The organism is Massilia sp. DJPM01, from assembly GCF_030348125.1.
In the GTDB taxonomy this organism is placed as follows: domain Bacteria; phylum Pseudomonadota; class Gammaproteobacteria; order Burkholderiales; family Burkholderiaceae_D; genus Telluria_A; species Telluria_A frigida.
On the sequence record NZ_JAQOZV010000045.1, the window covers coordinates 1 to 57,671 of the forward strand.

51 protein-coding genes (1 of these 51 running past the window's edge) are annotated in these 57,671 nt (G+C 65.1%); 25 read left to right on the forward strand and 26 right to left on the reverse strand.

The features are described from left to right. The first annotated feature begins 209 nt into the window (after positions 1–209). Positions 210–1,367 (forward strand): pyridoxal phosphate-dependent aminotransferase, encoded by a 1,158-nt coding sequence (locus tag PO883_RS24305; RefSeq protein WP_289312040.1) that lies wholly within the window; start codon positions 210–212, stop codon positions 1,365–1,367. A 22-nt stretch (positions 1,368–1,389) separates the two neighbouring features. Beyond that, positions 1,390–2,487, forward strand: coding sequence for an HD-GYP domain-containing protein (locus tag PO883_RS24310; RefSeq protein WP_289312041.1), 1,098 nt, complete (start codon positions 1,390–1,392; stop codon positions 2,485–2,487). 8 nt (positions 2,488–2,495) lie between these two features. Here PO883_RS24310 and PO883_RS24315 read toward each other — a convergent pair whose 3' ends face one another. The 17 genes from PO883_RS24315 to PO883_RS24395 form a co-directional block, all read right to left on the reverse strand. Continuing rightward, entirely contained in the window at positions 2,496–2,948 is a 453-nt protein-coding gene (locus tag PO883_RS24315; RefSeq protein ID WP_289312042.1) for a GNAT family N-acetyltransferase, read from the reverse strand. 72 nt (positions 2,949–3,020) lie between these two features. After that, complete coding sequence (locus tag PO883_RS24320) at positions 3,021–4,151, reverse strand: tetratricopeptide repeat protein (RefSeq protein ID WP_289312043.1); 1,131 nt, start codon at positions 4,149–4,151, stop codon at positions 3,021–3,023. Next, positions 4,148–5,038: an ExeA family protein gene (locus tag PO883_RS24325; protein WP_289312044.1), complete on the reverse strand. Its 891-nt coding sequence runs from the start codon at positions 5,036–5,038 to the stop codon at positions 4,148–4,150. Before PO883_RS24325 ends, PO883_RS24320 begins: the two co-directional genes overlap by 4 nt. Before the next feature lies 1 nt (position 5,039). Continuing rightward, the gene (gene mshL, locus PO883_RS24330) at positions 5,040–6,827 is read right to left on the reverse strand and encodes a pilus (MSHA type) biogenesis protein MshL (protein WP_289312045.1); all 1,788 of its coding nucleotides are present in this window, start codon (positions 6,825–6,827) and stop codon (positions 5,040–5,042) included. 8 nt (positions 6,828–6,835) lie between these two features. Further along, positions 6,836–7,222 (reverse strand): hypothetical protein, encoded by a 387-nt coding sequence (locus PO883_RS24335; RefSeq protein ID WP_289312046.1) that lies wholly within the window; start codon positions 7,220–7,222, stop codon positions 6,836–6,838. Beyond that, positions 7,219–7,917: a hypothetical protein gene (locus tag PO883_RS24340; protein ID WP_289312047.1), complete on the reverse strand. Its 699-nt coding sequence runs from the start codon at positions 7,915–7,917 to the stop codon at positions 7,219–7,221. The genes PO883_RS24335 and PO883_RS24340 overlap by 4 nt, the downstream gene beginning before the upstream one ends. Then, positions 7,914–8,639, reverse strand: a complete 726-nt coding sequence (locus tag PO883_RS24345; RefSeq protein ID WP_289312048.1) for a hypothetical protein — start codon at positions 8,637–8,639, stop codon at positions 7,914–7,916. The genes PO883_RS24340 and PO883_RS24345 overlap by 4 nt, the downstream gene beginning before the upstream one ends. Further along, positions 8,636–9,577 (reverse strand): agglutinin biogenesis protein MshI, encoded by a 942-nt coding sequence (locus tag PO883_RS24350; RefSeq protein ID WP_289312049.1) that lies wholly within the window; start codon positions 9,575–9,577, stop codon positions 8,636–8,638. Before PO883_RS24350 ends, PO883_RS24345 begins: the two co-directional genes overlap by 4 nt. Before the next feature lie 163 nt (positions 9,578–9,740). Then, positions 9,741–12,551, reverse strand: a complete 2,811-nt coding sequence (locus tag PO883_RS24355; protein WP_373890099.1) for a DUF6701 domain-containing protein — start codon at positions 12,549–12,551, stop codon at positions 9,741–9,743. A gap of 302 nt (positions 12,552–12,853) precedes the next feature. Further along, positions 12,854–13,300, reverse strand: coding sequence for an agglutinin biogenesis protein MshP (locus PO883_RS24360; RefSeq protein WP_289312051.1), 447 nt, complete (start codon positions 13,298–13,300; stop codon positions 12,854–12,856). Next, positions 13,297–14,139 carry a type II secretion system protein J gene (locus PO883_RS24365; RefSeq protein WP_289312052.1) on the reverse strand — a complete coding sequence of 281 codons (843 nt, stop codon included), beginning with the start codon at positions 14,137–14,139 and terminating at the stop codon, positions 13,297–13,299. Before PO883_RS24365 ends, PO883_RS24360 begins: the two co-directional genes overlap by 4 nt. Continuing rightward, complete coding sequence (locus tag PO883_RS24370) at positions 14,136–14,738, reverse strand: type II secretion system protein (protein WP_289312053.1); 603 nt, start codon at positions 14,736–14,738, stop codon at positions 14,136–14,138. The genes PO883_RS24365 and PO883_RS24370 overlap by 4 nt, the downstream gene beginning before the upstream one ends. Continuing rightward, positions 14,728–15,282, reverse strand: coding sequence for a Tfp pilus assembly protein FimT/FimU (locus PO883_RS24375; RefSeq protein WP_289312054.1), 555 nt, complete (start codon positions 15,280–15,282; stop codon positions 14,728–14,730). Before PO883_RS24375 ends, PO883_RS24370 begins: the two co-directional genes overlap by 11 nt. Positions 15,283–15,376: 94 nt before the next feature. Next, positions 15,377–15,901: a type II secretion system protein gene (locus tag PO883_RS24380; protein WP_167087324.1), complete on the reverse strand. Its 525-nt coding sequence runs from the start codon at positions 15,899–15,901 to the stop codon at positions 15,377–15,379. Between the two features lie 80 nt (positions 15,902–15,981). Beyond that, the gene (locus PO883_RS24385) at positions 15,982–16,503 is read right to left on the reverse strand and encodes a type II secretion system protein (RefSeq protein WP_289312055.1); all 522 of its coding nucleotides are present in this window, start codon (positions 16,501–16,503) and stop codon (positions 15,982–15,984) included. Then, positions 16,500–17,735, reverse strand: a complete 1,236-nt coding sequence (locus PO883_RS24390; RefSeq protein WP_289312056.1) for a type II secretion system F family protein — start codon at positions 17,733–17,735, stop codon at positions 16,500–16,502. The genes PO883_RS24385 and PO883_RS24390 overlap by 4 nt, the downstream gene beginning before the upstream one ends. Before the next feature lie 3 nt (positions 17,736–17,738). Then, positions 17,739–19,442 carry a GspE/PulE family protein gene (locus PO883_RS24395; RefSeq protein ID WP_289312057.1) on the reverse strand — a complete coding sequence of 568 codons (1,704 nt, stop codon included), beginning with the start codon at positions 19,440–19,442 and terminating at the stop codon, positions 17,739–17,741. 212 nt (positions 19,443–19,654) lie between these two features. Here PO883_RS24395 and PO883_RS24400 point away from each other — a divergent pair, with 212 nt between their 5' ends. The 18 genes from PO883_RS24400 (at position 19,655) to PO883_RS24485 (ending at position 41,904) form a co-directional block, all read left to right on the forward strand. Then, positions 19,655–20,371: an ABC transporter ATP-binding protein gene (locus PO883_RS24400; protein ID WP_289312058.1), complete on the forward strand. Its 717-nt coding sequence runs from the start codon at positions 19,655–19,657 to the stop codon at positions 20,369–20,371. Beyond that, a complete protein-coding gene (locus PO883_RS24405) occupies positions 20,359–21,285 on the forward strand; it encodes an ExeA family protein (RefSeq protein ID WP_289312059.1) in 927 nt (308 codons plus the stop codon). The genes PO883_RS24400 and PO883_RS24405 overlap by 13 nt, the downstream gene beginning before the upstream one ends. A 67-nt stretch (positions 21,286–21,352) precedes the next feature. Next, on the forward strand, positions 21,353–23,194 hold the full coding sequence (locus PO883_RS24410) for a pilus (MSHA type) biogenesis protein MshL (RefSeq protein WP_289312060.1): 1,842 nt from the start codon (positions 21,353–21,355) through the stop codon (positions 23,192–23,194). Between the two features lie 2 nt (positions 23,195–23,196). Further along, complete coding sequence (locus PO883_RS24415) at positions 23,197–24,537, forward strand: tetratricopeptide repeat protein (RefSeq protein ID WP_289312061.1); 1,341 nt, start codon at positions 23,197–23,199, stop codon at positions 24,535–24,537. Between the two features lie 4 nt (positions 24,538–24,541). Continuing rightward, positions 24,542–26,245, forward strand: a complete 1,704-nt coding sequence (locus tag PO883_RS24420; protein ID WP_289312062.1) for a GspE/PulE family protein — start codon at positions 24,542–24,544, stop codon at positions 26,243–26,245. Next, the gene (locus PO883_RS24425; RefSeq protein WP_289312063.1) at positions 26,245–27,450 is read left to right on the forward strand and encodes a type II secretion system F family protein; all 1,206 of its coding nucleotides are present in this window, start codon (positions 26,245–26,247) and stop codon (positions 27,448–27,450) included. The genes PO883_RS24420 and PO883_RS24425 overlap by 1 nt, the downstream gene beginning before the upstream one ends. A gap of 32 nt (positions 27,451–27,482) precedes the next feature. Beyond that, positions 27,483–29,021: a hypothetical protein gene (locus PO883_RS24430; protein ID WP_289312064.1), complete on the forward strand. Its 1,539-nt coding sequence runs from the start codon at positions 27,483–27,485 to the stop codon at positions 29,019–29,021. Next, positions 29,018–29,683 (forward strand): hypothetical protein, encoded by a 666-nt coding sequence (locus PO883_RS24435; RefSeq protein WP_289312065.1) that lies wholly within the window; start codon positions 29,018–29,020, stop codon positions 29,681–29,683. Before PO883_RS24430 ends, PO883_RS24435 begins: the two co-directional genes overlap by 4 nt. Further along, a complete protein-coding gene (locus tag PO883_RS24440) occupies positions 29,680–30,072 on the forward strand; it encodes a hypothetical protein (protein ID WP_289312066.1) in 393 nt (130 codons plus the stop codon). The genes PO883_RS24435 and PO883_RS24440 overlap by 4 nt, the downstream gene beginning before the upstream one ends. Beyond that, the gene (locus PO883_RS24445) at positions 30,069–30,776 is read left to right on the forward strand and encodes a prepilin-type N-terminal cleavage/methylation domain-containing protein (protein WP_289312067.1); all 708 of its coding nucleotides are present in this window, start codon (positions 30,069–30,071) and stop codon (positions 30,774–30,776) included. Before PO883_RS24440 ends, PO883_RS24445 begins: the two co-directional genes overlap by 4 nt. Before the next feature lie 3 nt (positions 30,777–30,779). Further along, positions 30,780–31,517, forward strand: coding sequence for an ABC transporter permease (locus PO883_RS24450; protein WP_289312068.1), 738 nt, complete (start codon positions 30,780–30,782; stop codon positions 31,515–31,517). Then, complete coding sequence (locus tag PO883_RS24455) at positions 31,517–32,206, forward strand: hypothetical protein (protein ID WP_289312069.1); 690 nt, start codon at positions 31,517–31,519, stop codon at positions 32,204–32,206. Before PO883_RS24450 ends, PO883_RS24455 begins: the two co-directional genes overlap by 1 nt. A 45-nt stretch (positions 32,207–32,251) precedes the next feature. Further along, positions 32,252–32,803 (forward strand): prepilin-type N-terminal cleavage/methylation domain-containing protein, encoded by a 552-nt coding sequence (locus tag PO883_RS24460; protein ID WP_167087295.1) that lies wholly within the window; start codon positions 32,252–32,254, stop codon positions 32,801–32,803. A gap of 17 nt (positions 32,804–32,820) precedes the next feature. After that, positions 32,821–33,522 carry a histidine phosphatase family protein gene (locus tag PO883_RS24465; protein WP_289312070.1) on the forward strand — a complete coding sequence of 234 codons (702 nt, stop codon included), beginning with the start codon at positions 32,821–32,823 and terminating at the stop codon, positions 33,520–33,522. Positions 33,523–33,878: 356 nt separating this feature from the next. Further along, entirely contained in the window at positions 33,879–34,961 is a 1,083-nt protein-coding gene (locus tag PO883_RS24470) for a phosphotransferase (RefSeq protein WP_289312071.1), read from the forward strand. Continuing rightward, positions 34,961–36,220 carry an acyl-CoA dehydrogenase family protein gene (locus tag PO883_RS24475; protein WP_289312072.1) on the forward strand — a complete coding sequence of 420 codons (1,260 nt, stop codon included), beginning with the start codon at positions 34,961–34,963 and terminating at the stop codon, positions 36,218–36,220. Before PO883_RS24470 ends, PO883_RS24475 begins: the two co-directional genes overlap by 1 nt. Before the next feature lie 222 nt (positions 36,221–36,442). Beyond that, a complete protein-coding gene (locus tag PO883_RS24480; protein ID WP_289312073.1) occupies positions 36,443–40,987 on the forward strand; it encodes a response regulator in 4,545 nt (1,514 codons plus the stop codon). After that, positions 40,984–41,904, forward strand: coding sequence for a diguanylate cyclase (locus PO883_RS24485; protein ID WP_289312074.1), 921 nt, complete (start codon positions 40,984–40,986; stop codon positions 41,902–41,904). Before PO883_RS24480 ends, PO883_RS24485 begins: the two co-directional genes overlap by 4 nt. Here the strand turns inward: PO883_RS24485 and PO883_RS24490 are convergent. From PO883_RS24490 to mdtH, 3 genes are all read right to left on the reverse strand, one after another. Beyond that, positions 41,890–43,518, reverse strand: a complete 1,629-nt coding sequence (locus PO883_RS24490) for a methyl-accepting chemotaxis protein (protein WP_289312075.1) — start codon at positions 43,516–43,518, stop codon at positions 41,890–41,892. The genes PO883_RS24485 and PO883_RS24490 overlap by 15 nt on opposite strands. 290 nt (positions 43,519–43,808) lie before the next feature. Next, a complete protein-coding gene (locus PO883_RS24495) occupies positions 43,809–45,500 on the reverse strand; it encodes a methyl-accepting chemotaxis protein (RefSeq protein WP_289312076.1) in 1,692 nt (563 codons plus the stop codon). 188 nt (positions 45,501–45,688) lie between these two features. Then, a complete protein-coding gene (gene mdtH / locus PO883_RS24500) occupies positions 45,689–46,888 on the reverse strand; it encodes a multidrug efflux MFS transporter MdtH (protein ID WP_289312077.1) in 1,200 nt (399 codons plus the stop codon). An 84-nt stretch (positions 46,889–46,972) separates the two neighbouring features. On the opposite strand from mdtH, the gene PO883_RS24505 reads away from it, so the two are divergent. After that, on the forward strand, positions 46,973–47,881 hold the full coding sequence (locus tag PO883_RS24505; protein WP_289312078.1) for a LysR family transcriptional regulator: 909 nt from the start codon (positions 46,973–46,975) through the stop codon (positions 47,879–47,881). A 41-nt stretch (positions 47,882–47,922) separates the two neighbouring features. On the opposite strand, the gene PO883_RS24510 is transcribed toward PO883_RS24505, so the two are convergent. The 4 genes from PO883_RS24510 to PO883_RS24525 are packed head-to-tail and all read right to left on the reverse strand — an operon-like array spanning position 47,923 to position 51,184. After that, entirely contained in the window at positions 47,923–48,378 is a 456-nt protein-coding gene (locus PO883_RS24510) for a MaoC family dehydratase (protein WP_289312079.1), read from the reverse strand. Further along, a complete protein-coding gene (locus PO883_RS24515) occupies positions 48,371–48,841 on the reverse strand; it encodes a MaoC family dehydratase (RefSeq protein WP_289312080.1) in 471 nt (156 codons plus the stop codon). The genes PO883_RS24510 and PO883_RS24515 overlap by 8 nt, the downstream gene beginning before the upstream one ends. Continuing rightward, the gene (locus tag PO883_RS24520) at positions 48,838–49,983 is read right to left on the reverse strand and encodes an acyl-CoA dehydrogenase family protein (protein ID WP_289312081.1); all 1,146 of its coding nucleotides are present in this window, start codon (positions 49,981–49,983) and stop codon (positions 48,838–48,840) included. The genes PO883_RS24515 and PO883_RS24520 overlap by 4 nt, the downstream gene beginning before the upstream one ends. A gap of 10 nt (positions 49,984–49,993) precedes the next feature. Further along, positions 49,994–51,184, reverse strand: coding sequence for an acyl-CoA dehydrogenase family protein (locus PO883_RS24525; RefSeq protein WP_289312082.1), 1,191 nt, complete (start codon positions 51,182–51,184; stop codon positions 49,994–49,996). Positions 51,185–51,350: 166 nt separating this feature from the next. On the opposite strand from PO883_RS24525, the gene PO883_RS24530 reads away from it, so the two are divergent. The 4 genes from PO883_RS24530 to PO883_RS24545 all read left to right on the forward strand — a co-directional run bounded on the left by PO883_RS24530 (position 51,351) and on the right by PO883_RS24545 (position 55,024). Continuing rightward, entirely contained in the window at positions 51,351–51,824 is a 474-nt protein-coding gene (locus PO883_RS24530) for an Rrf2 family transcriptional regulator (protein WP_289312083.1), read from the forward strand. Positions 51,825–52,117: 293 nt separating this feature from the next. Beyond that, positions 52,118–53,341 (forward strand): glycoside hydrolase family 19 protein, encoded by a 1,224-nt coding sequence (locus tag PO883_RS24535; RefSeq protein WP_289312084.1) that lies wholly within the window; start codon positions 52,118–52,120, stop codon positions 53,339–53,341. Positions 53,342–53,709: 368 nt separating this feature from the next. Continuing rightward, positions 53,710–54,102, forward strand: coding sequence for a VOC family protein (locus tag PO883_RS24540; RefSeq protein WP_289312085.1), 393 nt, complete (start codon positions 53,710–53,712; stop codon positions 54,100–54,102). Between the two features lie 148 nt (positions 54,103–54,250). Next, positions 54,251–55,024 (forward strand): DUF4184 family protein, encoded by a 774-nt coding sequence (locus PO883_RS24545; protein ID WP_289312086.1) that lies wholly within the window; start codon positions 54,251–54,253, stop codon positions 55,022–55,024. Between the two features lie 165 nt (positions 55,025–55,189). Here the strand turns inward: PO883_RS24545 and PO883_RS24550 are convergent, their stop codons facing one another. After that, on the reverse strand, positions 55,190–57,430 hold the full coding sequence (locus PO883_RS24550; protein WP_289312087.1) for a carboxy terminal-processing peptidase: 2,241 nt from the start codon (positions 57,428–57,430) through the stop codon (positions 55,190–55,192). A gap of 174 nt (positions 57,431–57,604) precedes the next feature. Next, positions 57,605–57,671, reverse strand: partial view of a hypothetical protein gene (locus PO883_RS24555; protein ID WP_289312088.1) — the 3' portion only. Its footprint extends 443 nt past the window's final position; 67 of the gene's 510 nt are visible here — the last part of the coding sequence; its start codon lies beyond the right edge, outside the window; it ends in the stop codon at positions 57,605–57,607.

Sequence of the window (57,671 nt, forward strand, 5' to 3'; positions counted from 1 at the left end):
GTGTAAGGGCTGAATAGTTACTAACAATTTAGAGTCCGCTCAGGCCACGGCTAGTGGTCCTACGGTGCAGGCGGCAAAGAACGCTTCGTCCAAGCCTGCATGGCGCTGTGCAGGCCCTGCAGGCCACCGCCCCGGCGAACAAGCCAGGCCAGCACCGGCCGCCCTCGCCTGCGCTAGAATAGTTATCCCCTTCACTCCTTGAACGCTCCATGTCCACTCCCGCCCTGCACACCCGCCTGCCCGCCGTCGGCACCACCGTCTTTTCGCTGATGTCGGCGCTGGCCAGCGAGCACGGCGCGGTCAACCTGGGCCAGGGTTTTCCCGATTTTGCCTGCGAACCGGCCCTGCTCGACCACGTCGACGCCGCCATGCGCGCCGGCCACAACCAGTATCCGATGATGACCGGCGTGCCCGCGCTGCGCGACGCCATCGCCGCCAAGATCGCCGCCCTCTACGGCGCGCAGTACAACCCCGCCAGCGAAATCACCGTCACCGCTGGCGCCACCCAGGCCCTGACCACCGCCATCCTGTGCTGCGTGCACCCGGGCGATGAAGTGATCGTCATCGAACCGGCCTACGACAGCTACCTGCCCGCCATCACCCTGGCTGGCGGCGTCCCGGTGCCGGTCGCGATGGAACTCGGCGAACAAGGCTACACGGTCCCGTGGGACCAGGTCGCCGCAGCCGTCACCCCGCGCACCCGCCTGATCGTCATCAACACCCCGCACAACCCGACCGGCGCGATCCTGCGCGCTCCCGACCTGCACGCCCTGGGCGACATCGTGCGCGGCAGCGACATCCTGATCCTGTCCGACGAAGTCTACGAACACATGGTCTACGACGGCGCGCGCCACGAGTCGGTATGCCGCTATCCGGAACTGGCCGAGCGCAGCTTCGTCGTATCGAGCTTCGGCAAGACCTACCACGTCACCGGCTGGAAAATCGGCTACGTCGCCGCACCCGCCAGCCTGATGGCGGAGTTCCGCAAAGTCCACCAATACAATGTCTTCAGCGTCAACACGCCGATGCAGCACGGCCTGGCCACCTACATGGCCGATCCGGCGCCCTACCGCGACCTGCCGGCGTTTTACCAGCGCAAGCGCGACCTGTTCCGCGACGGCCTGAAAGGCTCGCGCTTCGCGTTGTTGCCAGCCGACGGAACTTATTTTCAGTGCGTCAAGTATGAAGCGATTTCGCCTATACTAGAGTCGGATTTTGCACAATGGCTGACCACCGAAATCAAGGTCGCCGCCATCCCCGTGTCCGCGTTTTACAGCCAGGGACGGGAGTCCGGCATTGTGCGTTTTTGCTTCGCCAAGAAAGACGAAACCTTGCGCCTGGCGCTGGAGCGCCTGGCCAGACTTTGATTCACGGGGCTGGAACATCATCATGGCAATCAGGCGCATCACCTTGGCAGATCTGGCATTCGGCGAACCCCTGCGCTGGGATATTTTCAGCACGCCTTCGTCGAACCGTCCGCTGCTGCAAAAAGGCCAGGTGCTCGCCCCCGGCCAGCTCGACGACTGGATCGAAGCGGGCCTGTATGCCGAGGCGTCGTCGCCGGTATCAGTGCTGCAATCGTTAAATCAAATTAACCGCCGCCTCGAACGCACCCTGATGGACTTGCGCGACCAGGGCAGCGCCGACCGCGAACTGCGCGCCATCGCCCAGGACCTGATCGCCACCGTCGAACGCGACGCCGACGTCGCCCTGGCGGCCATTTTCCTGAACCAGATCGCCGGCGCCTATGCCGTGCGTCATTGCACCGAAGCGGCCGTGGTCGCCTGCCTGATCGCGCGTGCCATGCAAAAGACGCCCGCCGAGCTGCTGGTGATCACAGCGGCGGCCCTGAGCATGAACGTGGGCATGGTGCGCCAGGCCGACCAGTTCCAGAACAAGGATGGCGCCCTGTCGCACGAAGAACGGGCGCTGGTGCGGCGCCATCCGTCGGCCAGCGTCGAAATGCTGCGCTTCGCCGGCGTCAGCGATGAATCCTGGCTCGACCTGGTGCTGATGCATCACGAAAATGACGATGGCAGCGGTTATCCGGCCGGCAAGCTGGGCGACGAGATTTCGCAAAACGCCAAGCTGATCGGGCTAGCCGACCGTTATTGCGCCTTCGTTTCGGCGCGCAATTACCGGCGCTCCATGCTGCCGCCGATGGCACTGCAACGTTTATCCGTAGGTAATGAAATGCCGTACGACCAGATCGTGCTCGGGCACTTCGCCACGCAGATCGGCGCCTATCCGCCCGGCACGCTGGTGCGGCTGGAGAATGCGGAACTGGGCGTGGTGTCGCGCCGCGACGAGGACGGCGCGGGGCAGGCAGTCCATGTGCTGCGCTCGGCCGACGGCAAGAGCCTGCCCGAGTCGCAGCAGCGCATGACCACCCAGCCGGGCTGCGCAATTGCGGAAGCCCTGCATGAAGACCATGCGAAATTGCGCTTTCCGATGAAGCAGATCTGGGGCGAACTGGCGACCTTGTAGCGCTTGCCTCAGGCGACGCGTTTTTCCATGAAGATGCTCATCGGGTCGTCCTTGTAGTCGCCATATGGTCCCCGCCGCGCATAGCCGGCCGCTGCATACATCCCCAGCGCCTCGGGCTGGTACGGTCCGGTTTCCAGCCTGAACACCTGACAGCCGGACGCCATGGCCCGCGCTTCGAGCAGTGCCATGAGCCCCCTGGCCACGCCTTGCCCCCGGCCTTGGGGACTGACATACAGGCGTTTGACCTCACCAAATCCGGGTTCGAGCACGATCGCCCCGCAGCCGATGGCCTGGCCCGTACTCGCCCTCGCCACGGCAAACAGGACATTCGATTGCTTCAACGATGCCAGGTCCAGCGCATACCGGCACTCCGGCGGGTACAGGCTGTCCTGGTAAGCATCGAGTTCGGCGATGAGGGCGATCACGTCAGGCTGGTCGGGTGATTCGATGGCGATGGTCATGGCTGAACAAGAAAGTTGACGTAGGAGAATAATAATACGTCAAGTTTCCAAACGCCGCAGGGCCGGGGCGTTTCAGCGCCCCAATGCGCCCACCTTGCGCTCGACAAAGCCCTGCAACTCCGGCGCCAGATTCCCCGCCGCCCTGGCGCGCTGGAACGCCGCCAGCGCTTCCGGCAGCCGCTGCTCCGCTTCCAGCGAGATTCCCAGTCCCATCCACCAGACACTATTGTCGGGCGTGCCGCGCAGCGCGGCCTGATACTGCTCCACCGCCTCCTGGTGGCGCCGCTCGCGCTGCAACGCCCCGGCCAGGAAGCCGTGGTACTCGCCATTGCCCACGGCCGCCGGCAAACTCGCCATCAGGGTCCCGACCCCGGACGCGCCGCTATCGATCTGCATGCGCGCCAGCAGCATCGCCATGGCCGGCTGCCTGGCATCGAGCGCCAGTCCGGCCTGCAACAAGCGCATCGCCTCATCGCTGCGGCGCTGTTCGATCAGGATGCCGACCAGCGTCTGGCGCGCCGCCTCATGGCGCGCATCGATGCCAAGCGCCTGCTCCAGCTGCGCCACCGCCTCCGTCACGCGCCCCTCCTGCAAGGCGGCCAGCGCGCGCCGGTAAGCGCCCTCGGCGCCCTGCCCGCCCAGCGCCTGGCGGCCTTCCTGGGGCGCCAGCGCCACCGTTTTTGCGTGGGCCGCAGGAACGGCCGGTTTGTCCTTGACCGGCGCCGCATTGGCCTCGCGCGGTGGCGCGCCTGGCGTCGCGTCCTTGTGCGCAACCGGCTTGGCACGCGGCGCCACTTTCTCCGCGACTGCCGCAACTTGCGCCAACTCGTCCTGGCGCGCGGCCGGCTTCGCTTTCTCCACCACCGCCGCAAGCTGCTGCGGCGGCGGCGTGGTCGCCACCGTCGCCACCTGGGGCACCTGCACGGCTTCCGGCATCGGTAACTGTTCCGGCGGACTGATCACGACCTGCGCAACCGACGCGGATGGCACCGCCAGCGGCGCCACCGGCTGCTGGTGCAGGAAACGCCAGCCAATCGCCGCGCCCGCACCCAGGATCAGCACCCCGGCCAGCGCGCCCATCACCAGCGGCAGCGGCACGGCGCGCTCGCCCCGCCCCACCGGCCGGATATCGGCCGGCGCGCCATCGGTACCGGGCGAGCCGCGCTTGTCGAGGTCTTGCAGCATCTTGTTGATCAGACTCATGTGTTCAAGGCCCAGGTAAGTCCGCCGCCCGCCGCCAGGGCCAGCGCCAGCGCGGCAAACCAGGGCCACCGACGGCGCCTGGCGGAAATGGTATCGCGCACCGCTTCACTCACGTGGCGGCGGCTCACTTGCTGCTTGCCCTGCCCGTAGCACAGCATCAGCGCCTTGTGCGCGAGGATGTTGACCAGCCGCGGAATGCCGCCACTGGCCGCGTACAGCGCCCCCACCGCCTGCCGGCTGAACAGGCGCGCGCCGGTGAACCCGGCCACCCGCAGCCGGTGCGCCAGGTAATACTCGACATCGTCGCGGGTCAGCGGTCCCAGATGGTAGTGAAACGTGATGCGCTGGGCCAACTGGCGGATCGATCGCAGGGCCAGGTTGCGGTTCAGCTCGGGCTGGCCGAACAGCACGATCTGCAACAGCTTGCGTTTTTCGGTTTCCAGGTTGGTCAGCAGGCGCAGCGCTTCCAGGCTGTCGATGGGAATCGCCTGCGCTTCGTCCAGGCACAGCAGCACGCGCTTGCCCTCATTGGCCAAGGCCAGCAGCCGGTGCGTGATGGCCTTGATCAACTGATGCTGGTCGACATCCGTGTCCAGCACCACTTCCAGTTCGTCGGCCAGGGCCAGCATCAGGGTGCGCGGCTCCAGATACGGGTTGGGAATGTAGGCGGTGAAGAAAGTGTCGCCCAGCGTCGCCATGAATTTTCGGCACAGCAGCGTCTTGCCGGTGCCGACTTCGCCGGTGATCTTGATGAAGCCTTCGCCATTCCGGGCGGCCACCAGCAGGGTATTGAGCGCCTCCTGCGAATCCGGGCTGGTGAAAAAGAAACTCGTGTCCGGCGTTATGCCGAACGGGACTTCGCGCAGGCCGAAGTGCGAGGTGTACATGTCAGCGGCGCCCCGCCGCGTTCGGGTCCAGGTCGTCGAAGCGGCGGCTGGTGTCGAGCAAGTCCTGGTTCCAGCCGTTGGGGCCGTCGACGATGGTCGGCTTGATCAGCACCACCAGCTCGCGCTTCTGGTTGACGTTGTTCTTGTTGCGGAACAGGCCGCCGATCAGCGGCACGCTGCCCGCGCCCGGCACCTGCGAGCCGTCGGCGGTCGAGGATTGACGCATCAAGCCGCCAATGGCCACGACACGTCCATCCTGGCCGCGCACCATGCTGTCGATTTCCGAGGTGGAGGAAGCCGCCAGCGGCAGGGTGAGGTTGCCGGCGCTGCCCAGGCTGACGGACTTGTTGACCGTCGTCACCTGGCTGACCGAAGGATGCACGTGCAGCAAAATATTGCCCTTGTCATCGATCTGCGGGGTCACGTCGAGCACCACGCCGGAAAAGAAGGGTTGCAAGGTCACGCTCGGGCTGACCGTATTGTTGTTGTCGCCCGTGCTGGTGGTGGTCGACACGCCAGTCACGTAAAACTCGTCGGTGCCGATCTTGAGCACGGCTTTCTGGTTGTTGATCGTGGCAATGCGCGGGCTCGACAGCACGTGCACGGTGCCCTGCGATTCCAGGAAGGAAATCAGCGCGGCGAAATTGCTGGTCTGGAAGGCCAAGCCGAACATCGATCCGGCCGCCGAAGCCGCATTCGAGAGCAGGAAGCCGGTGCTGGCGGCAATCGTCTTGCCGTCGCTGATGATGGGTGGCTGGCCGGTGCCGAACGGCAGCGGCGCCAGGGTGGTGCCGGGCGTGAGGAAACCGGTCGAGACGCGGTTGCCGTGCGAGCCGGGGAAGGACGCGAACGACGCCCAGTTGATGCCGCTCTGGTAGCTGTCGTTCAATTCCACTTCAAGGATCTTGGCTTCCAAAATCACCTGGCGCCCGACCGACAGCTGGGTCGCTTTCAGGAACAGGTCGACATTGCGCAATTCCTCCGGCATGGCCCGGATCACCACCACGCCCGATTGCGGATTGACCACCACCGTGCGGCCATCTTCCTTCGCGCCGACAATCGCGCCGATCGAGGCCTTGAGCTCGACCCAGAAATCGCTGTCCGAGGTGGTGCTCACGTTGCTGCTGTCGGAACGCTCGGTGGTGGCGCCGCTGCCGCCGCTCTGGTTGTTATTGCTGCTGTTATTGTTGCCCTGCCCCGAACCGCCACTGCCGCCGCCGCTGTTGCTGGTGCCGGCATTGGCCACCGAGGTGGAGGTCACGCGCAAGTTCGACTTGCCCTTGCGGTTGCCCACCAGGTAGTTGACCTGGAACATGCGCGTCTGCATGGTGAGCGGCTTGATCGAGACGCGGTTGCCCTCGATGCGGTAATCGTAGCCGTACATTTCGCGCACCGCGTCGAGCGCTTCGGCCAGGGTCACGTCCTTCAGGTTGGCGCTGATGTTGCCGCTGACCTCGGGATGGACCAGCATGTTGTAGCGCGTGCCGGTGGCAATCGAATTGAAGAATTGCTGCGCCGGCACATTGTTGAAACTGACGTTGAAGCGTTCTTCGAGCGCCTGGCGCGACTTGGGCAATTGCCCGGCCAGCGCCGCAACCGGCGGCAGCAGGGCCGCCGCCACCGCGTCGTCGGGGCGCGCCGTGGCGGGCACGGGGCGCGATGCGGCCGCCATCTGGGCGCTGATGTTGTCGTAGGTATCGCGCTTGGGCGTGGCGTTGCAGCCCGCCAGGAGCGCGGCGCCTGCCATCATGGATGCCATCACGAGGTGTACCACACGGTGTTTTTGCATGCTGTTTGTCAGTCTCTCTCGTTATGCCGCTGCGGCGGTGGCGCCGGCGGGTAAAGCCGCAATACGCGGCGGCTCTTGCCGTCCACCAGGACAACTTCGGTTTGCGTCATCTGGGCCACCCGTGCCCCCTTGAACTGGTCGCCCAGGCGCACGGTCTGGCCATCGATCACGGCCACGTGGCGCCCACCAGGATGGCGCGCGATCAGCACCGATTGCAGTTGCGGCAGCGCCTGCGCCTGCGCCTGCGCCTGCGCCGCCGCCGGCACCGTTGCCGGGTCGCCGGCCGGTGCGTAGTAGCGCGGCGGCGGGCGGGTCGGGTCGGCCAGCGGCTGGGCCACGGCGGCCAGGGGGTGCAGCGCCAGCGCGGCGGCGCACAGCAGCAGGCGCGGCGTCATAGCGCCATCCATTTCTTGTCCAGGCTCAGCGTGTACAACGTCAGGCTCAGGCGCGCATCCGGATACGCGTCGACCTCCAGATGGGCCTTGCCCCAGAACAGCTGGGTCGGCATGGCTTCGAGCGCATCCATGTAATTGATCATGTCCAGGTAATTGCCGCGCACCGTCACCTCGACCCCGTGCTGGTAGATGGCGCGGCTGGGAATGAGGGGCGGCGCGCTGGCGGCGGGCGGGGCCTCGGGCGGACGCGGATCGGACTCGAACGCGCCGTCGTAGGCCGTCACCGGCAAGCTTTTCAGGCCCACCAGGCGCAGCCGGCCATTGGCCTTGAGAATGGTCTCGAGCAGCGGCGCGATGCGTTCCGGCGCCACCAGGCTGTTATGCGCCGTGCGCAGGCTGTCCGACAGGGTGGCGCTGTTCGCCTTGAGCGCCTTCAGGCGCGCCTTGCTGGCCAGGTCCGGGTCGAGCGCGTGGGCTTGCACCAGGGCCGTGATGTCGGCGTCGATGCCCTGCATATTGTTTTGCTGCTGGCTGATCTGGCCGCGCAAGGTTTTCTGGCGCGCGAACAGCGGGTCGAACAGCATGGAGAACATGAGGAACACGATCACGCCAACCGTGGCGCCGAACACCATGGCGCGCTCGCGCACGCTCATCGCATCGATCTTCAATTGCAGCTTGAGCAGGCGTGCTTTCATTTGGCGGTCTCCGCCTTGATCCTGGCCGCCACTTGCGCCAGCTCGGCGGGCGGGGCGGACGAAGCGACGGCGGCTACCGCCACCCGCTCAGCCGCCACATCCTGCAGGGTGAAATCGATATACGGCGCCAGCTGGGACGGGTCTTCCGACTCCTTGCCATCGACCTGCAAACGGGCGCGGCTGATTTGCAGGCTGGAAAAGCTCTTGCCCTGCATGGCCGGTTCGCGCGTGAGCCGGTTGACGTAGGCCGGCACCAGCTTGGCGTCGAGCGCCCTGCCCTGCAAGGCGATGCGCGATTCGGCGCCGCCGATGCGCACCCCGGTCAGCCACAGCTCGCCCGTGGACTGGCGCGCCAGCGCCTTGAAAAAGCGCGAATAGCCCTTGCGCGCGTCGCTCATGGACTTGCCGTTGAGCACAGCGGCCACCTGGTGCAGCGCGGCCAGTTCGGCTTCCGCGCTGGCGATCTGGTTATCGAGTTCCTTGCTTTTCTGGCGCGGGGCGAATTCCACCATGGCGCTGGCCTGGCGCTTCTTTTTCAGGTCCAGCTGCTCGGCGCCGGCGGCCGCTTCCGCTTCCAGCACGGACACGCTGTGGCGGCCCATGATCACCAGCGCCAGGGCGCCGGCCACCAGCACGCCGAGCGCGAGCAGCATGGCGCTGGACGTGAAGACCTTCTTCTGTGTGAGAAATTCGGGGTTGAATAGATTGATCTGCTGGCTCAAGAGGCGGCCTCCTCTTGCCGCAGCGCCGCGCCCAGGGTCAGGAAGAAGCGCTGCTGCTGGGCCAGCGCAGCCAGTTCCGGCACGCCGCCCAGATCCAGCACCGAGGCCAGGTCGAGCGATTCGACCTTGGTGTACAGATTGCTGGACAGGTATTCGTCAAGCCCGCTCGCGCCGGTCGGCGCCAGCACCAGTTTCGAGACATTGATGAAGTTGTACTGACGGTCGAAATGGTCGAGCGAGCGCTGCAATTCGAGGGTGATCTTGTCGTAGCACACGTTCTTGCGATCATGATCGCTGTCGAGCAATTGATCGAGAGTCACATCGATGCGGCGCGCCAGGTACAGCTCGCCCTTGTAGGTGACGGTCAGCAAGCCCCCGTCGGTGCTGAACGAGAGCATGGCCACGCCGCGCCCTTCCGGTTCGAGCAAGGCCGAGATATTTCGCTGCGCCATTTCGGGAATGTCGATCACGGCCAGCGGCACGCCGGCATCGACGAAGCGGTTCTGGCGGCTTTCGATCAGGCTGTTGCGCGCGGCCACGGCAAACAGCGACTGGCTGCGGCCCTGGGCTTTATCGGTGGGAATGTCGAGCACGTCGATGCTGGCCTGGTCGGCGGGAAAATCGAGCATGTCTTTCAGGCGCCAGCGCACGGCGGTACGCAGCTCCTCGGCCGGCACATTGGGCGACTCCACCGACAGCAACTGGTATTCGCCGGCGCCGAGCACGGTCGAGCAGCGAAAACTACTGGCGTGCAAGTCCTTGCCCGTCTTTTCCAGCATGTCCGGGCCGCCACCCTTGTCGGCGGGGTAAAACGCGGCCAGCGCCACGCGCGGCAGGCCCTCGGCCTGGCGCTTGACGCGGGCGGCGAACACGCCCTCGCCATGCAAGGCGATTGCCAGCAAGCCATCCTTCTTCTTTGATCTCGAGAAAAATCCCATGCTCGCAATCTCTATCAATACAGCGCGCGAAGTTCGCCCGGTAGCGTCTTGATTATATTCAAGTTTCGCCGCGATTTAACACGAAATTTGCGATCGGCAACTAAAACCGTCTTATTTCCACCGCATAGCCGTAGCAGGATGGAATGTACTTTACACGAAGCCATCAAAAAACTTCGCGGATGTAAATCAGCGGCGTCGGTTTGTACACGCCGAAGGTCAGCTTGCCGGCCGCCGCCGGCAGCCAGGCCGGCTGGTTGACGCTCACGTTCACGCTGCCGGTCTTGTTGGTCGGCGCGAACTTGAACTTCACCAGGCCGTCGACCATCTTCGCATTGCCGAGCGTGGCCTTGGGATCGGGAAGCGGCGTGCCCGCGCTGCACGCGGCCATGTTTTTCAGGCATTGCGAATAGCTCAGCACCAGCTGGCTGGCGGTGACGCTGTGCGGGAAGGACACCACGCCCGAGCCGGCCACCGGCGTGGCGACGATGCTGATGCTGTCGGTGCGGCTGTCGGCCCAGCGCCCATCGCTGGCCGTGGTGCCGGTCCAGTATTGGGCGCGCATCACGACCGGCAGCGCCAGCAATTCCGAACCGAAGGCGTTTTCGACCAGCAAGCGTCCGCGCACGATCTTGGTGGCGCCCTCGACTGACAGGCCGGAGCGGCCCGAGGTGACCAGGTCGGCATCGCTGGCGCGCAGGTAGATATCGACCGCCGCCATGCTGCTGGCCGCAAAATCGAAACTCGGCCAGACCGTGGCGCTGCCCTGCACGAACACGCTGGCGGCGTTGGCGACCGGGCTCGGCGTCAGCGTGCCCGAGGCGGCCAGGGTCAGCCCGCCCAAGGCAGTGTAGGGCAGCAGCTTGGGCGACTTGACGAACTTGCCCTGGTAAAACTTGGTAATATTGCCCGCCGCATTGTAGGCAGTCACGATGGTCTGGATCGGCTGCTTCGAGTAATGCAGCCCGATATTCTGGCAATTGAGCGGATGCGGCGCGGCACAAAAGATCGCGATCGGCACGGCGGTGCGGAAATGGTCAGGGTAAAAGCGGCCCAGGGCGACGCCATCGCTGGCCACATCCTCGACCCCGAGATACGTGCCGCCATTCATGTGCACGCTCACGTTGACGATGCCGGCCTCGGCGAACGTGAAGTTCGCGCCCGTGGCCGCGCCCGCGCTGAAGGTGCCGAAACTGCCTTCCACCTTGGGCACCGGGTCGCCCGGCTCGGTTGCCATGTCGGCGAACGGCAAGGTGTCCGAATTGGGGTCGCCGGGGATGGCGAAATTGGTGGAATCGATGGTCGGCGTGGTGAGCAGCTCCACCCCTTGCGGCGTGGTTTCCTTGCCAAAATTGGGGGTCGGGCTGCTGTCGGCCGCTTGCGCCACCACGTTCAGCGTAAAGCCGGCGCCAGCCTTCCAGAAGCGGCCGATGTCGGCCGTCATGTCGTCGGCGGCGACCGCGCCGGCCGGGTTGCTCAAGGGCGTGCTCAAGGCAAATTTATACGGCCTGACCACGAACTGGCCGCTGGTGCTGGTCAGGGCCACGGCGGACGCCGTTTCCGACAGAAACAGCTCGATCATGCCCACGTCGCCATACACGAACTGCATCAGCGCGCTGCTCGGCGAGCCGCTCGCAAACGCCATGGCGATGCCTTGCCACTGGGTCGCGCTTTGCAAGGCGGTGCTGGAAATGCAGGCTTTCAGCGCCACGCCCTTGAGTCTGGCCACACCGCCGGCGCCGGTGGTGGGATTGACGCAGCGAAACGAGAATTGCAGGGTCGGCGTGGACGATGGCGGCACGGCCGGTTTGAAGCTGCTGTCGACAAAGGTCACATACACGGGCGACTGCACTCCCGCCTGCAAGGTCGGCACGCTGAGCAGATTGCATTTGCCGGGAGTGCCGAACGCGACCCCGACTTCGCACGGCATATTGGTAAACACATAGCGCGCACTGCTGAAGGTGATGGTATTGCTGGCGCTGTTATTGGCCATGTCATTATCGAACTGCAAGCCGCTGACGGTCGCGCTGCTGGTCATGCTGTTGGGTGCGGTGATGCCGATCCTGGCGGTGATGGTCAGTGCCGGCGCCGACTCGTTCACGTCGAGCGACTCGGCGCTGGTGCAGGTCACCACCTGGCCGCTGGCGGCGCAGCTCCAGCCGGTGCCGGACGAGGACTGGTACGTCAGGCCGTTGGCCAGGGTGTGCCTGACCGTGATCGGCCCGGCGTCCGGCAAGGGGCCCAGGTTGGTGACCGTGTGGATCAGGTTGACATTGCTGCCGCGCGCCGGCGTGCCCGTCAGCGCGATCGCCAGCGACAGGTCGGCCACGTCGACGTTCGGCACCGAGACGATTTCGGCATTCAGCAAGACCATGTCCTGGCCCGACTCGTACAGCATGGAGGCGGTGGTCTGGCCTGCGAACAGCTTGGGGCTGGCCAGCAGGTAGGAATCAAAATCGATGCCGTACGACAGGTTGTCGACCGTGGCGCCGATATTGCTGGTGGAATTGAACTGGTTGCCGGTGGGATTGGCCGCGTCGACCATCTCGGAACCGTTGAACTTGAGGTTTTCGCCGCCGCCGGACAGCGAACTGTCGCCTTCCCAGGTCACGTGGGCGATGCGGCCGGTGGCGCTGCCCAGCGGCGATGGCGTCCTGAAATTGCTCAGGTTCAGGCTGACCTTGATATTGTCGGCGCCATAGGTGCGGATGTACTGGAAGCCCTCGTACAGATTGAGCACGCGGAACGTTTCGTTCGGCTCCGAATAGATCGCCAGCAGGGAAAAACCGCCCACCACCCCTTCCACCGCGCAGTACGGAGCATCGTTGTCGATTGTCAGGTTGGAAAATGCATAGTCGGCGTTGCGCTTGGCCGTCACCTGCGCCGTCACGTCGACCGCGCCCGAAAAAAAATTGTAGCCGATGGTGGCGGTGGTGAAGCGGCGGTTGGCCGGCGCGCTCAGCGCCACGCCATCCATGCTCACACTATAGTCGGGCGTGCTGCTCGACCCGGCCCAGTACAGGTGCGCGCTGATGATCTTGGCGGTGGCGGGAATGCCGGCCAGCTTGGCCGTCCGCACCCCGGTATTGATCGAGCAAGGGCTGCTGCCGTTGGCGCCGGTGCGCATGGTCTTCTGGGTGCCGGTGAAGTTCAGCCGCCCCGCGTAGCTCTTGAACAGCGCGATCGGCGTGTCGGCGCGGGCCGGCAGGCTGGCCAGCAGCAGGCCGGCGCCGCACCCGATCGCCAGCGCGGCGCGCCAGATCCTGTCGATACGCTGCGTCATGGCTGCCCCGGCTCGCTGAATTCGACGTGCACCACGCGCTGCACATAGTCGATGCTGTTGGTCGGACTGGGGCAGGCGCCGCTGCCCGGGGTGTTGCAGGCCGTGCTCAGGACCGTGTAGCGCTGCAGCTTGCTGACCGCATCTAACGTGCGCGTGCAGATCACCGTCACCTTCATGGCGGCCAGGGTGCTGCCGGCCGGCATCGGAAAGGTGCTGCTGGCGCAGGCCCCATTGACCCGCGTGACCTGGTACACGCCCCATTCGGCGCCGGCGCGCGCCGACAGGTAGGCACGCGTGCCCTGCAAGTCCAGCGCCGACGTGGTTTGGGCGCTGGTGGCCAGGGTCACCATCGCCACCGCCAGCCCGGCCAGCACCACCAGCAGGAAGATGGCGGTGACCAGGCTCACGCCGCGCATGCGCTCCAGGTTGGGAAAGCGTTTCATGGGTTATTGTCCACGTGCACCACCTGGACCAGGCGGATGGCGCCGTCGCTGCCACTCGGCCGGCGCAAGGTCAACGTCAGGCGCACCAGCGCCGCGCGCGTATTGCCGACGACGGAATAATCGAATTCGCAGGACTCCACATTGGTCGCCAGGATGGCCGGCGCGGCGCTCGGCAGCGGATCCTGGACCGCCTTGAAGCCGTAATTGGCGTGGCGGTACAGCATGCCGTTGGCGCAGCTGTAGGTGACCGGCTGGCCGGTCACCTGGAAGCGGTGCAGCGGATGGGCCAGGGGCGGATTTTGCACGGCGAAGGGGTTGGCCGCCAAGGTGACGAGCTTGTTGGCTGCATCCACCGCCGTCACCTGGGCGCGGTTGGTCGGCACCGCCGCGTACACATTGGCCAGGTCGCCATCGACGGCCATGTTGTTGACCACGACGGTGTCGCCCGCCACGATCTGCTGGGTCCCGACCTGCAGCGGGCCGACCACCCGAAAACCCAGGTCGGCGCTGTTGGCGAAATTCAGGTGACGGCCGGCCTCGACATCCTCGGCGGCCAGGTAACGCCCGCCCGTCTTGGTCGGCACGAACTCGATCGAGGTTTTCGCCGCGCCTGCCACGCGCACCGTGTTCGGCAGCGCCAGGCGGATTTCGCGCACCATGCGCCGCACGGCCGTGTCGGCCACGTCGGTCAGTTCGGCGCGGCCGGCGCTGTCGACATAGTTTTGCACCGGCAGGCGCAGGAAGGTGGCGACGATGCCGCCCAAAATGCCGGTGATGACGATCACGACGATCGCCTCGACCAGGGTAAAGCCGTGCTGGCGTGAACGCGGCGGCATCATGGCGGCGAATTCGGTGCGTAGCGCGCGCGGTAGCCGTCCAGCACCACCGTTTCGACATTGTTGTACGACACCGCCACCCGGATCCACAGGGCTTCCGATTGCGGCAAGCCGGCGCCCGCCGGTCCCAGCAGGCTGGTGGGCGTCACGGTCAGCCTGGCGGTGTAGCCGGGCAAGGGGATTTCCTGCCCGGCCGCGTCGCTCAGCTTGCCGGCGGCCAGGAACGCTTCCGTTGCTGTGCCATAGGCGGCCACATAATCGTTGACGTTGTCGAAAGGCCGCGCGCCGCCGGCCTCGTTGCCGACGTTCTCGACCAGGGCGGCGCAAGCGGCCGGGCCAATCGCCGCGCCGTTGGCCGATTCGACCTGGTCGTCGGTGGCATCGCAAAAGGTAAAGCGGGCCAGCTGGACTTCTTCCATCAAGCCTTCGGCCAGCATCAGCGCCTGCTTGCGCACCAGCGGGTCGGCGCTGACCCGGGTGGTCAGGTTCATGGCGTTGAGGATGCCGGCCAGGCCGACCCCGATGATCACCATGAAGATGATCAGCTCGACAAAGCTGATGCCGCGCTGGTAAGCGAGGATGCGGGCGCGCTCAGTGCACATGGCCGGTATCGGCTTCCACCACCAGGGCGACGCTGCTGGCGCCGGACTTGACGGTCATGCTCATCCTGGTGAACAAGGCCGCGCCCACGTTGGCGGGACGGCCCAGCGCATCGTAGGAAAAGAAGGCGGTGGCGGGATTGCTGGTGTAGGTCACGCCGGGCGGATTGCCTTCGCAGGCCCAGCTGGTCGACGCCGAACAGCCGGCCAGCGTATTGGTGCTGGCGGTGTTATTGGCGGAGGGAGACATGACGCGCTGGTTGGCGGCACAGCTGCCGTCGGCCTGGTACTCGAAGCACAGCGCCACGCTATTGCCGTCGAGCCGCACGAACACGGAACGGTTCTGGGCGACGGCCACTTTCTGGCCATAGCGGATCAGGGAGCGGGCTTGTTCGGTAAAGGCGGCCGCGTCGTACACGGCGCGGTCGAAATAGCGGGCGGCGGCGGCGGCACCGAGGATGCCGATGATCACCATGACCACGATCAGCTCGACCAGCGTGAAACCCTGCTGGAGAGGCTTGCCGTGGCGCCGGGGGATGCCGCTCATGGGGAAGTTGCCGGCCCGACTGGCGCAGCGGACAGCGGCCTTGGCCGCGATGCCCGTGTTTCTCTGCGCCAGTGAGCCAGTCACTCGGTACGGCTTAGCAGGACGTTGCTTTGACAGTGATCACCGGCGGGGTCGCATCGGTGGCCGGAGCCACTGGCGCGACGGCTGGCTTGTAGTGCACGTAGCAGTTCAAGCCCTTGACCGTGCCCGACACGCTCAGCGGCACGATCGCCACTTCGCCGGCAATGGTGGTCGGGGTGTTGACCGAGCTTTGCGCGGTGGTGATCAGCTGGTAGTCGGTATCCTTCAAGCCGGCTGCTTCGAGCAGGGCGGCGTTGCCGGTCGGATACCCGTTGGCCACGGTCACCGCGGTGCCTTCGAGCGACACGGTCGCGCTTGGGGCGATCAGGAACTTGCCGTGCACCATGGCCGAGACCGCTTCCAGCGAGCCCTTGGCTGCCTTCATGGTGGCGCTGCGGGCGTCACCGCCGAGGTCGGCGAATTTTGGCAGCGCGGTGGCCGCGAGGATGCCGAGAATGACGATCACAACGATCAGTTCGATCAGGGTGAAGCCGGCTTGGGTGGTGCGAATGAACTTACCGTGGGATTGCATTTTCATGTGGATCTCCAAATTCGATTTAAGCAGTGAAATGTGAGGTGCGTAACAGAAACACGACTACCGTATTCTTTAACGGCGGATTATCTATTAACTTGAGTAAGGGCAACGGTCCTTGTTTCTGGCGCACCACTCTGCTTGGCGGGGATTGTGGGCAAGCGAGAGAATTCTACCTTGAAGTGAATGCGATTCGCAGTGCCTTGTGGAAATTTCTTTTCCTTACTTATCAAGTAGACCAAGGTTTTCGTTTTCAGGTCGAAATACCAGTGGCCGGGAGCGACCTGGGCCGGGGTCGGCGCGAAGTATTCGCCGGCATAATTGCGTGGTTTCTCAGCCAGCCAGTCGATCGGGTTTTTTCCAATGAGAGAGGGGATTTCGGCCTCCTTCCCACGGGCTTGCAACTGCCCCGTCTTGAGCAGCAAGGCAGTGCGCAGCACGCCTGCCAGCTGTTCCACTGCGGCCAGTTCGGCCTGTTCGCGATAGTAGAGCAAGCGTTGTAAAAGCACACCGGTCAACAGCGCGATCACCACCGTGCACACCGCCATTTCCAGCAGCGAAAAGCCGCAGGCGCGCACTGCGCTTGACGGAGTGGCGATCTGTCTCATTTATGCAAAGCCGCTTTGCCCAGGTCCCAGATCGGCAGGAAGATGCCCAGCGCCAGCACCAGCACCATCGCCCCCAGGAACACGATCATGATCGGCTCGATCTGGGCCGATAGCGTCTTGAGCTCGTAATCGACTTCGCGCTCGTACATCTGGCCGATTTCATCCATCAGGTCGTCGAGCGAGCCGGTTTCCTCGCCCACCGCGACCATTTGCAGCACGATCGGCGTAAATACCCCGGCCGCCACCGCCGTGCGCAAGATGCTCTCGCCGCGCTCGACGCCATCGCGCATCTGTTCCACGCGCGACGACAGATAGGCATTGTCGACCGTTTGCGACACCACCGTGAGCGCCTGCACCATCGGCACCCCGCTCTTCATCGACAGCGCGAAGCTGCGCGCAAAGCGCGCCATGGTGCCTTTCAGGATGATTTTGCCGGCAATCGGGATGCGCAGGCGCACCCGGTCCCACCACATCCGGCCCTCGGTCGAATTGATATACGTGCGCCAGCCGAAAAACCCCACCACCGAGAACCCCAGCAGCGCCGGCCAGAAGCGCACCATGAAGTTCGAGCTGGCGATCAGGATGCGCGTCATCAGCGGCAACTGCGAATTGAAGCTCTCGAACACCTTCACGAACTGGGGAATGACGAAAATATTCACCACGATCATTGCCAGCAGCATGGCGATCATCACGAACATCGGGTAGCGCGTGGCGGTTTTCACCCGTTCGCGCATGTCGCGGTCGAATTCGAGGTGGTCGAACAGGCGCAGGAACACGTCTTCCAGGCGCCCGGTCATTTCGCCCACGCGCACCATCGACAGGTAAAAATTGGAAAACACGGTCGGATGGCGGCGCATGGCCGCCGACAGTTCGCGCCCGGAATCGAGCGACTCGCGCAAATCCTTGATCACCTTGCCGAACGACTTGCTGATGGCCGATTCCTGCAGCCCGGCCAGCCCGCGCATGATCGGCACGCCGGATTTGAGCAGGGTGTAGAGTTGACGGCTGAATAACTGCACATCCATCGAGGTGACTTTTTTCTCGAACATGCGGTCGAGCCAGCTTTCCTCGTCGCCGCCGCTGGTGACGGCGCGGCTGGTCGGGCTGATATCGAGCGGCGTGACGCCGTTGCCGAACAGCTGGTCGGCCACCGCCCCGCTATCGGCCCCCTCCAGCACGCCTTGCATCAGCTCGCCTTTGGCATTGCGTCCCTTGTAGGCAAAAAACGGCACGCTTTATTCCTCGATCTGGTTACTGATGCGCATCGCTTCGGACACCGTGGTGCGCCCCTGCACGGCCAGCTGCACGGCGTGGCGGCGCAGCGTTTCGCCCTGCATCTCGGCGTGCGCCGCTTTCAGGAAGTGGGCCGGATCGGGATGGTTGGCCGCATCCACCACGGCGCGCGTCATTTCCAGCAGCTCGTACACGCCGGTACGGCCGCGGTAACCCATGCCGTTGCAATGCGAACATCCTTTGCCGTGGAAAAACTGGGTGCTCTCGGCATGCTCGTGCAACTCCGCGCGCAGCCATTCACGCTCGGTCGGCGTCAGCTGGTAAGTAGTGGTGCAACTTTCGCAAATGACACGCACCAGGCGCTGCGCCAGCACCGCTTGCAGCGAGCTGCCCACCATGTAGCGCGGCACGCCCATGTCCATCAGGCGCAGCGGCGTGCTGGCGGCATCGTTGGTGTGCAGGGTGGAGAGCACCAGGTGACCCGTCATGGCGGCGCGCAGGCCGATCTGGGCGGTTTCCTGGTCGCGCATCTCGCCGACCAGCACAATGTCCGGATCCTGGCGCAGTGCGGAGCGCAGCACGCGCGCGAACGACAGGTCGATTTTTTCGTTCACCTGCACCTGGTTGATGCCGGCCAGGCGGTACTCGACCGGGTCTTCCACCGTGATCAGCTTTTTCTCGACAGAATTGAGTTCCGCCAGCGCGCTGTACAGGGTGGTGGTCTTGCCGCTCCCCGTGGGGCCGGTGACCAGCACCAGGCCGTTGGGGCGCTGCACGATGGCGCGGAATTTTTCCACCAGGCGCGCCGGCATGCCGATCGCGTCCAGCCGCAGGGTGGTGCCGCCCTGGTTCAGCAGCCGCATCACGACCGATTCGCCGTACTGGGTCGGCATGGTCGAAATCCGCACGTCGATGCGCTGCTGCTTGACCTTGACGGCGAAACGGCCATCTTGCGGCAAGCGTTTTTCGGAAATATCGAGGTCGGACATCAGTTTCAGGCGCAGCGCCAGCGGCGTGGCAATCTTGATATCGGCCTCGGTCTGCAGGTGCAGCACGCCATCGATGCGGAAACGGATTTGCAGCCGGGTTTCCTGCGGTTCGATGTGGATGTCCGAGGCGCGCACCTGGGTGGCGTCGTCGAACACCGATTGCAGCAGCTTGACGATGGGCGCCTCTTCCAGGTTCGGATTGGCGGCCAGGGTGCCGAAGTCGACGAAGGTGTCGCCCAGATCCTGTTCCAGCTCGCGCGCGAAGTCGGTGATTTCATCGGTGCGGCGGTAGATGCGGTCGATCGCGGCCAGCACCTCGGTCTCGTTGACCACGGCCAGTTCGATATTGCGTTTGACCAGGCGTGCGATCTCGTCGTAGGCGAACAGGTCGGTCGGGTCCGACATGCCGATCAGCAGCGCGCCGCGCCGGTCTTCCAGCGCGATGGCGCGGAAACGCCGGGCCTGGGTTTCCGGCAACTGGCGCACGATGTCCGGGTTGGTGTTGTAAAACTTGAGGTTAATGTATGGAATGTCGAGCTGCTTGGCCAGCGCGCCCGAGATTTGCTCCTCGGTCACGAAACCGTTTTCGATGAACACCCGGCCCAGTTTGCGGCCGGTGCGTTTCTGGTCTTGCAACGCCGCACCCAATTGGTCTTCGGATAACAGCTTTTGCTGGACGAGGATTTCGCCGAGGCGGACTTTTTCTGGGCGTGCCATGAAGACCTTTGTTGATTTACTTATCGAGTGAACAAGACGGTGGCTGCGCGTACAAAACCGTCAAACTATTCTATTCCAGAAACACTCGTTTTTTACATTCGCAACGATTTTGTGTCGTGCGAACGTGCAACCATTGTGCAAGCGACACTGAATGCGCTACAGTCGGAGCGTCGCTCCCTGTCAACCTTGCCACCACTGCCAACATTGTCAACATGAGCACACCCGCGCTGCGCTTCCGCCAGCTAGTCAAACGCTACGCCGGCGCGCCGGTGCTGGCAGGCATCGACCTCGACATCGCGGCAGGCGAATGCGTCGGCCTGGTCGGCGTGAATGGCGCCGGCAAGACCAGCTTGTTGAAATGCCTGTTCGACTTCGTCTCGTTCGAGTCCGGCAGCATCGACATCTTTGGCCGCAGCCACCGCCTGGCCGGGGCGCGCCGACCGCTCGCCTTCCTGCCCGAACGCTTCATGCCGCCCTACTACCTCAGCGGCGCCGAATTCCTCAAGTACATGGCCAAACTGCACGGCAACCCCTACGACGCCACAGCTGCCCACGCCATGCTCGACGCGCTCGACCTCGACCACGCGGCGCTGTCCCTGCCAGTCCGCAAGCACTCCAAGGGCATGACTCAAAAACTCGGCCTTGCCGCCTGCTTCCTGTCCAACAAACAAGCCTACGTGCTGGACGAGCCCATGAGCGGCCTCGACCCGCAAGCGCGCGCCCGCCTGAAACAGCGCCTGCAACACGCGCGCAGCCAAGGCGCCACCGTGTTTTTCAGCTCGCACGCACTGGCCGACATCGAAGAACTGTGCGACCGCATGGCCATCCTGCACGACGGCCAGCTGCGCTTCACCGGCGCCCCGGCCGCCTGCCGCGAGGCCTACGGCGCCGCCACGCTGGAACAGGCCTTCCTCGCATGCGTGCACTGAACCCCATGTACCACCAGCACTTCGGCCTGCAGCAATCGCCCTTCGGCATCACGCCCAATCCCGTCTTTTTCTACGCCGGCAACACACGCGGCGAGATTCTCGACGCCCTGCTCTACGCGGTCGAACACGGCGAAGGCATCATCAAGGTCACGGGCGAAGTCGGCAGCGGCAAGACCATGCTGTGCCGCATGCTGGAAAACCAGCTGCCGCCGCACATCGATGTGATCTACCTGGCCAATCCCACCCTGAAAAACACCGAGGTCGCCTACGCCATCGCCGGCGAGCTCGAACTCGACGTGACCGGCAAGCGCATCGACGAAGTCACGCGCATGCTGCAGGCCGACCTGATCGCCCGCCACAGCGCCGGCAAGCAGGTGGTGCTGCTGGTCGAGGAAGCCCAGGCCATGCCGCTCGACACGCTGGAAGAGGTGCGCCTGTTCTCCAACCTGGAAACGGCGCGCCACAAGCTGCTGCAAATCGTGCTGTTCGGCCAACCCGAGCTCGATGAGCACCTGAACCTGGCCAGCATGCGCCAGTTCAAGGAACGCATCACCCACAACTTGGTGGTGCCAGCCATGCCGCCCGACGTGATTCCCGACTTCCTGGCATTCCGTCTGCATGCGGCCGGCTATAACGGCCCGGCCGTGTTCAGCGCCGCCGCGACCAGGCAAATCGCGCGCGTATCGCAAGGCATCGTCCGCCGCATCAATATCCTGGCGGACAAAGCCCTGATGGCCGCCTACATCGACGAATCCGACCGGGTCGAAGCGCGCCACGCCAAGGCGGCCATCGCCGACTGCGCCTTTGCCGCCAGCGGCGGCCCCACCGGCAGGACCCTGGCCCTGGCCGGCCTTGGCGCGGCCACGCTGGCGTTGCTGGGGTGGCTCGTTTCGCGCAGCATCTTCTTCCATTAGACGTGCAGCAATTGCCCCACGCTTACTTTTCCGCCATTATTGTGTCATGGCACTCAAGAGCGCACCAATGACCCTGAAAAAAACCGTTTTTCCGCTGAGCACCGTCGGGACTGCCATTGTCTGCGCCTTCTTGAGCGCCTGTGCCACGCCCACCCTGCCCGGTTCGCCGTCGCATGTGACCCAGGCTCCCCCGGCGGCCGGACGGATTCCCGACCCGGTCATGCACAGCGCGCCGCTGCCGCCGCCCAAAGCCACGCCCAAGGCCGAAACCTACAGCGTCACGGTGCACAAGGTGCCGGCGCAGTCGCTGCTGTTCGCGCTGGCGCGCGACGCCCGCTTGAATGTCGACATCCACCCCGGCATCGAAGGCACGGTGACCCTGAACGCGCTCGACCAGACCCTGCCGCAGCTCCTGACCCGCATATCGCGGCAGGTGGACATGCGCTACGAAATCGATGGCGCCACCCTGACCGTGCTGCCGGATACGCCGGTATGGCGTAATTACAAGGTCGATTACGTCAACATGGCGCGCAGCACCAACAGCAGCGTCAACATCGCCACCCAGATTTCGACCACCGGCGGCGGCTCCAGCAGCCCCACGCTGACCAATGCCAACGGCAGCACCAGCGGCGGCGCGGCCCCATCCGGCGGATCGGGCAACAATAATTCAACGACCTCGGTGACCAACCGCTCGGAAAACAACTTCTGGGGCAGCCTGGAAAAGAATATCCGCGACATGCTGCGCGACACGACGCTGGGCGACGCCCCGAGCACGATCTCGTCAGCACCCCCGCCAGCGGCCGCCGGCACAGCCCCGGCGAACCCGAACCAGCCGACCCAGCCCGCGCCGCAGGCCGTGCCCGACACCGTGCTGGCCGCCTTCAACGCATCCTCCAACGAGCGCCAGCGCAACGCGCCATCGGTCATCGTCAATGCCGAAGGCGGGCTGCTGGCGGTACGCGCGACCGGACGCCAGCACGAAAAGATCCAGCAATTTCTCGACATCGTGCTCGGCAGCGCCAAGCGCCAGGTGCTGATCGAAGCGACCATCATCGAAGTGCGCCTGTCGGACCAGTACCAGCAGGGCATCAACTGGAGCCGCCTGCACGGCGGGCTGACCCTGAGCCAGAGGCCGGTCGGCAGCGCGTTGCCCGGCTCGGGCGTGGCGATCGGCAGCACGCCAGGGCTGTTTTCGATCAATTACCTGAACCCCACCTCGGCGCTGGGCAACATCACCACCGCGATCCAGCTGCTCGAATCGTTCGGCAAGGTCAAAGTGCTGTCCAGCCCCAAGATCAGCGTGCTGAACAACCAGACCGCGATGCTGAAAGTGGTCGACAACAACGTCTTCTTCACCATCAAGGTCACGCCGGCCGTGATCGGCGTGAATGGCAACGTCACCACGCCCGCCACCTACGAGTCGAAGCTCGAAACGGTGCCGGTCGGCTTTGTGATGAGCGTCACGCCCCAGATTGCCGACACGGACGAAGTCACCCTCAACGTGCGCCCGACCATTACCCGCATTGTCGGCTATGTGACCGACCCCAACCCGGCGCTGGCCGCCGAAAAGGTGACCAGCCAGGTGCCGGTGATTCAGGCGCGCGAAGTCGAATCGATCCTCAAGGTCTACAGCGGCGACATTTCCGTGCTGGGCGGGCTGATGCAGGATTCGGTGGACAACGCCAAGGATGCCGTGCCGGGCGCGGGCGTGCTGCCGGTGATCGGCAATTTCTTCTCGTACCGCAACGAAAAAGTCAGCAAGACGGAACTGGTGATCTTCATCCGGCCGGTGGTGGTGAAAAACGCCAGCGTCAACGGCGACTACAAGGATTACCGCTACCTGCTGCCCGACACCTCGGGCGCCGTGGCCGAACCGTACTCCGAACCTGTGCGCGCAAAGGTGAACTGACCATGAGCCTCCTGATGCAGGCGCTCAAGAAAGCCGAGCGCGCCAAGCAAAACCACGTTCCCGACGAGGAACTGGCCAAGCCCTCCGAAGCCTACGACGAGGTACTGGCGCTGGCGCCGCAGGAGGAGGCCGCGGCCGCCGAGCCGCTGAGCCTGTCGCCGCTCGACGCGGGGCCGGCCGCGGCGCGCGCCGAGCCGTCCATCGGCTTCGTGCCGGAGCCACCGCCGCGCATGGCCACACCGGACCCGCAGGCCGCGCCACCGCGCCGTTCGCGCAACGCCCCGCCAGCGCCAGCGCCGCGCGTCAAGGCTCGGAAGCGCGCCATGGCGCGCATGGACGCGCGCACCATCCGCATTGCGGTCCTCGGCAGCATCGCCCTGCTGATCGCGGCCGTGTTCGCCTACATGTACTGGAGCGCTGTCTACGGTCCCGGTTCCAGCCGGCATTTGCCGATGGTGCCGATGCCGGGCCAGAACCAGCCGCCCGCCCCCGATCCCGGCGCAGTGGCGCCCGGCGTTGCGGCGCCCGGCGTTCCGGTCATTGCCACCCAGCCGGGTGCGGAGGCGCCGATACAGCCGCCCCAGCCGGTCCAGGCCTACGTGCCGCAGGCACCCCCGCCCTCCTCGCGCGACCAGATGCCGCCGGATGAAGCGATGCGCCTGCAACAGTTGCAGCAACAAGCTGCGCCGCAAGCCGCGCCCCGCGCCGCCCCGCGCACGCCGGCCGCGCCGGCCGACAGCAGCGGCATCCGCGTGGCCCGCTCAAGCAAGCCCGAACAGATCAACCCCTCGCTCCAGAATGGCTTTACGGCCTACAACAATGGCGACTTGCCGGCGGCGCGCCAAAGCTACCAGACGGTGCTGCGGCAAGACCCCAACAATCGCGACGCCCTGCTCGGCATGGCCGCCCTCGCCGCCCGCGACAAGCAGGCCGAGCAGGCAGCCGGCATCTACGCGCGCCTGCTCGACCTCGATCCCAACGACAACGATGCGCTGGCCGGCCTGAGCAGCGTGCGCCAGGGCGATCCGGGCCAGTCCGAAGGGCGCCTGCGCCGCGTGGTCGAGCGCAACCCCGAATCCGGCCCGCTGCTGTTCGCCCTGGGCAATCTGTATGCGCGCCAGGGACGCTGGCCGGAAGCCCAGCAGCACTATTTCCGCGCCTATTCCGCCAATCCGAACAATGCCGACTACGCCTTCAACCTGGCCATCGGCCTCGACCGGCTCAATCAAGGCAAACTGGCGCTGAGCTACTACCAGCGCGCGCTGGAACTGGCGCAGCGCGGCGCCGTCAATTTCGACCGCGAGGCGGCCGCCACCCGCGCGCGCGAACTGGGCGGGCAATAACCGCATGTCGGAACATGCAAAATTCCCCCTCGGCAAACTGCTGATCCAGAAAGGGGTCATCAGCGAAGACCAGCTGCGCATCGCGCTGATCGAACAAAAACGCAGCAGCGAGCCGCTCGGCAAACTCTTGATCACGCTCGGCTTCGTCACCGAAGCGACGGTGCGCGAAGCGCTGTCGGAAAACCTGAACCAGCAAAGCGCCGACCTCACCAGCCTGGTGGTCGACGCCATCGCCCTCAAGCTCATTCCCAAGGACGTGGCCAAGCGCTACCGTGTGTTCCCGATCGTGTACGAGCGCGATACCGACAACCTGATCCTGGCCATGGCCGACACCAGCAACATCGTCGCGCTGGACCAGATCAGCGCCATGCTGGTCAAGGGCATCACGATTGGGCCGGTGCTGGTCAACGAATCGGACATCGCGCGCGCCATCGACCAGTATTACGGCTTCGAGCTGTCGATCGACGGCATCTTGCTGGAGATTGAAACCGGCGAAGTCAATTACGCCGCCATGGCCGCCACCACCGACGAATACAGCCAGCCGATGGTGCGCCTGATGGACGCGCTGCTGGCCGACGCGGTGCAAAATGGCGCCTCCGACATCCACTTCGAGCCGGAACAGAGTTTTCTGCGCATCCGCTACCGCATCGACGGCATCCTGCGCCAGATCCGCAGCCTGCACAAGTCGTACTGGCCGGCGATGGCGGTGCGCCTGAAGGTGATGAGCAATATGAACATCGCCGAATCGCGCGCGCCGCAGGACGGGCGCATCTCGATCAAGTTTTCGGGACGCCAGATCGACTTTCGGGCCTCGGCCCAACCGACCACGCACGGCGAAAATTTTGTCCTGCGCGTGCTCGATCGCCAGAAGGGACTGGTGCCGCTGGACGGCCTGGGACTGGGCGAGGACGAACTGCACCTCTTGAAACTGATGATCGCCCGGCCGCACGGCGTTATTCTCGTGACCGGGCCGACCGGCAGCGGCAAGACCACCACCCTGTACTCGATCCTGAACCACATCAACACCGAAAGCGTCAACATCATGACGCTGGAAGACCCGGTCGAGTACCCGATGAACATGATCCGCCAGACCTCGATCAACGAATCGGCCAAGATGGGTTTTGCCGACGGCATCCGCTCGATGATGCGCCAGGACCCGGACATCATCCTGGTCGGTGAAGTGCGCGACAGGGAAACCGCCGAAATGGCGTTTTCGGCGGCCATGACCGGCCACCAGGTGTACACCACCCTGCACACCAATTCAGCCATCGGCTCGGTGTCGCGCCTGCTGGACATCGGCATCCTGCCCGACATCATGGCCGGCAACATCATCGGCATCATCGCCCAGCGCCTGGTGCGGCGCCTGTGCCAAGTGTGCAAGACCGAAGCACTGGCCGATGCGACCGAGCGCCGGCTACTCGGATTGAACGCCGACGACCCGCCGGCCACCATCTGCCACGCGGCCGGCTGCGAAGCCTGCGGCCACCAGGGCTACAAGGGCCGCATGGCGATCATGGAACTGCTCAAGGTGAATGCCGACATCGACGAAGCCATCGCCCGCCGCGCCTCGCTGCGCGAACTGAAAGCGACGGCGCGCGCCGCCGGTTTCCGCTCGCTGGTGGACGACGGCATGCGCCGCGTGCTGGAAGGCGCCACCTCGCTCGACGAAGTGGCGCGCGTGGTCGACCTGACCGACAGGCTGGCCTGATGCCGCTGTACGCCTACCGCGCGATGGACCTGGCCGGCCAGATGGTACCCGGCGCCATGGACGCGACCAACAGCGCCGACCTGGAACTGCGCCTGCGCCGCATGGAGCTGGACCTGATCGACTTCCATATCGCTGGCCAGAAGGCGGTCGCCTTCGGCAAGCGCGTGGTCAAGCGCGCGGACCTGATCAACTTCTGCTTTCACATGGAGCAGCTGAGCGCCGCCGGCGTACCGATCCTGGAGGGCCTGGGCGACCTGCGCGACTCCCTTGACCACCCGCGCTTTCGCGAAATCGTCACGGACCTGATCGAGTCAATCGAAGGTGGATTGACCTTGTCCGAAGCGCTGCGCCACCATGACGAAGTGTTCGACAACACCTTCACCAGCCTCATCACCGCCGGCGAATCAAGCGGCAAACTGGCCGAAGTATTCCGTAACCTGTCCGACAGCCTGAAATGGCAGGACGAACTGGCCGCCCAGACCAGGAAAATCATCACCTACCCGATCGTGGTCGCCGTGGTGGTGCTGGGCGTGACCTTTTTCCTGATGATCGTGCTGGTGCCGCAACTGACCTCCTTTATCAAGAACATGGGCGGCAAGCTGCCGTTCCACACCAGGGCGCTGATCGCCGTCTCGAATGTGTTCATCCACTACTGGTACATCCTGCTCGCCCTGCCGCTGGTGGCGTACTTTGGCGGGCGCGCATGGCTGCGCCGCAGCGACAGCGCGCGCATGCTGGCCGACGGCCTCAAACTGCGCCTGCCGCTGATCGGCCCCGTGCTGCACAAGATCATCCTGGCGCGCTTCGCCACCTTTTTCGGGCTGATGTACGGTTCCGGCATCACCATCCTCGAATGCATCCGCCTGTCCGAAGGCATCGTCGCCAACCGCGTGGTCGCCGCCGGCCTGCAGCGCGCCGCGCAATTGATCTCGGACGGCCAGAGCGTCACGCTGGCGTTCCAGAACAGCGGCATCTTCCCGCCGCTGGTGCTGCGCATGCTGCGCGTGGGCGAGGCCACCGGCTCGCTCGACAATGCCCTGCGCAACGTCAGCTACTTCTATAATCGGGAAGTGAAGGAAATGATCGAGCGCGTGCAATCGCTGATCGAACCGGCCATGACGGTCACGCTTGGCCTGCTGCTCGGATGGATCATGCTGTCCGTGCTGGGACCGATCTACGACACCATGAGCCAGTTGAAAACCTGAGGATGGCAGTGCTGCCCAAACAATTATTCCATGTGACGAACGACCGGCTGTGCGCCTTCGACTGGCGCGCCGGGGCTCTCGCGCCCGGGCCCTGCTTTTCCGCCGACCGTGACGGCATGGACGCCTTTGCGCGCCACCTCGATGGCGCGCAAGGCACGCGCGCCTATCTTGTGGCCGACCTGGTCGAAGAAGACTTTCAGCGCTGCCTGCTGCCGCACGTGGGTGGCCGCGCCGGACGCAGCCTGGTCGAGCGGCGCCTCACGCACGCCTTCCGCGACACGCCGTTCCGCCACGCCGACATCCAGGACCGCGATAGCGAAGGCCGGCGCGACGACCACACCGTATTCTCGGCCCTGACCAACGCGGCCATGGTGCAGCCGTGGGTGGCCGTGATGGAGCAGAACAGGATCGCGCTGGCCGGCCTGTATTCGGCGGCCCACCTGTCGGCGCTGCTGGTCAGGCGCATGGGCATCGGCCAGGACCATCTGCTGCTGATCGCCGAACAGGGCGGCGGCCTGCGCCAGAGCTATTTCCAGCGCCAGTACCTGAAATTTTCCCGCCTGACGGTGCTGGCCGCGCACGACGACGTGGTTGACGCCAGCGCCCTCGAAACAGCCAAGATGCGGCAGTTCCTGACCAGTACCCGCTTGCTGGGAAGGGGCGACATGCTGCATGTGGTGGTGCTCGCGCCCCCGGCGCGCGTGGCGGCGCTGGAACAGCGCTGCGAAGACGATCCGGAGGTGGCCTTCCACTTCATCGACATCGACAGCGCCTGCGCGCGCCTGAAACTGGCCGGCCACGTGGACACGGCCGAACAGCTGTTGCTTGGCCTGCTGGGCCGCGACTCCCCGCCCAGCCAGTACCCGCTTGGCGCGGCCGGGCGCTTTGACCAGATCTGGCGCGCGCGCCTGGCGCTCAACGGCGCCAGCGCCGCGCTTGCCGTCGCCGGCGCCGTCTGGCTGCTCGGAAGCGTGTGGGGCAGCGTGCGCAACGGCCAGGAAGCCACGCGCCTGCTGGCCGAGGCGGCGCAGCTCGATGCGCGCTACCGCGCCATCATGGCGACGCTGCCGCCCACGCCCGCGCGCAGCGCCAACATGAAGGCCGCGGTGCAGCTTGACCGGCTGCTGGGCGCCACCGCCCCCGCGCCGGCGCCGCTGGTGGCGCTGGTGAGCCGTGCGCTCGACCGCGCCCCCGCGATCCGCCTGCTGGCGCTCGACTGGCAGGTGCAGCAGCCGGCGCTCGCGCAGCCCGGTGCTGTTGCCAGTCTGGCGGCACCGGCCGCCGGCGACGCCGTCGAATCGATCGCCGCGAGCCTGGTCGGCCTGCCATCGGCGCCGGTGCAGGTGCTGCGTATCGATGGCGAAGTCGAGTTCGGACCATCGGATTACCGCGCCATTCTCGACAGCGTGAACCAGTTCGCGCTCGACATGGCCGGCAATCCCGGCGTGGCGGTGCACATTGTCGAAGCGCCGCTCGACGTGCGCCAGAGCGTCAAGTTAAGCGGCAAGACCGACACCGGCGAGGCCGGCGTCAAGCCCCGCTTCGTCATCAACGTGACCTGGAAACCATGATGGCCAAGCCGAACGCCCTGCGCCGCAAGCCGAGCGACGCCAGCGTACCCACCTGGCGCGATGAAATCGGCATGATCGCGCCGTCCGCCAGGCTGTGCGCCGGGGTGCTGGGCGCCACCGTGCTGCTGGTGGGAGGCGCCACCTGGTACGGCGCGCGGCAGGCGGCATCGCTGGCGCAAGCGGCCCAGGAGCGCGGCGCGGCGGCCAGCCGCTTCCAGAACGTCGAATCGGAAAAGCAGGACATCGCCGTCTATCAGCCGCGCTTCGCGGAACTGCAGGCGGGCGGCTTGATCGGCGACGAAAACCGGCTGGCGTGGATTGAATCGATCAAATCGATCCAGCTCACGCGCAAGCTGGTCTCGGCCAGTTATGACATCGACGTGCAGCAGCCGCTCGCCTTCCCTGCCCCGATGGCGCTGGGCGACTACCAGTTGCGCGGCAGCCGCATGCGCGTGGAACTCGGACTGGTGCACGAACTGGACCTGTTCCACTTCATCGACGACCTGCGCGGGGCCGGGCGCTTCACGGTCCAGGACTGCAGGCTGAAACGCACCGACGCACCGGCCGAATCGATAGGCGTGGCACGCCTGACGGCCAACTGCACCCTGGTCTGGCTGACGCTCGGCGCCACGCCGCAGCCGATTGCGAAGGAATCGCCATGAAACCCACCGTCGCCGCATTCCTGCTGCTCGTCGCAGCCCAGAACACCCAGGCCCAGACGGCGCCGATGGGGCGCCTGTTCACGACGCCGGCCGAACGCCATCAGCTCGACGTCCAGCGCGGCCTGATCGCGGCACCGCCCGCACCGGTGGTGGAAGCGGCACCCGCGCCGCAGCCGATGACCGTGAATGGCTTCGTGCGGCGCAGCAGCGGCAAGTCCACCGTGTGGGTGAACAACGAGGCGCAGGAAGGCGCGCGCAACCGCTTCAGCGGACCGGCGCAGGCGCCACGCGTGACGCTGACGCTGCCCTCCGGCCAGAAGGTGCTGCTCAAACCCGGGCAGAGCGTTGACGTGAACGCCGGCACCGTCACCGACGTCGCGAAGCCATGACGCGCGCGCGGCAGGGATTCAGCCTGGTCGAAATGGCCGTGGTGCTGGTGATCGTCGGACTGATGATCGGCGGGCTACTGACCCCGCTGGCGGTGCAGATGGAACAGCGCAAGATCAGCGATACCCAGAAAACGATGGACGAAGCACGCGAAGCGCTGATGGGTTTCGCGCTGCGCAACGGCTACCTGCCCTGCCCCGCCGTCTCGCCGGTCAACGGGCTGGAAGACCGGATTGGTGCCACCTGCCGCGATGGCAAGCGCCAGGGCGTGCTGCCGTGGGCCACGCTCGGCCTGCCCAAGCTCGATAGCTGGGGGCACGCATATCACTACAGCGTGTCGCCGGCGTACAGCAACAGCCAGACCATGTTCACGCTGCAGACCGCGCGCGACATCACCATCGGCACGCGCGATGCGCGCGGCAACGTGGTGGCGGCGACCGGCATCAACGATATTCCGGCGGTGATCGTCTCGCACGGGAAAAACGGCGCCGGCGGGTTTGGCGACACCGGTATCCGCAGCATGGATACGAGCAGCAGCAACGTCGACGAGCGCACCAACGCCAGCAGCGCCGGCATCGCCTTCGTGGCGCGCACCCCAAGCGACAGCTCTGCCGCGCCGGGCGGCGAGTACGACGACCTGGTCATCTGGCTCTCGCCGAATGTGCTGTTCAACCGCATGGTTGCCGCCGGAACGCTGCCGCGCTAGGCCATGCTGGGATCCCTCTTTACGATTGCCTCATACACCCTGCTCGAAGCGCTGCGCAACCGGCTGGCGTGGGTGCTGGGCGCACTGGCCATCGGCGCGCTGGCGCTGGGCGGCTTCGTGGGCCAACTGGCGCTGACCGAAAGCGCCGCGACGCAAGCGGCCCTGCTGGCGGCGTTGCTGCGCCTGTGCTGCGTGCTGCTGGTGGCAGGTTTCGTGGCCACCAGCGTGGTGCGCGAAGCGGCCGACAAAGGGCAGGAACTGCTGCTCGCGCTGGCGATACCGCGCGCCGCCTACGTGCTGGGCAAGCTGGCTGGATTTGGTCTCGTGGCGCTGCTGCCGGCACTGCTGTTCGGAGCGATGGCATTGATGCTCGCGCCGGCCGCATGGTGCGTGTCGTGGGCGCTGTCGCTGTGGTGGGAACTGTGGATTGTCGCCGCATTTTGCCTGCTGTGCGTACTGACGCTCGGGCAGGCGATGGCGGCGCTGACGGCCACGCTGGCGTTCTACCTGCTGGCGCGGGCGATCGGCAGCCTGCAAGCCATGGCGCAGGACGGCACGCAGCTGCCGCGCGTCGCCATCGACGCCCTGGCGGCGCTGCTGCCGCACCTGGACCAGTTTACGCGCAGCGAATGGCTGGTGTACGGCGGCGCGCAACTGGCGCCGCTGCTGGCGCAGACGGCGATCTATGTCACCTTGCTGGGGGCCGCCGCGCTGGTCGATTTTTACCGCAAGGACCTGTGATGGCCGCGCGCGTGCCGGTTCCGGTGACGCTGCTGCTGCTGGCCGCGCTGGCGCTGCAGCTGGGCTATCACGCCGCGCGTGCACCGCGGCAGCGCGCCGTAGCCGGGCTGGCGCCAGCGCCTCCGCTGGCGTTGCTGCGCCTGGCCAGCCTGGGCGAACCGGTGGCGCTGGCCAAAGCCATGACCCTGTACGTGCAAGGCCAGGACGAGGCGTCCACGCCGCTGGGCACCATCGATTACAGCGCCTTGCGCACCTGGCTGGAGCGCATCGTCGACCTGGACCCGTGCGGGCAGGCGCCGCTGCTGGCGGCGAGCCAGGTGTACAGCGCCAGCAGCGACCCCGCGCGCACCCGCATCATGCTCGATTTTGTCTACCGGCGCTTTGGCGAAGATCCCGGCCGGCGCTGGCCGTGGCTGGCGCATGCGGCGCTGGTGGCGCATCACCGGCTGCACGATCCCGCCCTGGCGCGGCGGTATGCGCACGCGCTCAACGCCACGGCTGCGGTGGTGCCGGCGTGGGCGCGCCAGATGGAACTGTTCATCCTCGACGACATGGGCGAGGACGAGAGCGCCATCGCGCTGATCGGCGCCATGCTCGCCAGCGGCCAGGTCAGCGATGCGCGCGAACTCGCGTTCCTGGAACGACGGCTGCACGACATTTCGGCGCGCCGGCGCCGGGCCCATCCTTGATACGCTAGAATACTACGCAGCTGCCGTCACAACAGAGAGAACCTCATGCAACGACAACAAGGATTCACCCTCGTCGAAATCGCCATCGTGCTGGTGATCATCGGCCTGCTGCTGGGCGGCGTGCTCAAGGGGCAAGGGCTGATCGACAGCGCCAAGGTCAAGAACATCATCCAGCAATCGAACTCACTGGCGGCGGCGGTGAACGCCTACCAGGACAAATTCCGCGCGCTGCCCGGTGACGACGTGCTGGCCACCACCCATGTGGCCGGCGCCACCGCCAACGGCAACGGCGACGGCCAGATCACCGAATACCTGTCGGCGCCGCAGCACCTGGCGCTGTCCGGCTTCATCACCGGCGCGTACAACGGCAGCACCGACTTCATGACCAGCGCCCAGGGCGGTGCGGTGTACATCTACAACGACGCCGTGGGCGGGCGCAGCGGCAACGGCTTGCGCTTCGACAACCTGCCCGACTCCTTCGCCCAGCAGCTCGACAGCAAGCTCGACGATGGCGTCGCCACCACCGGCGCGGTGCGCGCGAGCGCCCCATACACCAACACCGGCAGCATCGTCACCCGCACCGCCCTGTTTTTCTGAACTGACCACAAGAACCCATGTCCCCTACATCCCAGCGCCGTCGCATCTTCCTGATGCGCCATGGTAGCGTCACCTATTTTGATGCCTCAGGCAAACCATTTCTTCCAGAAACCGTACCCCTCAACGAACAGGGCTGCGCGCAAGCCAGTGCTGCCGGGCGGGCGTTTGCGGCCGAAGGCATCCAGTTCGACCGCGTGATCGTCTCCGGCCTGCCGCGCACGGTGGAAACGGCCACGCGCGTGCTGGCGGCGACCGGCCAGGGGATCGATATCGAGATCTGGCCCGAATTCGAAGAAATCCGTGGCGGGCGCCTGTCGACGATTGCCGATGCCGACCTCAAGGACGCGTTTACGGGCGCGTTTGAAGGCATGGTGGGCGAAGACAAGCGCTTTTTGGGGGGCGAATCGGTGGGACAGCTGATGGACCGGATCCATCCGGCGGTCACGCGCCTGCGCGGGCAGGACGACTGGGATACGACGCTGCTGGTGCTCCATGGCGGCGTCAACTGCGCGATTTTATCGTTGGCGCTGACGGGCCAGCGCATGTTCCTGGGTGGGCTATCGCAAACGGCCGGCTGCATCAACGCGCTCGACGTGGGCGAGGCCGAGTCCGACTGGGTAGTTCGCTTCGTCAACTACTCCCCACCCGCCCCGCTGCAAACCGAGACGCGCAGCACCACGATGGAACAGCTGTACGAGCAATACCGCCTCTCGCGCTAAGCTTCCCGCCAACAACACTCCCCAACCGGGGTCTGACCTCTGACTCGAAACATTTCTTAATTGAGGTCAGACCCCGGTTGTAGGAAGTTCGGTAATTCCAGGGCGGGATTTGTAGGAAACTGCTTCGTCCGCCGAGTAACTGAGCGTGGTCGCAAGGCGAGACTTCGGTATGCGACTGTTTGAGCGGCACAACCGGGGTCAGAGCTCTGACTAGCAACACTTTGATGATCATCCTCGCTTTGCCACACCTTAGGAAACTATTGCTAATCAGAGGTCAGACCCCGGTGGTGGAAAAATTAGTACGGTCGTTCTATTCATGAGCTAGAATAGATCTCACATAACCAGCAGGAGACAAGATGTTCGAGGAAATGATGGGGACCAAGCCGGTCTCGGAGCGCCAGAAATTCGATGTCGATGCCCTCGACGCTTATCTGCGCGTCCATGTCGAGGACTATCCCGGCGGCCCGCTGGAAGTGGCCCAGTTCAAGGGCGGGCAGTCCAATCCCACCTTCAAGATCAGCGCCGGCGGCCAGCATTATGTGCTGCGCACCAAACCCGGACCGGCGGCCAAGCTGTTGCCTTCCGCCCACGCCATCGAGCGCGAATTGCGCGTCATGGATGCATTGCAAAAGGCCGGCTTTCCCGCCGCCCGCCAGTATGCACTCTGCACCGACGAATCGGTCATCGGCCGCGCATTTTACGTGATGGAATTTATCGATGGCCGCGTGCTGTGGGACCAGTCCCTGCCCGGCATGACGCGCGCCGAACGCGGCGCCATCTACGATGAGCTGAACCGCGTCATCGCTTGCCTCCACACGGTCGACTACGCCGCCATCGGCCTGGCCGATTACGGCAAACCCGGCAACTATTTCACACGCCAGATCGAACGCTGGACACGCCAGTACCAGGCCTCGGTCACCGAACCGATCGCCGCCATGGACCAGTTGATCGCCTGGCTGCCGCACAACATCCCGCCGGGCGACGATACCGCCATCGTGCATGGCGATTTCCGCCTCGATAACATGATCTTCCACCCGACCGAGCCGCGCATCCTGGCCGTGCTCGACTGGGAACTGTCGACCCTGGGCCACCCGGCCGCCGATTTCTCCTACCATTGCATGAGCTGGCACATCCCGCCCGGACAGTTCCGCGGCATCGCCGGCCTCGACCTGGACGCGCTCGGCATTCCCACCCAGGAAGCCTACATCGCCGCCTACGCGGCGCGCACCGGCAAGACCATCCGCATCGAGGATTTCAATTTTTACCTGGCCTACAATATGTTCCGCCTGGCCGGCATCATGCAAGGCATCATGAAACGCTACGTCGACGGCACCGCCTCCAGCGCCCAAGCCCTCGAAAACGGCAAGGCCGCGCGGCCCATGGCCGAACTGGGCTGGCAGTATGCGCAGCGCGCCATTTCTCTTTCCAAGGATAACTAATGAACTTCGATTACTCCGACCGCTGCAAAGAGTTGCAGGCGCGCCTGCTCGCCTTCATGGACCAGCACGTCTATCCGAACGAGACCGCGTTCAAGCAGGAAGTCGACCGCAACGGCACGCACAAGGGCAACCGCTGGATTCCAACCGAGCTGATCGAGCGGCTCAAGCCGCTGGCGCGCGAGCAGGGTTTGTGGAATCTGTTCCTGCCAAAATCGGTGCGCGCGCCGGAAGGCTTGTCGAACCTCGATTACGCCCCGCTGTGCGAGATCATGGGCCGGGTCGGCTGGGCGCCGGAAGTGTTCAACTGCGCCGCGCCCGACACGGGCAATATGGAAACCATCGAGCGCTACGGCAGCGAAGAACACAAGCGCACCTGGCTCGAACCCTTGCTGCGCGGCGAGATCCGCTCGGCTTTTGCGATGACCGAACCGGCCGTGGCCTCGTCCGACGCGACCAATATCGAAACCCGCATCGCGCGCGACGGCGACGATTACGTCATCAACGGACGCAAGTGGTGGATTTCGGGCGCGGGCGATCCGCGCTGCAAGATTTTCATCGTCATGGGCAAGACCGATCCGGAAGCGGCGCGCCATGCCCAGCAATCGATGATCCTGGTGCCTGCCGACACGCCCGGCATCACCATCGTCCGCCCGCTGCCCGTGTTCGGTTACGACGACGCCCCGCACGGCCACTGCGAAATCCTGTTCGAGAACGTGCGCGTGCCAGCCTCCAGCCTGTTGCTGGGCGAGGGACGCGGTTTCGAGATCGCCCAGGGCCGCCTGGGACCGGGCCGCATCCACCATTGCATGCGCGCCATCGGCGTGGCCGAGCGCGCGCTGGAACTGATGTGCCTGCGCTTGAATAGCCGTGTTGCCTTCGGTAAAAAGATTTCCGACCAGGGAGTGTGGCGCGAGCGCATCGCCGAGTCGCGCATCCAGATCGATACGGCGCGCCTGCTGACGCTCAAGACCGCCGCACTGATGGATACCGTGGGCAACAAGCACGCCCAGGCCGAGATCGCCATGATCAAGGTGCTGGCACCGAACGTGGCCCAGCAGGTGCTGGACTGGGCGATCCAGGCGCACGGCGCGGCGGGTGTGTCGGACGAGTTCCCGCTGGCCTACCAGTGGGCCGGCAACCGCACCCTGCGCCTGGCCGACGGCCCGGACGAAGTGCACCGCAACGCGATTGCCAAGATCGAGCTGGCCAAGCACATCAAGCTGGGCGAAGACCTCTCGCTGCCCATCACCCGTTCCTGACCCGCCGATCCAGCCGGCAATGTTTCTTCATCGGGGTCAGCGCTCAATGAAGAAACGTGTCGAATCGGAGCGCCGACCCCGGTTAGGAAATGTTGTGGGAGAAATGGCGAGCGATGGCCGCGCACGGCTGGCGTAAAGTGCTTTGAAGAAAACGCGCGCTCGGCTACCATCGGTCTCACAGCGGTGCGCGGCGCCGCGTTTGATGCGGCGGAGGCTCGGGCAGTGTCGTTTTCATCACGTTCAACCCTGCCGTCCATCCGCTCGAAGACCGCCAAGCTGGTCCTCGCCTGCGCCTTGCCGACCCTGATCGGCTTCGCCGCCCTGTCCTACGATTCCTTCCAGCGCGAGCACCAGAACCTGCTGCGCGATGCCGAGCGCCTGGCCCAAAATGTGCTCATGGCCGTCGAGCGCGATCTCGATGCCGGCGAAACCGCCGCGCGCGCCCTGGCCAGCTCGCCCAGCCTGAGCAGCGCCGACCTGGCCGCCTTCCATCAGCAGGCGCGCAGCATCCTCGGACCGGAATTCCCGGGCTTCGCCTTCGTGCTGAGCGAGCGCGATGGCACGCCGCTGCTCAACACCCGCGTCGCCCATGGCCTGCCCCTGCCACCGAACGGCAATGCCGATACCATCCGCCAGGTGGCCGCCAGCGGCCTGGCCGCCACCTCGGACCTGTACCGCGCCAGCCCCACCGATCCCTACACCGTCTCGGTCGAGGTGCCGGTGCGGCGCCACGGCGAGGTGGTGTACGTGCTGTCGGCCCAGTTACGCCCCGAACGCTTCAACCAGCTGCTGGCCGAACAGCGCCTGCCGCCGCGCTGGAACGCCCAGGTGTTCGACCGCCACGACACCTTTGTCGCGCGCAGCATCGCTCCCGACAAGTTCATCGGCGCGCTGGCGCGCCCGGAAATGGCCGACCTGGCGCGCCGCGCGAATGCCGGCCCGATGGAACTGACCTCGCGCGAGGGCGTGCGCGTCATCTCCAGCCTGCAGCGCTCTCCCACGCGCGGCTGGTATGCCACGGTCGCCCTGCCGCGCGACGCGGCCTATGAAGCCATGCGCGAGGCCCTGGCCAGCGTGTTCCTCAGCGTGGCCACGCTGCTGGTGGTGGGCTTTGCCGCCGCGTGGAGCATCGGCGGCGTGATCGGACGCTCGGTGCGCTCCCTGTGCGCACCGGCGGCGGCGCTCGGACGGGGCGAACCGATGCTGCTGCCGCCGATGCAAATCCGCGAGGTGGCCGAGGTGGCCGGCGCCCTGCGGCACATGGACGGGGAACTGCAACGCTACCGCAACGACCTCGAAACCCTGGTGGCCGAGCGCACCGGCGAACTGCAACGCGCCAACGCCCTGCTCGAAACCGTGTACGCCACCGCGCCGGTGGGCCTGGCCCTGCTCGACAGCGACCTGCGCATCGTCATGGTCAACGACTACCTGGCCGCGGTCAACGCGATTCCGGTGGCGGACCACCTGGGGCACACCCTGCCCGAGCTGCTCGGCCCCCTCGGCGCCGAATTCGAGAAGGCGTACCGCCAGGTGCGCGATACCGGCCTGCCGCTCAAGTCGGTGCACGACTCGCGCCCGGTGCCCGGCTCGCCCGATGTGGAAAGCCACTGGGTGACCAGCTACCATCCGGTGTTCGGGGCCGACCACGCGCTGGTCGGCATCAGTGCCGTGGTGCTCGATGTCAGCGAGCGCAAGCTGCTCTCGGAACGCCTGCGCGACGTCAACGAGCAGTTCCGGGCGCTGTACGAAATGTCGGGCGACGCCCACATGCTGATCGCCCAGGGCGCCGGTTTCATCGGCGGCAACCAGGCGGCGGTGCGCATCTATGGCTGCGCCACCATCGAGGAATTCCTGACCCTGTCGCCGGCCACCACCTCGCCCGAATTCCAGCCGGACGGCCGCCGCTCCGACGACAAGGCCGAACAGTTCATCCGCTATGCAATCGACACCGGCAGCCACCATTTCGAGTGGCTGCACATGCGCCGCGACGGCACCCTGTTCCATGCCGATGTGCTGCTCACCAGCGTGAACATCGGCGGCAAGGGCATTTTGCAGTCGACCGTGCGCGATATCAGCGAGCGCGTGGCGGCCGAAAAGGCGCTGCGCGCCACCAGCGAGCGGCTCGAACAGAGCGAGCGCTTCATCCGCACCGTCACCGACAACGTGCCCGGCATGGTCGCCTACTGGGACGCGGAACTGCGCTGCCAGTTCGCCAACCGCCGCTACCTGGAGCTGTGCGGGCGCAGCGCCACCGGCATGACCGGCGCGCGCATGGACGCCATCCTCGGCCCCGAAACAATGGCCGACATTGCGCCGCACCTGCGCGAAGTCCTGGGCGGCAAGGCCACTCATTTTTCGCGCGAGCTGCACGATCCCTCCGGCGAGGTGCGCCATACCTGGGCCAACTACATTCCCGACTTCGACGAAGAAGGCGCGGTGCGCGGCTTTTACGTGCTCATTTCGGATGTGTCGGAACTCAAGCGCACCGAATTGCGCCTGCAATCGCTCAACGAGCAGTTGATCCAGGCGCTGGAGCGGGCCGAATCGGCCAGCAGCGCGAAAAGCCAGTTCCTGGCCAATATGAGCCACGAAATCCGCACCCCGATGAATGCCATCATGGGGCTGGCGCGCCTGCTCGAAGAAGGTGCGCTGGAGCGGCGCGAGCGCAGCTATGTCGCCAAGATCAAGATGTCGACCCGTTCGCTGATGGGCATCCTGAGCGACGTGCTCGACTTTTCCAAGATCGAGGCGGGCCAGCTGGTGCTCGAATCGGCGCCGTTCACGCTGTGCCAGGTCCTGGAAAGCATGTCGGTGCTGCTGTCGGCCAATGCCTGGAGCAAGGGCGTGGAGCTGGTGTACGCGGTGGCGCCGGACGTGCCGCTGACCGTGGTGGGCGACGCGCTACGGCTCGAACAGGTACTGCTGAACCTGATCGGCAACGCGATCAAGTTCACCGACCAGGGCGAAGTGGTGCTGTCGATCACGCGCCGCGGCGAGCACGATGGCGTGGTGGTGCTCGATTTTGCGGTGCGCGACAGCGGCATCGGCATCGCGCGCGAGCAGCAGGCCCACATGTTCGACGCCTTCTCGCAGGGCGACACCTCGACCAGCCGCAAATACGGCGGCACCGGACTGGGACTGGCCATCTGCCGCCGCCTGGTCAACCTGATGGGCGGCACCCTGGGCGTGCGCAGCGAACTTGGCGCCGGCGCCGAGTTCCATTTCGATTCGCCCTTCGGCATCGCCCAGGCCGGCGAGGCGGCGCTGCTGCCCGCACTGCCCCCGCTGCCCGGCGGCGCCATGCGGCGGGTGCTGGTGGTGGACGACAACCGCAGCGCGCGCGAGGCCATCGCGCGCCTGTGCGCCGACTTTGGATGGGATGTCGACAGCGCTGCCAGCGGCGCCGAGGCGCTCGAACTGCTGCGCACGGCCGGGCGCGCCGGTTCGCCGTATGCCCTGATGTTCCTCGATACGGCGATGGCGGAACTCGATGGCATCGCGGTACTGACCTTCGCGCGTACCGACCCGGCCATCGTCATGCCGCGCTGCGCGCTGATGGTGGCCGAAAGCGCGCGCGAACAGCTGGTGGCCTTGCAGGACGACTTGAAACTGGACGCCATCCTGAGCAAACCGGTGACGCGGCTGGCGCTGGCGGCGGCGGCAATCGAGCTGCACACCGGGAAGGCGGCGCCGGTGGCGCCGCCCGAGCAGCCGCTGGCGGGCCGGCTCAAGGGCATGTACGTACTGCTGGTCGAGGATAACCAGATCAACCAGGAAGTAGCCAAGTATATCCTGCTGCACGCCGGCGCCGCGGTCGACATCGCCGGCAACGGGCGCATCGCGGTCAGCATGCTGGCCGATTCCCCCAGCCGCTACGACGCGGTGCTGATGGATATCCAGATGCCGGTCATGAACGGCTACGAGGCGGCCGAAGCGATCCGGCGCATGGGCATCAGGACCCTGCCGATCATTGCGATGACGGCCAACGCGATGGAAGAGGACCGCCGCCGCGCCAGGGAGGCCGGCATGAACGGCCACGTGGCCAAGCCGATCGACGTCGACAACATGGTCAACACCTTGCTGCGGGTGACCTCGGCCGGCGCCGCGCCCGAGCCGCACGCGCCCGCGGGCATGCTCCATGAGCCCAGGGCCGCACTGCCCGACAGCGTGCGCGCGCTCGATATCCCGGGCATCGACCTGGCGTCGACCCTGCCGCGCTTCGGTGGCCATGTCGATAACTTCATCACCTTGTTCAAGCGCTTCGAGAGTTCGCAGGGGCACACCCTGGACGAGGTGCGCGCGCTGTTGCGCGGCGAGCAGCGGCTGGAGGCGATCCAGCGCGTGCACCGCTTGCGTGGCGTGGCGGCCAACCTGGGGGCAAGCGAGCTGGCGGCGCTGGCCTTCGATTTTGAACAGGCTTTGCGCGGCGCCGGCAGCGCCGAGCTGACGGTGCGCCTGGGGGCGCTCGACAAGGCGCTGCAGGCGGTGTTCGACACCGCGCGCGCCCTGCCCGCGCCGGCGGCGGCGGATGTGCAGCCGGGGCTACAAGACCCCGCACAAGTCGATGCGGCGCTGGCGGATCTTCTGAGTTTGCTTCAGAATAACAATCTGAAGGCCATGGCGGCATTTGACGCATTGCGTCCGGTGCTGGACGCGGCCCTGGCCCCGGCGGTGATGGCCGCGCTGGGTGACGCCGTCGCCACGCTGGCTTTTGCCAACGCCGCGCTGCAGGTGCAAGAGATTTTGAAACGAAGGGACCGTGCATGAGCTGGACCGATATGGCGAGGAACGGGCGTATCCTGATCGTCGACGACGCGATGGAAAACATCCAGATCCTGCACCAGGCCTTGCAGGACGAGCACGACGTGCTGTTTGCGATGAACGGCGCCAAGGCGCTGCATATCGCCCAGAACCAGCGCCCCGACCTGATCCTGCTCGACGCGATGATGCCCGACATGGATGGCTACGCGGTGTGCCGGGCCTTGCGCGAGTCGGGAGCGACGCGCGACATTCCGATCATTTTCGTCACGGCGCTCAAGACGCCGGAGGATGAAACGCGGGCGCTGGAAGCCGGCGCCGCCGATTTCATCACCAAGCCGGTCAACGCGGCGGTGGTGCGGGCGCGCGTGCGCACCCAGCTGACGGTCAAGCGCCAGAGCGATGCGCTGCGCGAGCTGACCCTGACCGATGGCCTGACCGGCGTGGCCAACCGGCGCGGTTTCGACGAAGCGATGGATACCGAATGGCGGCGCTGCGCGCGCTCCAGGCTGCCGATCGCGCTGATCATCGCCGATATCGACCATTTCAAGGCGTATAACGACGCCTACGGACACCAGGCCGGCGACGATAGCCTGGTGCAGGTGGGCGCGGCGATGCGGCGCGCGGCGGCGCGCCCGCAAGACCTGGTGGCGCGCTATGGCGGCGAGGAATTCGTGATCTTGCTGCCGCAGGAAGACAAGCGCGGCGCCGAGGTGGTGGCCAGGAAGCTGCTCGACGAACTGGCGCTGCTGGCCATCCCGCACGAAAAATCCGGAGCCTCGCCGTGGCTGACCCTGAGCATGGGGGTGGCCAGCCTGATGCCGGCCGATGGCTTGCTGCCGGGTGGCTTGATCAAGATGGCCGATGCGCTGTTATACGAGGCCAAGGCGGGGGGGCGCAACCGCTATTGTTTACAGCCCGATTAGGGCGCGCTTGCCGCCGCCCCACGCGGCGCCCGTGCGCGCCGCCGGCCTGGCCCGGCCTTCCACCACGCGCGCCGGCAGCCTGAACACGCCAACCACATCCGCCAGCGTTCCCGCCTGATCCTGCAGCGCCCCGGCGGCGGCTGCCGCTTCTTCCACCAGCGCGGCATTTTGCTGCGTCACCTGGTCCATCTGCGCAATCGCCCGGTTGATCTGCTCGATCCCGGCGGTCTGCTCCACGCTGGCCGCCGTGATCTCGCCCATGATGTCGGTCACGCTGCCGATACTGGTGACAATCGCCTGCATGGTCGTTCCGGCCCGGTCGACCAGTTCACTGCCCTGCGCGACCTTGTGCACCGCGTCGCCGATCAGCGTCTTGATTTCCTTGGCTGCCGCCGCCGAGCGCTGCGCCAGGTTGCGCACCTCGCTGGCCACCACCGCGAAGCCGCGTCCCTGTTCACCCGCGCGCGCCGCTTCCACCGCCGCATTCAGGGCCAGGATATTGGTCTGGAACGCGATCGATTCGATCACGCCGATGATGTCGACGATCTTGCGCGACGATTCGTTGATCGATCCCATGGTGTCGACCACCTGCGCCACCACGACGCCACCCTGGCGCGCCACGTGCGAGGCCGACATGGCCAGCTGGTTGGCCTGGCGCGCGTTGTCGGCGTTCTGCTTGACGGTCGACGTCAATTCTTCCATCGACGACGCGGTCTGCTCCAGCGAACTGGCTTGCTGCTCGGTGCGCGCCGACAGATCGAGGTTGCCGGCGGCGATCTGGCCCGACGCCGTCGCAATTGCATCGGTGCCGCCGCGTACCTGGCCGACGATGTGTTGCAGGCTGCCGTTCATGTCCCGCAGCGCCTGGATCAATTGCCCCGTTTCGTCGCCCGCGCCCGGCGCGATGTCGCTGCTCAGGTCGCCGGCGGCGACCGTCTTCGCAAGCTGCACCGCCCTGCCGATCGGCCGGGTGATGGAACGGGTGATCCACCAGCCGGACAGGGCGCCGATCAGCAGCGCCGCCAGGCCAAGCACCAGCATGGAGCGGCGCGCAAGCATTGCGCTGTCTTCGATGCGCTGGCCGGCGTCGCCCACCAGCTTCTTTTGCAGGCTAACCAGCCGGGTCACCGAGTCCTGCAAGGTGTCGAGCGCCGGCAGGGTCTCGACCAGCATCAGGGCGGCGGCCGCATCGCGCTCCTGCGCGGCGATGCGGCGGCTGACGTTGGCGAACGAGCCGACATACAGCGCGCGCTCGGCCTTGATCCTGGCCAGCAGTTGCCGGCCTTCGGCGTCGCTGGCCAGCTTGTCGAGTAGCGCAATGGCGGCGCTGATGTCCTTCTTGTTCGCTTCGATCTTGTCGCGCACCCTGGCGCTGTAGGCGGCGTCGGGCGCAATGAACAATTCAAGCGTGGCGCGCGCGTTGGCGCGGGTGCCGGCGTTGATGACGTTGGCCGCATCGGCCTGGACCATGTCGCGCTCGATCATGTTGCTGCTGACGGCGCTGAGGTTGGCGAGCCGTGTGAGTGCCGTGGCGATCAGGGCCGCCATGATCAGCAAAATGATGCCGAAAGCGCCGCCCAGACGCGCTCCGATGCGCAAGTTTGTCATATTCATCCGACTGTCCCGGGTGATGCGGGCGCGCCAGCGCTGGCTGGACGCCGCGACGTTAGTGGAATGGAGGTGCTTGTGAGCCCACCCGCTGGTTTGGGGCGGGCGGAAAAAGACCAGCAATGGCCGGCGCGGCGGCCTGCAGCACCGCCGCCTTCCCTGCGGCACGGCTGCGATGCCATCATTATTTCCAGAAAGAAATTGTATGCCGGCGCTCTGGCCTCGTCAACCAATCCAGATCAAGGAATGTGTACTTGGCGGCCGGGCCCCGGCAGGGCCGGGGGGGAAACGGCGGCTCAAAATTCTTCCCAATCGTCCGTCCCGGCGGCGGCCACCTCGCGCTTGCGCGCGCCCGCCGGACTGGCCGCCCGCGCCGGCCGTTCCACCGCCACCCTCGCCGCCACCTCGCGCAGCACCGGCTTGGCGCGGCCTTCCACCACGCCGGCCGGCAGCTTGAACACGCTGACCACGCCCGCCAGCGTTCCCGCCTGGTCCTGCAGCGCCCCGGCGGCGGCAGCCGCTTCTTCCACCAGCGCGGCATTTTGCTGGGTCACCTCGTCCATCTGCGTGATGGCCCGGTTGATTTGCTCGATCCCGGCGGTCTGCTCCACACTGGCCGCCGTGATCTCGCCCATCATGTCGGCCACGCTCTTGATACTCGTGACAATCGCCTGCATGGTCGATCCGGCCCGGTCAACCAGTTCGCTGCCCTGCGCGACCTTGTCCACCGAATCGTCGATCAGCATCTTGATTTCCTTGGCCGCCGCCGCCGAGCGCTGCGCCAGGTTGCGTACCTCGCTGGCCACGACCGCGAAGCCGCGCCCCTGCTCGCCCGCGCGCGCCGCTTCCACCGCCGCATTCAGGGCCAGAATATTGGTCTGGAACGCGATCGACTCAATCACGCTGATGATGTCGACGATCTTGCGCGAGGATTCGTTGATCGACCCCATCGTGTCGACCACCTGTGCCACCACCGATCCGCCCTGCACCGCCACGTGCGAAGCCGAAATGGCCAGCTGGTTGGCCTGGCGCGCATTGTCGGCGTTCTGCTTGACGGTCGATGTCAGTTGTTCCATCGACGACGCGGTCTCCTCCAGCGAACTGGCTTGCTGTTCGGTGCGCGCCGACAGATCGAGGTTGCCGCTGGCGATCTGGCTCGACGCCGTCGCGATGGCATCGGTACCGCTGCGCACCTGGCTGACGATGTCGCGCAAGCCCGCGTTCATGTCGCCCAGCGCGTGCAGCAGCTGCCCCGTTTCGCTCGACGATCCGGGCGCAATCCGGGCGCTCAGGTCACCGGCGGCCACCGTCCTGGCCACCCTGACCGCATCATTGATCGGCAGCGTGATCGAGCGCGTGATCCACCATCCGGCCAGCACGCCGATCAGCAGGCCCAGTGCGCCCTGCCACAGCATCATGGTACGGGCCCCGGCGATGCTCTCTTCGACGGCGGCACTGGCCGCTTCGGCCAGGCGCTTCTGCGAGGCTGCCAGGGCGGTGATCGAGGTCTGCAGCGCGTCCAGCGCCGGCAGCGTTTCGGCGCGCATCAGGGCCGACGCTTCATCGCGCTTGTTCTCGCCGATCAGTTGATCGATGCGCGAGAACGAGCTGACGTAGGCGGCGCGTTCGCGCGCCACCCGGGCCAGCAGTTCGCGCCCTTCGCGCGAGTCGATCAGCTTTTCCAGCGTCGCCAGGGCGGCTGTGATCTGCTTCTTGTTCGCTTCGATGCGCTGGTGGATGTTGGCCAGCTGCGCCGGGTCGGTGACGATGAACAGTTCGAGCGTCCTGCGCGCATTGGCGCGCGTGCCGACGTTGATCTGGTTGGCCGCTTCGGTCTTGACCCATTCGTGGTCGACCATGTGCGCGGTGCTTTTGCCCGCGCTGTTGAGCAGGGTGATGCCGGTAGCGACCAGGGTCCCCATCAGCAGCAACAGCAGGCCGAAAGCGCCCCCCAGACGAACGCCGATCTTCAAGTTCGCAATTTTCATCCGGACTCCTGCTGATGTATGAACGACGATAACTACCCGTCAGTCCATACTAGTCCCAAGTGCGCGCGGCGTTGGCCCGTACATATTGATAGTTGCGGTGTGCGTTCCTTCGCGTAGATGAATACATCGGCTTTATGATGTACAAGGATTGCTGGCGGTCGCGGCCTGCGTCTGCGCGCCAGCGGGAATCATGCGCGCGCCCGCTGCCAGGAGGCGGCGCGGAAGAACTGGTGCGCCAGCGCGGCCAGGGTCAGGCAGCCGACCGCGCACAGCACCATCCAGGGCAGGCCCGGCAGGCCCAGCGCCCGGCCCGCGTCAAGCAGATATCCGCCTGCAACGTAGCCGATCAGCCCGCCCAGCGCCAGCCCGATCCTGCTCAGTCCAATGTAGCTGGCGCGGGCCCGCGCCGTCGCATGGCGCGCCACGATGGCCTCGCGCGCGGGCTCGGCGATGAGGCCGCCGACATAGAACAGCGCCAGCACGCCAAACACGCCGGCCGCGCCCGAGACCAGCGCCATGGCTGCCAGGCTGGCCGTCATCACGCCGATCCCGAGCAGCAGGCGCGATTCCTCGCTCAGGTAGCGTTCGCCCAGGCGCGCCATGGGATACAGCAGCAGCACGGCGAGCAGCGCATCCAGGCTGTACATCCAGGCCACGGACTGGGTGGTCCCGGTCACGTGCGTCACCAGCACCGGCAGCAGCAACATCAGCTGGACCTGCAACACGTAGTAGCCGCTCAGGGTCAGCACCAGGGTAAGGAAGGGCTTGTCGCCAAGCGGAACCCGCAGCGCCGCCAGCGCAGCCGTACCAGGGACGGCGACCCGGTAGGCGGGCAGCGCCAGCGCATTGACCAGCGCCGCCAACACGAACACCGCGCAGCCACCCATCGCGACCCAATAAAACTCCAGGCCAAGCAGGAAAGTGCCGAGCAAGGCTCCCAGCACGGCCGCCGCGCTTTCCAGCATCATCAGCAGCGCGTAGAAGCGGCTGCGCTCGGCCGGACGGGTCAGTTTGACGACCAGCGCCCCGCGCGCAGGCTCGAACAGGCTGCCGCCCAGCCCTGACAGGATGCAGGAAACGAACAGGTGGACCGGGCTGCTGGCGTAGGCAAGTACCCCGAAACCGGCGGCCCGCAGCAGCAAGCCGCCCACGATCAGGGGCTTGGCGCCAAACCGGTCGGAGAGCGACCCGCCGAGCAGCCCCAGGCCCTGTTGCGACACTTGCCGCAAGCCGAGCGCCAGGCCGACCGCCGCCGCGGCCCATCCGAGCCGGTCGATAAAATGCAGGCCGATGATGGGAAAGACCACATAGAAACCGGCCACCACCAACAGATTGTCGATCATGATAAAGCGTTTGCCGCGCCGCCTGGCGTCGCTTGTTCCTGCCATGTTCCTGCTCCCACGTCATGAATGAGCTTTCATCTTAGGCAAGAGCAAGACATAATAGAAGACACCGAATTCGGATGTGTGATATTGGATATTTTTATGTCTGTGAGTTTCGACGACCTGCGCCTCTTGATTGAAATCGTCGAATACGGCAGTTTTACCCAGGCCGCCGCGCGCCGCCGCTGGTCGCAGCCGCAGGTGAGCCAGCGGGTGGGCGCGCTGGAAGACCAGCTTGGCGTACAGCTGTTCCGGCGCCACCGCCGCGGCGCCGTCCCCACCGAAGCCTGCGTCACGTTCCTGCCGGCGGCGCGGGCCGCGCTCGTTGCGCTCGAGCTCGGCATGGAATCGGTCCAGGGCGCGCCCGCGCTGCCGAAAATGCGCCTTGCGTGTGTGCCGTCGCTCGCGTCCATGCTGTTCGGCCCGATCCTGCTGGCCCTGGCGGAGGCGCCCATGGAAATTCGCTGTACCACGAATCACTCGCCGATCATCATGGATATGCTCCTCACCGATCAGGCCCAGCTCGGCTTTGTATTACGATGCCCGGCGATTGCCGGCATCGAGCTGGAACGCATTTGCGTGTCGCCCATTATCGCCGTGGTGCATCGCGATCATCCGCTCGCGCGCGCGCCCGCTTGCCTGCTGGCCGATATCGCGAACGCACGGCTGGCCCCGCAATTCTGGGGTGCGGAATGCGATGAATTAATCGGACGCCTGCACGCCAGTCGCACAACGAATACGCCGATTCATGCGATCCAGCCGGCCAGTGCCGCACTTGAGCTGGTGCTGGAGCATGGCTTCCTGACGTTCATGCCTGACATGGCGGTAGCAAGACAGTTGCAGGACGGGAGCCTGGTCAAACTCGACATCGCCGATTTGCCGCTGTGGGAGTGGGAAGTCATGATGGCCTGGCGCAGCGGGAAGCGGGCCGATGCGAGCAAGCAGATGGTGTTGCAGGTCGTGCGAAACATAGCGGCCGGCTGGACCCCGGCCAGGTAAATCATGCCGCTACGTTCGCCAAGGGCCGGGTTAGCGCACGATCAGGCGTAGCGGCGGATCAGCAGTTCGGCCACGCACACCGGCTTGGTGCCGCCTTCACGCTCGACGACGACGCTCCATGCGAGCTGCGCGCCGCCCTCGATGGGTTCGACCTGCTGCAAGGCCAGGCGCGCGCGCACGCGGCTGCCGACCGGCACCGGGGCCGGAAAGCGCACCTTGTTCAAGCCATAGTTGACCACCATTTTCGCATCGACCATGCGCAGCGTGCGGTCGAACAGGCCGGAGATCAGCGACAGCGTCAGGAAGCCATGCGCCACCGGGCCGCCAAAGGGCGATTCGCGCGCGCAGCGTTCCAGGTCGACGTGGATCCACTGATGGTCATCGGTGGCGTCGGCAAACAGGTTGACGCGCTCCTGGGTGATTTCGACCCAGTCCGACACGGCCAGTTCCTGTCCCACCAGCGCCTGCATCTCGGCCAGGCTGGAAAATTCACGCATCGCCGTTCTCCTTCGGGCGGCGCCCCAGCATGCCCATGCCTTCGATGACGCAGGCGACCTCGCCGTGCTGGTTCACGGCCCGCCAGGTCGACCAGACCACGCCGCGGTCGGGGCGCGAGTTCGATGGCTTGAGCGCAGTGGTGATGTAGGTGACGGTGAGCGTGTCGCCGGCGCGCACCGGCTGCGGCCAGCGCACCTTGTCCAGGCCCGGGGAACCCATGCTCGACGAGGCGCACCACAGGCCGTCGACCACCATGCGCATCATCATGCTGCAGGTGTGCCAGCCGCTGGCGATGACGCTGCCGAAGATGGACGCCTTGGCCGCGTCATGGTCGACGTGGAAGGGCTGCGGGTCGAACTGGGTGGCAAAAGCGATGATTTCTTCTTCGCTCACGGTGCGGCTGCCGAGCCCGATCTCCTGGCCGACGTAAAAGTCCTCGAAATACCACGTGGTTTTCTTCATGCCATGTCACCCGCCGCAAAGCCGGGCTGCGCGATGAAGCGTTGCAGGTGGTGGTCGGAGTCGCCCAGCGACAGTTCGATCATGGTGAGGCGCTTGAAGTGGTGCGCGGCCGGCAGTTCGTCGGTCACGCCCATGCCGCCGTGCAACTGGACCGCCTGCTGGCCGACGAACTTGAGCGCCTGGCCGACCCGGAACTTGGCCGCCGACACGGTACGGCGGCGTTCTTCCACATCGGTCGACGCCAGGCGCACGGCGGCCAGCAGCGCCATCGAGCGCGCCTGCTCCAGGTGGATGTACATGTCGGCCATGCGGTGCTGGAGCGCCTGGAATTTGCCGATCGGCGCACCGAACTGGGTGCGCATCTTGAGGTAGTCGAGGGTGGCCGCGAAGATCGCTTCCATCGCGCCCAGCGCTTCGGCGCACAGCAGGCCCGCGCCGTAGTCGGCGCCGGCGTCGAGCAGGTCCCAGCCCTGGCCCTCGCTGCCGATCAGGCTTGCTGCCGGCAGCTGGACGTTCGCCAGCGCGATCTCGGCGGCGCGCTGGCCGTCGAGCGTGCGGTAGTCGCGCACGGTCACGCCGGCGGCGTCCACGGGCACCACGAACAGCGATACGCCGCCGACGCCGCGCTGGGCGCCACTGCTGCGCGCCGACACAATCAGGCTGCCGGCCTGGCCGCCGTGCACCACCACGCTCTTGTGGCCATTGAGCAGGTAGCCGCCGCCATTGGCGACGGCCGTGGTAGCGATGTCCGACAGGTCATGGCGCGCCTGTTTTTCGGCCAGCGCGCAAGCCAGTTTGAGTTCGCCGCCGGCCACTTGCGCCAGCAGGTCGGGATGCTTGCCGCCCAGCGCCAGGAAATGCGCACCGAGCACGGTGGCGAAGTACGGTTCGACCACCAGGCCGCGCCCCAGCTCCTGCATCACGACGAACATGTCGACCGCCGTGCCATTGAAGCCGCCCTGCTCTTCCGGCACCGGCAAGGCCAGCATGCCCAGTTCGGCCAGCGTGGCCCACGCCGCGTCGGAGCTGCCCGCGTCGGAGTGGATGATCTTCTTGCGCGTCTCGAAGCTGTAATCCTTGCTCACCCAGCGCTTGAGGGCATCGGCGAAGGCCAGCTGTTCTTCCTTGAAGTTGAAATCCATGTTCAGTCCCTCACAGGCCCAGGATCATCTGGGTGATGATATTGCGTTGAATCTCGTTCGAGCCGCCATAGATGGAGGTCTTGCGGAAATTGAAGTAGTGCGCGGCCAGCGGCGCGGCGTCGTCATCGTCGAATACGCTGTGCGGCGTTGCCGATTCCAGATAGGCCGGGTCGAACGGCAGCGCCATCGGGCCGACCGCTTCGACCATCAGCTCCGTGAGGGTCTGCTGGATTTCGGTGCCGCGCACCTTGAGCACCGACGCTTCCGGTCCGGGCGCCTTGTGCTCTTGCGCCAGCACGCGCATGACGGTCATCTCCAGCGCCATCAGTTCGATTTCCAGGGTGGCCACCTTGGCCGCGAACAGCGGGTCGTCGATCAGCGGTTTTCCATTCTTGTTGCGCTGCGCGGCGATGCGCTTGAGCGAGCCCAGTTCGCGCTTGGAGCGGCCCACGGCGGCAATCCCCGTGCGTTCGTGGCCGAGCAGGTATTTGGCGTAGGTCCAACCCTTGTTTTCCTTGCCGACCAGGTTTTGCACGGGCACGCGCACATGATCGAAAAAGACTTCGTTCACTTCATGGTCTTCGTCAAGCATGATGATCGGACGTACCGTCACGCCGGGGCTGTGCATGTCGATCAGGAGGAAGGAGATGCCTTCCTGCTTGCGCACGCCGCTATCGGTGCGCACCAGGCAAAAGATCATGTCGGCATGCTGGGCCAGGGTGGTCCAGGTTTTCTGGCCGTTGACGACGTAAAAGTCGCCATCGCGTTCGGCGCTGGTCTTGAGCGACGCGAGGTCGGAGCCGGCGCCCGGTTCCGAGTAGCCCTGGCACCACCAGTCCTCGCAGGACAGGATGCGCGGCAGGAAGTGGGCTTTCTGTGCGTCGCTGCCGAAGGCCATGATGACCGGGGCGACCATGTTGACGCCGAACGGCAGGATGGGCGGGGTGCCGGCGCGGGCGCATTCTTCTTCCCAGATGTGGCGCTGCACGGCGCTCCAGCCCGGACCGCCGAATTCGGTCGGCCAGCCCGGCGCCACCCAGCCCTGTTTGGCGAGGGTCTGGTGCCAGCGCACGTAGTCGTCCTTCGACAGGCGCAGGTGCTGGCGCACCTTGTGCTGCAGATCGGCCGGAAGATTGGCGTCGAGGAAGGCGCGCGCTTGGTCGCGGAACGCCAGGTCCTCGCTCGTATAGTTCAGGTCCATACAGTCTCCTTGTTGTCATCGCCTAAAAATAGCACGACCGTTCACAATGATTGTACCCGAAATAATCGCGCCGGGAAGATGGCTTTTTGCGGGCATGAAGATCGGTCCACGCGGTACGCCGCGAGGCGGTAAACTGTGCGTTCAGATCACCTCGACCGACAATTGAATGAGAACAGACAGCCGCCTTTCCCGCGTGCTTCATGTGCTGCTGCACATGGCCAGGCACGACGGACCTTTGACATCGGAACACATCGCGAAAATGCTGGATACGAATCCGGTGGTGGTGCGGCGCACCATGGCCGGCTTGCGCGAGGCTGGCTATGTGACCTCCGGCGCGGGCAAGCATGGGGGCTGGTCGATGGCGTGCGATTTACGGTCGGTGACACTGCTCGATATTCATCGCGCGGTTGGCGGGCCGCATTTGTTCGCTATTGGCGTCGATAACGAGCATCCCGGCTGCGCGGTAGAAAAGGTGGTCAACCAGGCGCTGGGCGAGGCGCTGCAACGGGCGCAGGCGATCCTGATCGAGAGTTTGGGGAATGTGGTGCTGGCCGATCTGGCGCAGCAGTTCGACCAGTTGTGCGTGGACGGTGGATGGGACATCGCGGCACGGCACGGCAATAGCAACGCGAAGGGCTAGTCGCGGCAGGCGACCATCTCAAGCACGCTTCCGCACCGCAGTCGAGGGCGTTAAACGGTCTCCCTCATTTCCTCAGTGGCCCAATTTGGTATTAATTTCCTCCAACTTGGTATGCATATATCCGATTATTGGTGTTATATTGGTATACCGATCTTGCACATAAAACATCGGAATTGTCGCGTAAATCGATTCCGCCTCATCACCGCGCGGGCACGGAGTGACGCGCGGCACACGGATCGACCAGGTTTATCTCCGGCATGCAAGTGCCCCGACAATTTGATATGGAGCCTCAATTGAACAGAACAATCCTCAATAGCCTGATCATCAGCGTACTGGGCGGGACGCTGGCCGCCTGCGGCGGCGGCGGCGACAATACGTCCACCGGCACCCAGTCATCCCAAAGCAAGATGTTGGCGGCAACGAGCGTCTGTAACGCAGCGTGGAACAGCACCACCGTCTATGATGGCGGCAAGTCGGCCAGCTACGGGGGGATCAACTACACGGCCGCCTACTGGACGCAGGGCGACAATCCATCGACCAACAGCGGGGCCGCTGGAAGTGGCAAGCCATGGACGGTGAGTGGCTCGTGCGGCACCACGCCGACACCGACGCCAACACCGACACCGACGCCAACACCGACGCCGACACCCACCCCGACACCGACCTGCTCATCCCAGACCTGGAGCGCAGGAGTGAACTACAGCTTGGGCAGCGTGGTGAAGTACCCAGCTAACGGCAATTTCTACAAGGTCGTCAATAGCGGCACCAACGGCTCCGACGGTACTGATCCGATCATTAGCACCTGGTATTGGCAGCAAACTACGTGTGGCAGCACGCCAACGCCGACGCCTACTCCCGACCCGGCAGGTAGTTTTTCCGGCCTGTCAAAAGCGCAGTTCGAAGCATGGTTCCCCAGCCGCAGTTCGTTCTACCAATACGCCGACTTCGTCACTGCAGCAGGGTACTATCCAGGCTTTGCCAAGTCGGGCAACGCTACCCTGGACAAGCAGGAAGTGGCCGCCTTCTTCGCCAACCTGCAGCACGAGTCGGACAACCTGAGGGCAGTGAGGGAGTACAACACCGCCAACTGGCCCTTGTACTGCGACGTAAACTGGGTACGCGTCGCCTGCAAGAGCACCAACATGGTCGACCAGTACTTCGGTCGCGGCCCGATCCAGATCAGCTGGACCTCGAACTACCGCAGTCTGGGCAACGCCATGGGCCTGGGCGAGCAACTGGTGAACAATCCGGAACTGTTGGCCACCAACGCCACCATTGCCTGGAGAAGTGCGGTCTGGTACTGGATGACCCAACCGGGCCGCGCCGGCAGGGCGGCGCATGACTCGATGGTGGGCGGATACGGTTTCGGCCAGACCATCAATGCCATTAACGGCAATCGCGAATGCGCAGGCGGCACCGAGTACCAGGGGCCGGCACAGATGCAGACCCGGGTGAATTACTACACGACCTTCACCCAGAACTTGGGCGTACCCACCGGTCCTCATCTGACTTGCTGACAGGCACGGGCTGAAGCGCAGGCCTGAAACGTAAATGGCGGCATCGATGTCCTGATGCCGCCATTTCCCTATCTGCGCGCCTGGACTCGGTGGATCATGTACCCATCCGTAGCTGGCCGCTTTTCAAGGCCAGAGCGGTTTAGCGTACACTGTTTCAATCGATCCGTTGACGGCTATTCAATGACCCAAGCCGTGCACAGCCAAGCCCGCACCACGCACCACGCCACGCTGTTAAAGCTTATGATCACGAAACTTTTCCACGCAACAGGACTGACGAGGACGCAGTCCAATGTCGTTCCCGTCAGTGTCAATTTTAAGCACCACAAGAATCACGCCCTGAGAACAGTCAGGATATAAGGAGAAACAGTATGTTCAATCACATCATGGTGGGCACGAACGATATCGAGCGCTCAAAACGGTTCTACGACGCGCTGCTTGGCATGCTCGGCGCGGGCGAGCCGCTTCGCAACGTGGCCGCCTCCGGTCACACCCGGCTGTTCTATCGCCATGCTGGAAACACGTTTTGCATCACCGAGCCGATCAACGGCGAGGAAGCGACGTGCTCGAACGGCGCGACGATCGGCTTCAAGTGCAACTCGCCTGAGCAGGTAACGCAATTTCACGATGTCGCGGTGGCGCATGGCGGCGTATCGTGCGAAGCCCCTCCGGGTTTGCGTGAAGGCGACATGGGCGCCATGTATTTATCGTATGTACGCGATCCGGACGGTAATAAACTCTGCGCGCTGCATCGCCCTAAATAATCCCTGGGTGACATGCCATCGCCTGCTGGGACAGCAGTGCGACGATACGCATTGACCTTCAGGCGCACGCTCAGCGCTCGTTCATTGCCAGATTTTCCGGCACGCGGCCGCTGAGCAGTGGCCGAACGGCGCGGCAATAAAGGCTCAGATGCCATTTACCTTATGCCATCCCGCCATCGTCATTCCCTTGCATCGATGTGCACGCGCTGTCACATCCCTGCCGGCGCTGGTGATCGGCAGCATGATGCCCGATTTCGTCTACTTCTTTGCCTTTGGCGTCAGCGGCAGGTTCAGTCACAGCGTGCCGGGGATATTCCTGTATTGCGTCCCCGTCGGCGTCCTGGTGTATCTCCTCTATTCCGCACTGTTGAGGCAAGCATTCCATGCGTGGCTGCCGCAAGCGGTGAGCGCGCGCATGGCGTGGCAGATTCCCATGCCTTTGCAAAATGTGCGAACGGTATCGGTCATGCTCGTTTCACTGGCGATCGGCGCGTCGACCCATATCATCTGGGATAGTTTCACTCACCCCGATACGGTACTTGTGTCCCGCCTCGGCCTGCTACGCACGCTGGTCACGGTCGGCGGCCACGATATACCCGTATTCAAAGTTCTTCAGCACATGAGCAGCCTGGTCGGATTCATCGTTATCGCCAGCTATGCCGCCGCCTGGTTTTCACGCAGCGAGCCGGGCCCGCCTTATCAACCTTGTTTCACTGACAGGCAGCGGCTGCTGGCCCTGGCCGCTGGTGGGGCGGCAAGCGTGCTTGGTGGCGCGTGGGGGCGACTGTTTCGACGCGTGACATCGACTGAACACGGAATTTTCAATATGGTGACGACGGGTATGGCTTCAGGAGCAATCGCGATCGCGCTCGTTTGCGTCGGCTGGAACGCATACGTCCGTACCAGGACGCGGACACGCTGACGCCAGCGGGGATGGCGCCAGCGTCCAATGGACGCTGTTCTGCGCCTCCCGATAGCGATATGGGAGGAGCTGCCGTCGCCATAGCCGGGCACAACTCGCATACATCAGCACGTAAACGACTGCGGGGCCTCAACGGCCCCGCATTGCGAACTATTGCAGACCTGCTCAGTTACCCGCTTTAACAGCCGGCAAATAAGGCATCAGGCGCGCCGCCATGCGCGTATCGGTCTTGAGCATCTCGATTTCGTCGGCCAGGATGTGCGCCGCTTCCTGCAGCATCACGTCCTTGACATCCTTGGCCGCTTTTTCGGCGGCCAGCTCGGATGCCAGATTGCGCTCGTCGGCCTGCAAGCCATCGTCCTGACGATTCGGCTTGGTGGCGGCGGCCTTGGCGGTCTTGGCCGGCGACGCCAGCTTGCTGCGCGCATCCTTGGCGTCGGTCATATCGGCCGGCTCGTCGGTGACGGCGGCACGCAGGGCGACCTGGCGTGCCTCGCGCTGCTTGGCCTTGGCTTCGAGCGCATCGCGTTCCTTGCGGCGCACCGCTTCGTTCAGCGAGATCACGTTATCCTTGCGCAACTTACGCAGCTCGGCCATATCTTCCTGCAAGTACTGGAAGTCCTTGTCCTTGGCGATGCGCGCTTCGTGGCGCTTTTGCAGCGGAGCAACCAGTTGCTTGAGGTTGCCCGACGGCGTGAACGCCACCGGCTTGATCGCTACCCACGGCAGGGCATTGTCGTAGCTCGACTCGCCGAAGCCTTCCGGATCGGAAGTGACCGGCATCTTGATGTCGGGCGTAACGCCGCGCAACTGCGTGGTACCGCCGTTGATGCGGAAAAATTGCGCGATGGTCATCTTGAGTTCGCCGTAGCGCGCTTTTTCGCCCGGATTGCCCCGGTCGAGGTTGACCAGGGTCTGGACAGTGCCCTTGCCGAAACTCGGTTCGCCCATCACCAGGCCACGGCCGTAATCCTGGATGGCGGCGGCGAAGATTTCGGACGCCGATGCGGAGCCGCGATTGATCAGCACGCCCATCGGACCATCCCAGGCCAGGCCCGGCTGGGTGTCGTTTTCGACCTCGACCTTGCCTTCGGCGCTGCGCTGCATGACAACCGGGCCTTTATCGATGAACAAGCCGGTCAGCTCGACCGCCTCGCCCAGGGCGCCGCCGCCATTGTTACGCAGGTCGATCAGCACATTGTCGACTTTCTCTTTCTTGAGCTCGCCCAGGATGCGGGCCACGTCGCGCGTGGCGCTCTTGAAATCCTTGTCGCCACGGCGGCGCGCCTCGAAGTCCAGATAGAAGGTTGGCAGGGAAATCACACCCACCCGGCGCTTGACGCCGCCTTCCTTGACTTCGATGATGGTTTTCTTGGCGGCTTGCTCTTCCATGTTGATTTTCTTGCGCACTAGCGCCACCGTGACGGTCTTGCCGTCGGTACCGGCGTCGACCGGCAGCACGTTCAGGCGCACCACCGATTCCTTGGGACCACGAATCAGCTGCACCACGTCATCGATACGCCAGCCGAGCACGTCGGTGAAGCCCGGCGAATCGGCCTGGGCCACGCCGACGATGCGGTCGCCGACCTTGAGCTTGCCGGACATGCCGGCCGGGCTGCCCACCACGATTTCGCGGATGACGGTGTAGTCTTCGCGCTGTTGCAGCACGGCGCCGATGCCGTCGAGCGACAAACGCATGGCGATGGCGAAATTGTCGGCCGAACGCGGGCCGAGGTAGTTGGTGTGCGGCTCGATCGAGGTGGCGTAGGCATTCATGAAGGTCATGAACACATCTTCGCTGTCGACCTTGCTCATGCGGCCGGCGTAATTTTCGTAGCGCTTGTCCAGCGTTTCGCGGATCGACTTGTCATCTTTTCCAGCGAGCTTGAGGCGCAGCCAATCGTTCTTGACGCGCTTGCGCCACAAATCGCGTGCTTCGTCCAGGTTTTTCGGCCAGGCGGCTTTTTCGCGGTCGATCTGGAAGGTTTCGTCGACGGTGAAGTCGAACTTGCCCTTGAGCAGTTCACGCGAATAGGTGAAGCGCTCGTTGAAGCGCTGCTGGTACAGGCTGTACATGCTGAACGGCGTGGTCAGGTTTTCTGTCTTGATCGCGTCGTCGAGCTTGTTGCGGATACTGTCGAAGGAATCGATATCGCTCTGCAGGAAATGCAGGCGGTCGCCATCGAGCGACTTGAGGTAGCGGTCGAAAATCTTTTCGGACATCGCATCGTCGAGCGGCGTGACCTTGTAATGGTGGCGTCCAAAGACGGTGGCGGCCCAGGCGGCGGCCTGCGTTTGCGTCGCAACCGGCCGCAGCTGGGTGGCGCCTACCTTGACGGGCTGCGGGACTGCCGCGTGTGTCGTCGCGGCAAATGCCAGTGCGACCATCAACATGTGCTTCTTCATTCGTTGTCTCTCCGAGCGGGAACTGGTGTTATCTGCGGGCGAAACCGTGCACTGCAAGGGCGCCCAGCCGCTAAATCGGCTACTGCTGCTGATTCTAACAGGATAGTGGCGTGGGGCAGAGCCAGCCAGCGCGTTGCCGCGAAACCGAGCTTACGGGTTGGCGGCGGTGCGGGTTCATGGATTTACAAATTGAAACAGGTGCGGCCGGAAGTGAAACACCACCCAGGCCGCGCCGACGATA

Coding starts and splice junctions, on each gene's coding strand:
- PO883_RS24550 (WP_289312087.1), bottom strand. CDS start 57,430: ATGAAGAAGCACATGTTGATGGTCGCACTGGCATTTGCCGCGACGACA.
- PO883_RS24325 (WP_289312044.1), bottom strand. CDS start 5,038: ATGTACACCTCGCACTTCGGCCTGCGCGAAGTCCCGTTCGGCATAACG.
- PO883_RS24340 (WP_289312047.1), bottom strand. CDS start 7,917: ATGAAAGCACGCCTGCTCAAGCTGCAATTGAAGATCGATGCGATGAGC.
- PO883_RS24380 (WP_167087324.1), bottom strand. CDS start 15,901: ATGAAAATGCAATCCCACGGTAAGTTCATTCGCACCACCCAAGCCGGC.
- PO883_RS24415 (WP_289312061.1), top strand. CDS start 23,197: ATGAGCCTCCTGATGCAGGCGCTCAAGAAAGCCGAGCGCGCCAAGCAA.
- PO883_RS24485 (WP_289312074.1), top strand. CDS start 40,984: ATGAGCTGGACCGATATGGCGAGGAACGGGCGTATCCTGATCGTCGAC.
- PO883_RS24400 (WP_289312058.1), top strand. CDS start 19,655: ATGAGCACACCCGCGCTGCGCTTCCGCCAGCTAGTCAAACGCTACGCC.
- PO883_RS24520 (WP_289312081.1), bottom strand. CDS start 49,983: ATGGATTTCAACTTCAAGGAAGAACAGCTGGCCTTCGCCGATGCCCTC.
- PO883_RS24385 (WP_289312055.1), bottom strand. CDS start 16,503: ATGAGACAGATCGCCACTCCGTCAAGCGCAGTGCGCGCCTGCGGCTTT.
- PO883_RS24335 (WP_289312046.1), bottom strand. CDS start 7,222: ATGACGCCGCGCCTGCTGCTGTGCGCCGCCGCGCTGGCGCTGCACCCC.
- PO883_RS24370 (WP_289312053.1), bottom strand. CDS start 14,738: ATGTGCACTGAGCGCGCCCGCATCCTCGCTTACCAGCGCGGCATCAGC.
- PO883_RS24490 (WP_289312075.1), bottom strand. CDS start 43,518: ATGAATATGACAAACTTGCGCATCGGAGCGCGTCTGGGCGGCGCTTTC.
- PO883_RS24310 (WP_289312041.1), top strand. CDS start 1,390: ATGGCAATCAGGCGCATCACCTTGGCAGATCTGGCATTCGGCGAACCC.
- PO883_RS24540 (WP_289312085.1), top strand. CDS start 53,710: ATGTTCAATCACATCATGGTGGGCACGAACGATATCGAGCGCTCAAAA.
- PO883_RS24425 (WP_289312063.1), top strand. CDS start 26,245: ATGCCGCTGTACGCCTACCGCGCGATGGACCTGGCCGGCCAGATGGTA.
- PO883_RS24440 (WP_289312066.1), top strand. CDS start 29,680: ATGAAACCCACCGTCGCCGCATTCCTGCTGCTCGTCGCAGCCCAGAAC.
- PO883_RS24515 (WP_289312080.1), bottom strand. CDS start 48,841: ATGAAGAAAACCACGTGGTATTTCGAGGACTTTTACGTCGGCCAGGAG.
- PO883_RS24320 (WP_289312043.1), bottom strand. CDS start 4,151: ATGAGTCTGATCAACAAGATGCTGCAAGACCTCGACAAGCGCGGCTCG.
- PO883_RS24545 (WP_289312086.1), top strand. CDS start 54,251: ATGCCATTTACCTTATGCCATCCCGCCATCGTCATTCCCTTGCATCGA.
- PO883_RS24420 (WP_289312062.1), top strand. CDS start 24,542: ATGTCGGAACATGCAAAATTCCCCCTCGGCAAACTGCTGATCCAGAAA.
- PO883_RS24445 (WP_289312067.1), top strand. CDS start 30,069: ATGACGCGCGCGCGGCAGGGATTCAGCCTGGTCGAAATGGCCGTGGTG.
- PO883_RS24355 (WP_373890099.1), bottom strand. CDS start 12,551: ATGGATGGCGTGGCGCTGAGCGCGCCGGCCAACCGCCGCTTCACCACC.
- PO883_RS24410 (WP_289312060.1), top strand. CDS start 21,353: ATGACCCTGAAAAAAACCGTTTTTCCGCTGAGCACCGTCGGGACTGCC.
- PO883_RS24510 (WP_289312079.1), bottom strand. CDS start 48,378: ATGCGTGAATTTTCCAGCCTGGCCGAGATGCAGGCGCTGGTGGGACAG.
- PO883_RS24465 (WP_289312070.1), top strand. CDS start 32,821: ATGTCCCCTACATCCCAGCGCCGTCGCATCTTCCTGATGCGCCATGGT.
- mdtH (WP_289312077.1), bottom strand. CDS start 46,888: ATGGCAGGAACAAGCGACGCCAGGCGGCGCGGCAAACGCTTTATCATG.
- PO883_RS24360 (WP_289312051.1), bottom strand. CDS start 13,300: ATGAAACGCTTTCCCAACCTGGAGCGCATGCGCGGCGTGAGCCTGGTC.
- PO883_RS24395 (WP_289312057.1), bottom strand. CDS start 19,442: ATGGCACGCCCAGAAAAAGTCCGCCTCGGCGAAATCCTCGTCCAGCAA.
- PO883_RS24435 (WP_289312065.1), top strand. CDS start 29,018: ATGATGGCCAAGCCGAACGCCCTGCGCCGCAAGCCGAGCGACGCCAGC.
- PO883_RS24405 (WP_289312059.1), top strand. CDS start 20,359: ATGCGTGCACTGAACCCCATGTACCACCAGCACTTCGGCCTGCAGCAA.
- PO883_RS24455 (WP_289312069.1), top strand. CDS start 31,517: ATGGCCGCGCGCGTGCCGGTTCCGGTGACGCTGCTGCTGCTGGCCGCG.
- PO883_RS24530 (WP_289312083.1), top strand. CDS start 51,351: ATGAGAACAGACAGCCGCCTTTCCCGCGTGCTTCATGTGCTGCTGCAC.
- PO883_RS24460 (WP_167087295.1), top strand. CDS start 32,252: ATGCAACGACAACAAGGATTCACCCTCGTCGAAATCGCCATCGTGCTG.
- mshL (WP_289312045.1), bottom strand. CDS start 6,827: ATGCAAAAACACCGTGTGGTACACCTCGTGATGGCATCCATGATGGCA.
- PO883_RS24305 (WP_289312040.1), top strand. CDS start 210: ATGTCCACTCCCGCCCTGCACACCCGCCTGCCCGCCGTCGGCACCACC.
- PO883_RS24375 (WP_289312054.1), bottom strand. CDS start 15,282: ATGAGCGGCATCCCCCGGCGCCACGGCAAGCCTCTCCAGCAGGGTTTC.
- PO883_RS24365 (WP_289312052.1), bottom strand. CDS start 14,139: ATGATGCCGCCGCGTTCACGCCAGCACGGCTTTACCCTGGTCGAGGCG.
- PO883_RS24470 (WP_289312071.1), top strand. CDS start 33,879: ATGTTCGAGGAAATGATGGGGACCAAGCCGGTCTCGGAGCGCCAGAAA.
- PO883_RS24475 (WP_289312072.1), top strand. CDS start 34,961: ATGAACTTCGATTACTCCGACCGCTGCAAAGAGTTGCAGGCGCGCCTG.
- PO883_RS24315 (WP_289312042.1), bottom strand. CDS start 2,948: ATGACCATCGCCATCGAATCACCCGACCAGCCTGACGTGATCGCCCTC.
- PO883_RS24525 (WP_289312082.1), bottom strand. CDS start 51,184: ATGGACCTGAACTATACGAGCGAGGACCTGGCGTTCCGCGACCAAGCG.
- PO883_RS24495 (WP_289312076.1), bottom strand. CDS start 45,500: ATGAAAATTGCGAACTTGAAGATCGGCGTTCGTCTGGGGGGCGCTTTC.
- PO883_RS24450 (WP_289312068.1), top strand. CDS start 30,780: ATGCTGGGATCCCTCTTTACGATTGCCTCATACACCCTGCTCGAAGCG.
- PO883_RS24350 (WP_289312049.1), bottom strand. CDS start 9,577: ATGGGATTTTTCTCGAGATCAAAGAAGAAGGATGGCTTGCTGGCAATC.